48 protein-coding genes and 1 pseudogene (2 of these 49 running past the window's edge) are annotated in these 57,671 nt (G+C 59.9%); 22 read left to right on the top strand and 27 right to left on the bottom strand.

Features of this window, described 5'->3' with window-relative positions; all coding sequences use genetic code 11:
- The 7 genes from nusB to ACWR1S_RS09650 form a co-directional block, all read left to right on the top strand.
- On the top strand, positions 1 to 442 hold the 3' portion of the coding sequence (nusB, locus tag ACWR1S_RS09680) for a transcription antitermination factor NusB (RefSeq protein ID WP_034153728.1). It extends 59 nt beyond the left edge of the window; the window shows 442 of its 501 coding nt (coding positions 60–501); its start codon lies off the left edge, out of view; its stop codon occupies positions 440 to 442.
- Between the two features lie 18 nt (positions 443 to 460).
- Complete coding sequence (thiL, locus tag ACWR1S_RS09675) at positions 461 to 1,426, top strand: thiamine-phosphate kinase (protein ID WP_454563321.1); 966 nt, start codon at positions 461 to 463, stop codon at positions 1,424 to 1,426.
- Positions 1,423 to 1,926 carry a phosphatidylglycerophosphatase A family protein gene (locus ACWR1S_RS09670; protein WP_217830218.1) on the top strand — a complete coding sequence of 168 codons (504 nt, stop codon included), beginning with the start codon at positions 1,423 to 1,425 and terminating at the stop codon, positions 1,924 to 1,926. The genes thiL and ACWR1S_RS09670 overlap by 4 nt, the downstream gene beginning before the upstream one ends.
- 37 nt (positions 1,927 to 1,963) lie before the next feature.
- Positions 1,964 to 2,716 (top strand): substrate-binding periplasmic protein, encoded by a 753-nt coding sequence (locus ACWR1S_RS09665; protein WP_454563320.1) that lies wholly within the window; start codon positions 1,964 to 1,966, stop codon positions 2,714 to 2,716.
- A 222-nt stretch (positions 2,717 to 2,938) separates the two neighbouring features.
- Positions 2,939 to 3,556 (top strand): GTP cyclohydrolase II, encoded by a 618-nt coding sequence (ribA, locus tag ACWR1S_RS09660; protein WP_016984117.1) that lies wholly within the window; start codon positions 2,939 to 2,941, stop codon positions 3,554 to 3,556.
- Positions 3,553 to 3,972: an MFS transporter gene (locus ACWR1S_RS09655; protein WP_454563319.1), complete on the top strand. Its 420-nt coding sequence runs from the start codon at positions 3,553 to 3,555 to the stop codon at positions 3,970 to 3,972. The genes ribA and ACWR1S_RS09655 overlap by 4 nt, the downstream gene beginning before the upstream one ends.
- Positions 3,972 to 4,772: a cobalamin-binding protein gene (locus ACWR1S_RS09650; RefSeq protein WP_454563318.1), complete on the top strand. Its 801-nt coding sequence runs from the start codon at positions 3,972 to 3,974 to the stop codon at positions 4,770 to 4,772. Before ACWR1S_RS09655 ends, ACWR1S_RS09650 begins: the two co-directional genes overlap by 1 nt.
- 110 nt (positions 4,773 to 4,882) lie before the next feature.
- Here ACWR1S_RS09650 and ACWR1S_RS09645 read toward each other — a convergent pair whose 3' ends face one another.
- The 5 genes from ACWR1S_RS09645 to ACWR1S_RS09625 form a co-directional block, all read right to left on the bottom strand.
- Positions 4,883 to 6,766, bottom strand: a complete 1,884-nt coding sequence (locus ACWR1S_RS09645; RefSeq protein WP_454563317.1) for a TonB-dependent receptor domain-containing protein — start codon at positions 6,764 to 6,766, stop codon at positions 4,883 to 4,885.
- Between the two features lie 165 nt (positions 6,767 to 6,931).
- On the bottom strand, positions 6,932 to 8,830 hold the full coding sequence (dxs, locus tag ACWR1S_RS09640; protein WP_454563316.1) for a 1-deoxy-D-xylulose-5-phosphate synthase: 1,899 nt from the start codon (positions 8,828 to 8,830) through the stop codon (positions 6,932 to 6,934).
- A 91-nt stretch (positions 8,831 to 8,921) separates the two neighbouring features.
- On the bottom strand, positions 8,922 to 9,809 hold the full coding sequence (gene ispA / locus ACWR1S_RS09635) for a (2E,6E)-farnesyl diphosphate synthase (RefSeq protein WP_454563315.1): 888 nt from the start codon (positions 9,807 to 9,809) through the stop codon (positions 8,922 to 8,924).
- The gene (locus ACWR1S_RS09630) at positions 9,806 to 10,048 is read right to left on the bottom strand and encodes an exodeoxyribonuclease VII small subunit (protein WP_003228627.1); all 243 of its coding nucleotides are present in this window, start codon (positions 10,046 to 10,048) and stop codon (positions 9,806 to 9,808) included. Before ACWR1S_RS09630 ends, ispA begins: the two co-directional genes overlap by 4 nt.
- 112 nt (positions 10,049 to 10,160) lie before the next feature.
- Positions 10,161 to 11,306, bottom strand: a complete 1,146-nt coding sequence (locus ACWR1S_RS09625) for a Fic family protein (protein ID WP_454563314.1) — start codon at positions 11,304 to 11,306, stop codon at positions 10,161 to 10,163.
- Positions 11,307 to 11,584: 278 nt separating this feature from the next.
- On the opposite strand from ACWR1S_RS09625, the gene ACWR1S_RS09620 reads away from it, so the two are divergent.
- The 6 genes from ACWR1S_RS09620 to ACWR1S_RS09595 are packed head-to-tail and all read left to right on the top strand — an operon-like array spanning position 11,585 to position 21,784.
- Positions 11,585 to 12,376 carry a YfaP family protein gene (locus ACWR1S_RS09620; RefSeq protein WP_422608331.1) on the top strand — a complete coding sequence of 264 codons (792 nt, stop codon included), beginning with the start codon at positions 11,585 to 11,587 and terminating at the stop codon, positions 12,374 to 12,376.
- A gap of 52 nt (positions 12,377 to 12,428) precedes the next feature.
- Positions 12,429 to 14,141 (top strand): DUF2138 domain-containing protein, encoded by a 1,713-nt coding sequence (locus ACWR1S_RS09615; RefSeq protein WP_454563313.1) that lies wholly within the window; start codon positions 12,429 to 12,431, stop codon positions 14,139 to 14,141.
- Complete coding sequence (locus ACWR1S_RS09610) at positions 14,126 to 14,776, top strand: DUF1175 domain-containing protein (protein WP_454563312.1); 651 nt, start codon at positions 14,126 to 14,128, stop codon at positions 14,774 to 14,776. Before ACWR1S_RS09615 ends, ACWR1S_RS09610 begins: the two co-directional genes overlap by 16 nt.
- Entirely contained in the window at positions 14,773 to 19,347 is a 4,575-nt protein-coding gene (locus ACWR1S_RS09605; protein ID WP_454563311.1) for an alpha-2-macroglobulin family protein, read from the top strand. The genes ACWR1S_RS09610 and ACWR1S_RS09605 overlap by 4 nt, the downstream gene beginning before the upstream one ends.
- Position 19,348: 1 nt before the next feature.
- Positions 19,349 to 20,968: a DUF2300 domain-containing protein gene (locus tag ACWR1S_RS09600; protein WP_454563310.1), complete on the top strand. Its 1,620-nt coding sequence runs from the start codon at positions 19,349 to 19,351 to the stop codon at positions 20,966 to 20,968.
- 3 nt (positions 20,969 to 20,971) lie between these two features.
- A complete protein-coding gene (locus tag ACWR1S_RS09595; protein ID WP_454563309.1) occupies positions 20,972 to 21,784 on the top strand; it encodes a YfaP family protein in 813 nt (270 codons plus the stop codon).
- A 24-nt stretch (positions 21,785 to 21,808) separates the two neighbouring features.
- Here ACWR1S_RS09595 and ACWR1S_RS09590 read toward each other — a convergent pair whose 3' ends face one another.
- The 14 genes and pseudogenes from ACWR1S_RS09590 to exaC form a co-directional block, all read right to left on the bottom strand.
- A complete protein-coding gene (locus ACWR1S_RS09590) occupies positions 21,809 to 22,243 on the bottom strand; it encodes a hypothetical protein (RefSeq protein ID WP_454563308.1) in 435 nt (144 codons plus the stop codon).
- A gap of 52 nt (positions 22,244 to 22,295) precedes the next feature.
- Positions 22,296 to 22,853 carry a hypothetical protein gene (locus tag ACWR1S_RS09585; protein WP_454563307.1) on the bottom strand — a complete coding sequence of 186 codons (558 nt, stop codon included), beginning with the start codon at positions 22,851 to 22,853 and terminating at the stop codon, positions 22,296 to 22,298.
- Positions 22,854 to 22,980: 127 nt separating this feature from the next.
- Positions 22,981 to 24,156 (bottom strand): GGDEF domain-containing protein, encoded by a 1,176-nt coding sequence (locus tag ACWR1S_RS09580; protein ID WP_454563306.1) that lies wholly within the window; start codon positions 24,154 to 24,156, stop codon positions 22,981 to 22,983.
- Positions 24,157 to 24,342: 186 nt separating this feature from the next.
- Positions 24,343 to 25,917 (bottom strand): annotated as a pseudogene (locus ACWR1S_RS09575) (type VI lipase adapter Tla3 domain-containing protein); the annotation flags it as partial.
- A 132-nt stretch (positions 25,918 to 26,049) separates the two neighbouring features.
- Positions 26,050 to 26,787, bottom strand: coding sequence for a hypothetical protein (locus ACWR1S_RS09570; RefSeq protein WP_454563305.1), 738 nt, complete (start codon positions 26,785 to 26,787; stop codon positions 26,050 to 26,052).
- Positions 26,788 to 27,179: 392 nt separating this feature from the next.
- Positions 27,180 to 27,926 (bottom strand): S24 family peptidase, encoded by a 747-nt coding sequence (locus ACWR1S_RS09565; RefSeq protein ID WP_454563304.1) that lies wholly within the window; start codon positions 27,924 to 27,926, stop codon positions 27,180 to 27,182.
- Between the two features lie 223 nt (positions 27,927 to 28,149).
- Positions 28,150 to 28,677 carry an inorganic diphosphatase gene (gene ppa / locus ACWR1S_RS09560; protein WP_003205933.1) on the bottom strand — a complete coding sequence of 176 codons (528 nt, stop codon included), beginning with the start codon at positions 28,675 to 28,677 and terminating at the stop codon, positions 28,150 to 28,152.
- Positions 28,678 to 28,789: 112 nt separating this feature from the next.
- Positions 28,790 to 29,602: a M90 family metallopeptidase gene (locus ACWR1S_RS09555; protein WP_454563303.1), complete on the bottom strand. Its 813-nt coding sequence runs from the start codon at positions 29,600 to 29,602 to the stop codon at positions 28,790 to 28,792.
- A gap of 4 nt (positions 29,603 to 29,606) precedes the next feature.
- On the bottom strand, positions 29,607 to 30,257 hold the full coding sequence (locus ACWR1S_RS09550) for a DedA family protein (protein ID WP_064118832.1): 651 nt from the start codon (positions 30,255 to 30,257) through the stop codon (positions 29,607 to 29,609).
- 229 nt (positions 30,258 to 30,486) lie between these two features.
- The gene (locus ACWR1S_RS09545) at positions 30,487 to 30,948 is read right to left on the bottom strand and encodes a GNAT family N-acetyltransferase (protein WP_007910890.1); all 462 of its coding nucleotides are present in this window, start codon (positions 30,946 to 30,948) and stop codon (positions 30,487 to 30,489) included.
- Between the two features lie 115 nt (positions 30,949 to 31,063).
- Positions 31,064 to 31,888: an ethanolamine ammonia-lyase subunit EutC gene (gene eutC / locus ACWR1S_RS09540; protein WP_454563302.1), complete on the bottom strand. Its 825-nt coding sequence runs from the start codon at positions 31,886 to 31,888 to the stop codon at positions 31,064 to 31,066.
- Between the two features lie 5 nt (positions 31,889 to 31,893).
- Complete coding sequence (locus ACWR1S_RS09535) at positions 31,894 to 33,288, bottom strand: ethanolamine ammonia-lyase subunit EutB (protein ID WP_454563301.1); 1,395 nt, start codon at positions 33,286 to 33,288, stop codon at positions 31,894 to 31,896.
- A 183-nt stretch (positions 33,289 to 33,471) separates the two neighbouring features.
- Positions 33,472 to 34,842 (bottom strand): ethanolamine permease, encoded by a 1,371-nt coding sequence (eat, locus tag ACWR1S_RS09530; RefSeq protein WP_454563300.1) that lies wholly within the window; start codon positions 34,840 to 34,842, stop codon positions 33,472 to 33,474.
- A gap of 307 nt (positions 34,843 to 35,149) precedes the next feature.
- Positions 35,150 to 36,670: an acetaldehyde dehydrogenase ExaC gene (gene exaC, locus ACWR1S_RS09525; RefSeq protein ID WP_282358493.1), complete on the bottom strand. Its 1,521-nt coding sequence runs from the start codon at positions 36,668 to 36,670 to the stop codon at positions 35,150 to 35,152.
- 301 nt (positions 36,671 to 36,971) lie between these two features.
- Here exaC and ACWR1S_RS09520 point away from each other — a divergent pair, with 301 nt between their 5' ends.
- The 4 genes from ACWR1S_RS09520 (at position 36,972) to ACWR1S_RS09505 (ending at position 41,517) form a co-directional block, all read left to right on the top strand.
- Entirely contained in the window at positions 36,972 to 38,885 is a 1,914-nt protein-coding gene (locus tag ACWR1S_RS09520) for a sigma-54-dependent Fis family transcriptional regulator (protein WP_454563299.1), read from the top strand.
- A gap of 361 nt (positions 38,886 to 39,246) precedes the next feature.
- Entirely contained in the window at positions 39,247 to 40,596 is a 1,350-nt protein-coding gene (gene mpl / locus ACWR1S_RS09515) for a UDP-N-acetylmuramate:L-alanyl-gamma-D-glutamyl-meso-diaminopimelate ligase (protein WP_007909560.1), read from the top strand.
- Positions 40,593 to 41,240, top strand: coding sequence for a flavin prenyltransferase UbiX (gene ubiX, locus ACWR1S_RS09510; protein ID WP_102354554.1), 648 nt, complete (start codon positions 40,593 to 40,595; stop codon positions 41,238 to 41,240). The genes mpl and ubiX overlap by 4 nt, the downstream gene beginning before the upstream one ends.
- Entirely contained in the window at positions 41,233 to 41,517 is a 285-nt protein-coding gene (locus tag ACWR1S_RS09505; RefSeq protein WP_454563298.1) for a YceK/YidQ family lipoprotein, read from the top strand. The genes ubiX and ACWR1S_RS09505 overlap by 8 nt, the downstream gene beginning before the upstream one ends.
- A 127-nt stretch (positions 41,518 to 41,644) precedes the next feature.
- Here ACWR1S_RS09505 and ACWR1S_RS09500 read toward each other — a convergent pair whose 3' ends face one another.
- The 3 genes from ACWR1S_RS09500 to ACWR1S_RS09490 form a co-directional block, all read right to left on the bottom strand.
- Positions 41,645 to 42,286: an oxidoreductase gene (locus ACWR1S_RS09500; protein ID WP_034153753.1), complete on the bottom strand. Its 642-nt coding sequence runs from the start codon at positions 42,284 to 42,286 to the stop codon at positions 41,645 to 41,647.
- Between the two features lie 27 nt (positions 42,287 to 42,313).
- Positions 42,314 to 44,041, bottom strand: coding sequence for a C13 family peptidase (locus ACWR1S_RS09495; protein WP_454563297.1), 1,728 nt, complete (start codon positions 44,039 to 44,041; stop codon positions 42,314 to 42,316).
- Between the two features lie 112 nt (positions 44,042 to 44,153).
- Positions 44,154 to 44,609 carry a MaoC family dehydratase gene (locus tag ACWR1S_RS09490; protein WP_007909575.1) on the bottom strand — a complete coding sequence of 152 codons (456 nt, stop codon included), beginning with the start codon at positions 44,607 to 44,609 and terminating at the stop codon, positions 44,154 to 44,156.
- A 194-nt stretch (positions 44,610 to 44,803) separates the two neighbouring features.
- On the opposite strand from ACWR1S_RS09490, the gene ACWR1S_RS09485 reads away from it, so the two are divergent.
- The 5 genes from ACWR1S_RS09485 to ACWR1S_RS09465 all read left to right on the top strand — a co-directional run bounded on the left by ACWR1S_RS09485 (position 44,804) and on the right by ACWR1S_RS09465 (position 47,446).
- Positions 44,804 to 45,166 (top strand): CidA/LrgA family protein, encoded by a 363-nt coding sequence (locus tag ACWR1S_RS09485; RefSeq protein WP_454563296.1) that lies wholly within the window; start codon positions 44,804 to 44,806, stop codon positions 45,164 to 45,166.
- Positions 45,166 to 45,882 carry an LrgB family protein gene (locus tag ACWR1S_RS09480; RefSeq protein WP_454563295.1) on the top strand — a complete coding sequence of 239 codons (717 nt, stop codon included), beginning with the start codon at positions 45,166 to 45,168 and terminating at the stop codon, positions 45,880 to 45,882. The genes ACWR1S_RS09485 and ACWR1S_RS09480 overlap by 1 nt, the downstream gene beginning before the upstream one ends.
- A 10-nt stretch (positions 45,883 to 45,892) precedes the next feature.
- Positions 45,893 to 46,483 (top strand): LON peptidase substrate-binding domain-containing protein, encoded by a 591-nt coding sequence (locus tag ACWR1S_RS09475; RefSeq protein ID WP_454563294.1) that lies wholly within the window; start codon positions 45,893 to 45,895, stop codon positions 46,481 to 46,483.
- A 114-nt stretch (positions 46,484 to 46,597) separates the two neighbouring features.
- Positions 46,598 to 46,813 (top strand): hypothetical protein, encoded by a 216-nt coding sequence (locus tag ACWR1S_RS09470; RefSeq protein WP_454563293.1) that lies wholly within the window; start codon positions 46,598 to 46,600, stop codon positions 46,811 to 46,813.
- A 72-nt stretch (positions 46,814 to 46,885) separates the two neighbouring features.
- Entirely contained in the window at positions 46,886 to 47,446 is a 561-nt protein-coding gene (locus ACWR1S_RS09465) for a hypothetical protein (RefSeq protein WP_454563292.1), read from the top strand.
- Positions 47,447 to 47,504: 58 nt separating this feature from the next.
- On the opposite strand, the gene ACWR1S_RS09460 is transcribed toward ACWR1S_RS09465, so the two are convergent.
- The 5 genes from ACWR1S_RS09460 to ACWR1S_RS09440 all read right to left on the bottom strand — a co-directional run.
- Complete coding sequence (locus tag ACWR1S_RS09460) at positions 47,505 to 49,544, bottom strand: hypothetical protein (protein ID WP_454563291.1); 2,040 nt, start codon at positions 49,542 to 49,544, stop codon at positions 47,505 to 47,507.
- On the bottom strand, positions 49,531 to 51,504 hold the full coding sequence (locus tag ACWR1S_RS09455; protein ID WP_454563290.1) for a hypothetical protein: 1,974 nt from the start codon (positions 51,502 to 51,504) through the stop codon (positions 49,531 to 49,533). The genes ACWR1S_RS09460 and ACWR1S_RS09455 overlap by 14 nt, the downstream gene beginning before the upstream one ends.
- A 105-nt stretch (positions 51,505 to 51,609) precedes the next feature.
- A complete protein-coding gene (locus ACWR1S_RS09450) occupies positions 51,610 to 55,092 on the bottom strand; it encodes a calcium-binding protein (RefSeq protein ID WP_454563289.1) in 3,483 nt (1,160 codons plus the stop codon).
- Positions 55,093 to 55,145: 53 nt separating this feature from the next.
- Entirely contained in the window at positions 55,146 to 57,119 is a 1,974-nt protein-coding gene (locus tag ACWR1S_RS09445; protein WP_454563288.1) for a hypothetical protein, read from the bottom strand.
- A 317-nt stretch (positions 57,120 to 57,436) separates the two neighbouring features.
- On the bottom strand, positions 57,437 to 57,671 hold the final stretch of the coding sequence (locus ACWR1S_RS09440; protein ID WP_454563287.1) for a bifunctional DedA family/phosphatase PAP2 family protein. Its footprint extends 1,082 nt past the window's final position; the window shows 235 of its 1,317 coding nt (coding positions 1,083–1,317); its start codon lies off the right edge, out of view; it ends in the stop codon at positions 57,437 to 57,439.

The following is a 57,671-nucleotide window of genomic DNA, read 5'->3' as shown; positions in this document are numbered from 1 at the left end:
CAAGCCTTCGAAAAGTGAAAAGCGCCGCGCTGCCCGTCAGTTGGCGACTCAAGCGTTGTACCAGCGCCACATGGCCAGTACTTCGCTGAACGAAATCGAAGCGCAGTTTCGCGTCGACAACGATTTCACCTTCGCCGATGCCAGCTACTTCCACGACATCCTGCACGGTGTTCCGGCCAGTCTGACCGAGATCGACACCGCGCTGGCGCCGTGCCTGGACCTGACCATCGAAGAGTTGGACCCGGTTGAACTGTGCGTACTGCGCCTGTCGACCTGGGAACTGCTCAAGCGTGTCGACGTGCCGTATCGCGTTGTGATCAACGAAGGGATCGAACTGGCGAAAGTCTACGGTTCCACCGACGGTCACAAGTTCGTCAACGGCGTGCTCGACAAGCTGGCCCCGCGCCTGCGTGAAGCTGAAGTGAAGGCGTTCAAGCGCTGAAACGCGCTTGATACTTCAATGGGCGAGTTTGAGCTGATCCGCAATTTCTTCGCCGCCGCGCCTTGTGCGCAGGGCGGCGAAGGCGTTGCGCTGGGGATCGGCGATGACTGCGCCTTGCTCGCTGTGCCCCCCGGGGAACAGCTGGCGATCTCTACCGATACGCTGGTGGCCGGTGTGCATTTCGCCGACCCCTGCGATCCGTTTCTGCTCGGTCAGCGCTCGCTGGCCGTTGCGGTCAGCGATCTGGCCGCTATGGGCGCCTCGCCCGTTGCCTTTACCCTTGCCCTGACTGTACCGACGGTGACCGCCGATTGGCTGCAAGCCTATGCCCGCGGTTTGAACCGCATGGCGCAGAGCTGCGGCGTTGCGCTGGTCGGCGGCGATACCACGCGCGGGCCGTTGAGTCTGACAGTCACCGTGTTTGGTCGAGTGCCGGCGGGTCAGGCATTGACCCGCAGCGGCGCGAAACCGGGCGACTTGCTCTGTGTCGGCGGTGAGTTGGGTAATGCGGCCGGCGCGCTGCCGCTGGTGCTTGGTCAGCGTGACGCCGAGGCTGATATCGCTCAACCGCTGCTCGATCATTACTGGTCGCCACAACCACAACTTGCGCTTGGCCAGGCCCTGCGTGGCAAAGCCACAGCGGCGCTGGATATCTCCGACGGCCTGCTCGCCGACTGCGGCCATATCGCGCTGGCGTCGAAGGTGCGACTTGAGATTGAACGCGAGCGCGTGCCGCTGTCGGATGCATTAGTAGCGTTTCTCGGTCAGCGCGGCGCCGAGCGTGCGGCGCTGAGCGGTGGCGATGATTACGTGCTGGCGTTCACTCTACCGTCCGTCGAGTTGCCGCCGCTGCTGGCCAATGGCTGGCCGATCCATGTGATCGGTCGCGTCGCAATGGGGCAGGGCGTAGTCTTGCTGGACCGCGAAGGGCACGACATCACCCCGCAAATCCGGGGCTATCAACATTTTCAGGAGACACCGTGACAGATCACCCGAAACAGGTTCCGGCCGAATTCGTTCCGCCGTCGGTCTGGCGCAATCCCTGGCATTTCCTCGCGTTCGGCTTTGGTTCCGGCACCTTGCCCAAGGCGCCGGGCACGTGGGGCTCGCTGGTTGCGCTACCCTTTATCCCGTTGTGGCAGATGCTGCCCGACTGGGGTTACTGGCTGATGCTCGGGATTACCATGCTGTTCGGCTTCTGGCTGTGCGGCAAAGTGGCTGACGATCTGCGGGTACACGACCACGAAGGCATCGTCTGGGACGAAATGGTCGGGATGTGGATCACCCTGTGGCTGGTGCCGGAAGGCTGGTACTGGTTGCTCGCGGGGTTTCTGGTATTCCGTTTCTTCGACATTCTCAAGCCGTGGCCGATTCGCTGGATCGACCGGCACGTGCATGGCGGCGTCGGCATCATGCTCGACGACGTGCTGGCCGGTGTGTTTGCCTGGCTGGCCATGCAGGGTCTGGTGTGGATTTTCACCTGATTCCAAGGGATATCAGGGGCAAGTGAGGGGACTAGGGATGGCTCGACGCTGGTTGGCGGTGGTGTTTTTTGCTTTGCTGGGCACAGTGGCCGGTGCGCAGGAAGCTGCGCCGACGCCGGCAGTCATCCATCTGGCCAGCGAAGACTGGGAAGACTACACCGCCGCTGACGGCCACGGGCTGGGTTGGGACGTGCTGCGCAAAGTGTTCGAACCGGCCGGGGTCAAGCTGGATATCCGCAGCGTGCCGTACACCCGTTCGGTCGGTCTGGTGCAGTTGAAGGAAGTCGACGCGCTGGTTGGCTCCTATCGCGATGAAGCCGAGCAGGTCCTGTATCCGCACTGGAATTTTGATTCCGACCACATCTATGCGTTGGGTCTGGCGAGCAATCCTTCGCCCACCCAGGCGACGCTGGGCAAGTATCGGCTGGCCTGGGTGCGCGGTTATCGCTATGAAAACTACCTGCCGAACATCAAGCGTTACAACCAGATCGAACGCCGTACCGGGATTCTGTCGATGCTCAAGCAGGGGCGGGCGGATTACTACATCGATGCGCTGACCGAAATTGAATCGGTGGTGAAAACCGCAGCTGATCCGGCGCAATATCGCTATTCGCACCTCGCCGAGTTGCCACTGTTTCTCGGCTTTGCCGACACTCCAAAGGCACGGGCGCTGATGGCGCTGTATGACCAGCGTATGGAGCAACTGGTGAAGAGCGGCGAGTTGAAGCCAATCTTCGAGAAGTGGAAACAGCCGTATCCGTTCACTACCGGCGCGACGAACCCCCTGTAGGAGCTGCGGCACGCTGCGATCTTTTGATCTCGATCCTAAAAGCCTGATCAAAAGATCGCAGCCTCGTTTCACTCGACAGCTCCTACAGGGATCCATGTCGACCGGGTAGTTATCAAACTTTTTGATCGTTATGCCCGATAATTCAGCCTAAGCGCCGGTAGGAACCTGCTGTTACAATGCCGGCCTGCGAATTTTCAGACTCTTTAGATCAGGAGCACACCGGTGCCTGTCGTCTTTGTCGCCGCTTCCAAGCTGCCAACGCCTTTTGCGCAATTCACCATGCACGGTTTTCTCGATGAAGCCACCGGCCGCGAGCACGTCGTGCTGAGCCTGGGTGAAATTGCTGACGGTGCCCCGGTACTCGGCCGTTTGCACTCCGAATGCCTGACCGGCGATGCCCTGTTCAGCCAGCGTTGCGACTGTGGCTCGCAACTGGAAGGCGCGCTTAAAGCCATCGCCCGTGAAGGCCGTGGCGTGTTGCTGTACCTGCGTCAGGAAGGTCGCGGCATCGGCCTGCTGAACAAGATCCGCGCCTATGAGCTGCAGGACGGCGGCGCCGACACCGTTGAAGCCAACGAACGTCTGGGCTTTGCCGCTGACCAGCGCGACTACGCCATGTGCCTGCCGATGCTTGAGCATCTGGGCGTGAAATCCCTGCGCCTGATGACCAACAACCCGCGCAAGGTCAAAGCCTTGACTGACATGGGCATCACCGTTGCCGAGCGCGTGCCGCTGCACACCGGCCACAACCCGCACAACAAACTGTACCTGGCGACCAAGGCCAGCAAGCTCGACCACATGATGGGCAACGAGCATCAGGGCGAGGTCGATCGCGCGTGACGCGGGGTCAGGTGCGGCGCCGGTTGTCAGTCGATTGGTGGAAATACCTCGCACTGGCGCTGCTGCCGCTGTTCGTACTCAACGCGTTGTTCGGTCAGGGCGAAGGCATTCTGCCGGTGCTGGCGATGCCGTTGTTCATTGCCGGTGTCGCGTCGATGTTTGTCAGTCTGAAGTTTTTCGGCCGTTATAAACATGCGCTGATCGCCACGCAGAAAGCCCTCGATACCCCTGAAGAACCCGGCGCCTGGATCGCTCTCGCGGCGAACCGTCGCTCGGCGTTTCTCGCCGCAGCCTTACCGGCGTGGATCGGCGCACTGGCAGTGTTCGTTGGTCTGGAGGCGGTGCCATTGATGCTGCTGGCGCTGTCCACAGCGGTGCTGTTTTACCTCTACCGTATCCCGCGTCAACTCGGCTGATGCGCCGTCTCTGGCTGGCGGTTCTGCTGCTGGCCGTCAGTGGCCCGGTGCTGGCAAGCCTGCGGGTGGTCAGCTTGGCGCCGTCGCTTTCTGAAATTGTCGTTGAACTGGATTCGGCCGATCTGTTGGTCGGCGTACTGGATGCCGGCGAGCGTCCTGCTGAAATTGCCAGCGTCCCCTCTGTCGGCCGCTATGGCCAACTCGACATGGAACAGCTGCTCAGCCTCAAGCCTGATTTATTGTTGCTGTGGCCCGGCAGCGTCGGTCCGGCGCAGCGTGATCAACTGAAGCGTCTGGGCATTCCGACCTTTGTCGCTGAACCGCATTCCTTCAAGCAACTCACTGCCCAGATAGAAGCTATTGCCACGCAATTGGGACGACCGGAGCGTGGGGTGGCGCGAGCGACCGAACTGCGCAAACAACTCGCAGAACTCCGCCAGCGCTATCGCCGCGATGTGCCGTTGCGGGTCTTCTATCAGGTGTGGGACAAGCCGCTGTACACCGTCGGTGGCGGGCAGATCATCAGCGATGCGCTGGAGGTATGCGGGGCGCGGAATGTGTTCGCTGACCTGAGTCTGCCGGCGCCGCAGGTGAGTATTGAGGCGGTGTTGCAGCGTGATCCTGAAGTGATTCTGGCGAGTGATCAGGTGCAACTTGATGCGTGGAAGGCCTGGCCGCAAGTGGCGGCTGTAAAACAGCAGCAATTACTGCTGGTCACCGACAAAGGACTCGAACGCCCAAGCGGCCAGATGATCAGCGCCACCGCCAAGCTCTGTCAATTAATCGCGCCTGACCGCTGAAGTCGGGATGACTTCTTCGCGAGCAAGCTCGCTCCCACAGGGGATTGCGTTCCAAATGTGGGAGCGAGCTTGCTCGCGAAGGGGGTAGTCATGTCACCGAAGGTTTCAGATCAAAACTCGGGGGTCCATGTCATCCCGAACATCCACACCCGACCTTCCTCGCGATAACCATACTGGCTGCCGTCATAGCTGTAGTTCGCGCGGCTGTAACCCTTGTCGAAAAGGTTATCCACCTTCAGATCCAGCTTGATCTCGCGATTCAACGCCCAACTGCTGCGCAAGCCGAACAGCGCATAGCCGCCCAGCGCCTGCGTATTGTCCTTATCGTCATAACTGCTGCTGACCGCCTGCCAACTGGCACCGAGGCTGACTTGGTCAAACTGTCGATCCAGATCCCAGCTCAACGTGCGCCGTGCGCGACGCGCCAATGTGTGGCCGGTATCGCGATCGCGCGGGTCGATGATCGCTACGCCCAGGTTGCTCTGCCAGTCGAACAGTTCCTGCTTCAGCGCTGCTTCAAATCCGTTGATTCGCGCCGCAGCCACGTTCTCTGGACGTGAGTTGCTGCCGAAGATGATCGCGTCTTCCAGGTCGGTTCGGTAAATCGACGCTTCCAGCCGGCTGCTGTCGCTTAACTGACTGCGCCATTGCAGCTCGTAGCTTTTCGAGGTTTCCGGTTTCAGATCCGGGTTGCTGTACTGGGGGTAATACAGGTCATTGAAGGTCGGCGCGCGGAAGCCTTCGCTATAGCTCAGCAACAGATCATTGTCGGGGTTCAACGGCAGGGTAAACGTGCCGCTCCAAGTGTTCTGGCTGCCGAACTGCTGGTTATCGTCATGGCGCAGGCCCAGCTCGGTGGAGAAGCTGTCGGCCTGATAACGGTGCTGGATGAATGCTGCGCGGTTCCAGCGGCTGTCTTCATCGAACGCGGTGCTGCTGTTGACTCGGTCTTCGTACCAGTCGCCACCGAGGATCAAGCTGTTGCGCGCGTCCAGTGTCAGGTCGTTCTGCCAGTTCACCGAGTTGCGGTAGGTGTTGAACACCGTGCGCTCGTCGCTGAGCTTGTCGAGGGTCTTCTCGCGGTTTTCGGTATGGCCAAACTCGATGCGGGTTTTCCAGATCTCGTTGACCCGGGCATCGACGTAACTGCTGACGCTGCTGACGTTGAAATCGCTGTAGGGCTGCTGCTGGTAGGACTGATCCGTCGCGAAGTCATATCTACCGAACGGGTTGTCGAACTCGCCCTTGCCACGGTTATCCAGCAGATTGGCGCCGACTTCGATGTCGTCGGTCAGTGCATGGCTGAGGCTCAGGCTGACGGATTTGTTGCGGTAGGCGTCATGATCGCCATCACTTGGATATGACTCGTGGGTACGGTCAATTCCGGCGGTTTCATCAAGACTGGCGCCGAGGTTGAAGCGGGTTTTCTCATCACCGCCGGACAAACCGAGGCTGCGCTCCCACGTCTGGTTGCTGCCGAAACCGACGTGCATGCGCGGCTGTAAACCTTGCCCGGTGCCGCGCCGGGTGAAAATCTGAATCACCCCGCCAATCGCATCGCTGCCGTAAATCACCGAACGCGAACCGCGCAGCACTTCCACCCGCTCGATCTGCTCGATATTCAGATGTTGCAGGTTACTGTCGCCGGAAGTGGAACTGCCGATGCGCTGGCCATCGACCAGCACCAGGCTCTGCGCCGACTGCGTGCCGCGAATGTAGATCCCCGGCAGACTGCCACGTCCGCCGGCCTGCGCCACCTGCACACCGGGTACGCGACGCAGCAAATCCGGAACGTCGCTCGGCTGCAGGCGGTCGATGTCTTCGCGGGTGAATACCGTGTTGGCGGCGCTGCTATCGTTGCGCGCTTCGACCTGGCGGTTGGCTGAGATCAACATGTCCGGCAGTTTCAGTGACTGATCACGTTCGAAGTTGTCGGCGAGGGCGTTGGCGGATGGCAGCAGGAAGAAGGGCAGGGCGAAGCGCGAGAGGTTCATCGGGCAGTCCGTTGATGCGTAGGGCGAATTCAATTTTGAAAGTTCATAAACCACTGTGGGAGCGAGCTTGCTCGCGAATACGGTGTGTCAGTCAAAAATGAGTCGACTGACAGTCCGCTTTCGCGAGCAAGCTCGCTCCCACAGGGTGTTGCACTGCTATTGCGATTACTTGTTGAGCAACTCCAGACGCTCACGAATCGACGCTTCGATCCCGGCCTCATCCAGCCCGCATTCGGCCAGCATCTGCGCAGGCTTGGCGTGCTCGACGTAGATATCCGGCAAGCCCAGATGCAGCATCGACTTGAGGATGTTCTCGCGTGCCAGAAACTCGCTGACCGCGCCGCCGGCACCGCCCATGATCGCGTTCTCTTCGATGGTCACCAGCAACTCGTGGCTGCCGGCAATCGCGCGCACCAGCGCTTCATCCAGCGGTTTGACGAAACGCATGTCGACCACTGTCGCATCAAGCTTCTCAGCAACTTTCAGCGCCTCGGCCAGCTGCACACCGAACACCAGCAAGGCGACTTTGCTGCCCTGACGACGGACGATGCCTTTACCGATTTCAATCGGCTCAAGATCTTTCTCGATGGCCGCATTCGGGCCGCTGCCACGCGGATAACGCACAGCCGCCGGGCCATTGTAGAGGTGGCCGGTGGTGAGCATTTTGCGCAGTTCGTTTTCATCGCTCGGGGTCATGATGACCATGCCCGGGATGCAACGCAGGTACGACAGATCGAAGCTGCCGGCGTGGGTCGGGCCGTCTTCGCCGACCAGACCTGCACGGTCGATGGCGAACAGCACGTCGAGGTTCTGCACCGCGACGTCATGCACCAGTTGGTCGTAACCACGCTGCAGGAACGTCGAGTAGATCGCCACCACCGGTTTGGCGCCTTCGCAGGCCATGCCGGCAGCGAACGTCACCGCGTGTTGCTCGGCAATCGCCACGTCGAAGTAGCGCAGCGGGAAGCGTTCGCTGAACGCCACCAGATCCGAGCCTTCCTTCATCGCCGGGGTGATCCCGACCAGACGTGGATCGGATGCAGCCATGTCGCACAGCCACTCGCCAAACACCGCCGAGTATTTCGGCCCGCTGGCTTTCTTTGGCGCGGCGGCCGGAGCGTCCAGCGGTTCGAGTTTGGTGATCGCGTGGTAGCCAATCGGGTCGACTTCCGCCGGGGCGAAACCTTTGCCTTTCTTGGTGACGATGTGCAGGAACTGCGGGCCCTTCAGATCGCGCATGTTGCGCAGGGTGGCGATCAGGGTTGGCAGGTCGTGGCCGTCGATCGGGCCGATGTAGTTCCAGCCCAGCTCTTCGAACAGCGTGCCGGGGACCAGCATGCCTTTGGCGTACTCTTCGGTGCGGCGGGCGATTTCCCAGGCGCCGGGCAGACGTGACAGGACTTTCTTGCTGCCTTCACGCATGCTCGCGTAAGTACGGCTGGAAAGGATCTTCGCCAGATAATTCGACAGACCGCCGACGTTGCGCGAGATCGACATGTCGTTGTCGTTGAGGATCACCAGCATGTTGGCGTTGACCTCGGGCGCATGGTTCAGCGCCTCGAAGGCCATGCCGGCGGTCAACGCGCCGTCGCCGATCACCGCGATTGCCTTGCGATCACTGTTCTGCAGGCGGGCGGCAATGGCCATGCCCAGCGCAGCGCTGATCGATGTGCTGGAGTGGCCGACGCCAAAAGTGTCGTACTCGCTCTCGGCGCGACGCGGGAACGCGGCAATGCCGTCCTTCTGGCGCAGGCTGCCCATGCGCTCGCGGCGTCCGGTGAGGATCTTGTGCGGATACGCCTGGTGACCAACGTCCCACAGCAGACGGTCGTCTGGCGTGTCGAAGACGTAATGCAACGCAATGGTCAGCTCGATCACGCCCAGGCCGGCACCGAAATGCCCACCGGTCTGGCCGACCGTGTAGAGCAATTCCAGGCGCAACTCATCGGCCAGGGTTTCCAGCTCGGCTTCGCCTAACCGGCGCAGGCCGTCCGGCGTGTTCGCGCGGTCGAGCAGGGGCGTGGTCGGGCGCTTGCGGGGAATCTCATGAAACGTCGTGGGCATCAGGCGAATCGTTATAGGTATAGAAGATGCGGCAGTTTACCTGATGCATCGCCCCCTGCCCACGCGTTGGTCTTTTTTGACCGATGGCTGCTCAGTGACGCCGCTCGACGATATACCGGGCCAGCTCGCGCAACGGCTCGGCGGCCGCGTCAAACGGTCGCAGGGCGTGCAGGGCCTGATCGCGCAGTTCCAGGGCGTAGGCCTTGGCGGCGTCGAGACCGAGCAGCGCCGGGTAGGTCGGCTTGTCCCGAGCAATGTCGGCACCCTGGCGTTTGCCGAGGGTGGCGGTATCACTTTCGACGTCGAGGATGTCGTCCTGCACCTGAAAGGCCAGGCCGATGGCTTGTGCATAAGTCTGCAGGGCCTTGAGCTCATCCTTCTCGGCGCGGCCGCTGGCCAGGGCGCCGAGTTTGACGCTGACTTCGATCAGCGCGCCGGTCTTGTGCCGGTGCATCTGTTCGAGGGCTTTCTGATCGAGTTTGAGGCCGACCGAGCCGAGGTCGATGGCTTGACCGCCGACCATGCCGGCCGGGCCCGCAGCCTGGGCGAGGGCGGTAACCATTTGCAGGCGGATGTCGCTGCTGCAATCGCTCAGGCGTGGGTCGAGCAGGGCGCTGAAGGCCAGGCTCTGCAAGCCATCACCGGCGAGAATCGCGCAGGCTTCGTCGAATTTCTTGTGGGTGGTCGGCTGGCCACGACGCAGATCGTCGTCGTCCATCGCCGGCAAGTCGTCGTGAACCAGCGAATAGGCGTGGATCAGCTCAACCGCGCAGGCTGCGCCGTTGGCTTGTTCAGCCTTGCCGCCGAGCGCTTCGCACGCCGCGTAGGCAAGCAACGGACGCACGCGTTTGCCGCCGTTCATCACGCTGTAGCGCATGGCTTGGTATAGCCGCGCCAGCTCCGGCAGCGGCGCATTGAACAGGGTTTCCAGCGCCGCGTTAACCCGGGTCTGGCTGCTCGCCGTATACGCCGCAATCATTCTGGCTGTTCCGCGTCGAAGGGTTCCTCGGCGAGTTCGCCATCGCGCTCCAGCAGCACTTGCACCTTCTGCTCGGCCTGCGCCAGCGCTGCCTGGCAATCACGGGTCAGACCGATGCCCTGCTCGAAAGCGGTCAGCGAGTCTTCCAGCGACAATTCACCGTTCTCCAGACGCTCGACCAGTGTTTGCAGGTCGGCGAGGGACTGTTCGAAATCCAGTGCAGCTTTTTTGCGGGCCATGGCGGCGATTTCCGGTTGACGTTAAACCGGCGCGACACTAGCAGATAGGGGGGTTATGGGCAAATGAGCGGGCCGGCTCCCAAGGACAGAAATGGCTCTGTGCTGGGTGAGATTAATGTGTAGCACTGTCGGGATAGTTGATCTGATAGCGGGTGCTACGACCCCCTCCCGGCAAGCGTTGCAGGCAACCTTTGTCCAGCAACTCTGCCAGATGCCGGGTCGCTGTAGCCTTCGACACTTTCGCCACCGCTTGATATTGCCCGGCACTGATGCCGTGCTCAAAGCCCCGCTCGCCGCCGTCGAGCAGACGATTGAGCACTTTGACCTGCTCCGCCGAAAGTTCGGACTCGCGGTGTGCCTGCCAGAAACGCGTCTTGCCCAGCACGCTTTCAATGCGGGTGATGGCTTGTTGCAGACTGCGTAGCAAGGTTTGCAGGAACCATGTGAGCCACTCAGTGATATCCAGCGTGGCTTTCTGGCTCGATTCCAGAATCCGATAGTAGCCGGCACGATCATCCAGAATGCTCGCCGACATGGCGTAGAAACGGATGGCTTTCGCTTCGCCCTGTGCCAGCGCCAGATCAGTGATGGTGCGGGTCAGGCGACCGTTGCCATCGTCGAACGGATGCAGGGTGACGAACCAGAAGTGGGCGATGCCCGCACGAAGCATCGGGTCCAGTGCTGTCTGATGCTGGCTGGCCTCGAACCATTGGAGAAATTGCTCGAGCTGCTGTTCAAGACCTTTGCGAGGTGGCGCCTCGAAATGAACCGTTGGACGATCGATGCGACCCGATACCACCTGCATTGGCTGGTCACCGCGTAGCGCGCCCACATGCATTGAGCGCGCAGTAAGGTCTGCCTCTTGATCGGGAAACAGCCACTGGTGCCATTCCTGCAAGCGTTCCAGCGTCAACGGTTCGGCAAATCGACGGGTGGCATCAAGCATGAGTTGCGCCAGACCTTCACTGCGTTGGCTGACTTTATCGCCGTCGATCAACTCCAGACCCAATCGTTGCGCCAGCGACGACCGTACGGAGCCAACATTCAGTTGCTCACCTTCGATGGCCGAAGACGTCACGATATTCTGCAAAAGGGCATCCAGTTCGGTCTGAGCCCCCAAAGAGTCGCCTACTGAACCGGCCATACCCATCAACTGACCTTGCGCCTGCACACACTCGCGCAACAACGGTGTCAGGCGTTCTGCCTGCCAGTTGAAGTCGGGCCAGTCGGGCTGCTGCCAGATCCAGTGAGTTGTCATTCGTTGCCTGCCTTGAGTCCGTGAGCCGAATAGAAAAGCTATTCGGCTCATTTTGTGAGCCGAATATGACGTCTATTCGGCTCACCGTCCACCGCGTTGGCTTGATTCCTACAGCAACAGCACATGTATCCGATTGTTAAAAAACTGCCAAATGGCTAATCTTCGCGCCTTCTACGACCCGATAGTCACGGGTCTTTCAGACGAAACGCAGTTTTCACCGCTGTGAAGTACCGAGGATCGGGTGCAAGGTTTCGTTCAGGCATGGCAGGAGGCATCACATGCGTTCATTTCTTTGGCTGCTGATCGGGTTGGCCTGCGCGCCCGCGCTGTGGGCCGCGCCGACGGCCGAGTTGTCGGAGCCGGTCGGTGGCTGGCGCTATCACGGCCTGCTCGATCGCACGGAAAATCCGCAAGTCGCCTATCCCACGCCGCCGATTGATCGCGGCATCCAGCGCAATCGCACGATGATCCAGGGCCAGCTCAAGGCCATCGGCCATATGCGCCCGCCGCACAGCCTCGCGGTGAATGGCAACCCATTGAATCTGTACACCGACGACCAGGGCCGTTTCGCCCGGCCGTACGCGTTCGGTGCCGGCTCCAACAGTGTCGAAGTGATCAGCGCCGAAGGCCAGTCGCTCAAGCGTGTGCAATTTTATGAAGCAAACAATTTGCGCACGCCGGCGCGTATTCGTCTTGTCCTGGGGTGGGACGATCCGAAAGCCGAGCTCGATCTGCACATTGTCACGCCCGACGGTCAGCATGCGTTCTGGGCGCAGCCGGCGCTGAGCAATGGCGGTGGTCTCGACCCGGACGGCGTCGATGGCCCCGGCCCGGAAATGTTCACCATGACTGCGCCGCTGCATGGCACCTATCTGGTTTACGTCAACTATTGGGGCAACTTCGGCAACGGCGGCTATAACTTCGAGGAGACCAGCAACCAGAACGAGGTGATCACCTCGCAGATCACGCTGGTGCTCAACGAAAACACCGTCGACGAAAAACGCGAGACGTTCATCGTGCCCCTACGGGCGATCGGTGATCTGCTGCTGGTCAAGACTTTCAACTATTAAGTAAGCATTCCGCCACGGATGAAATCCTGAGCTTTGGGAAATGAGCGAGAAGATGAGCGATAACACTGTGACTTCGGCTGCCGACACGCCAGCGGCCAAATCTTCGCGGCGCTGGCCTTTGCTGCTGGCCGGGTTGTGCCTGGTGGCCGGGGTGGCGGGTGGTTTTGGCTGGCTGCTGCTCAAGCCCAAGGCGCCGCCGGCGGAATTGGCCAGTGACAAGCTTGGCCTCAGCCGTCCGGACGCGTTGCTGGAAACCCGCTCGCTGAGCCAGTTGCCCAAGGACCTGCTGACGGTGCCGTTCCTCAAGGCCACGCTCACCGAAGATTTCGTCTTCTATTACGAGACCCATGCTGATCGCCTCGGCTTGATCGGCAGTCTGCGCCGAATCATCTACGAGCATGATCTGAAGTTGCAGGACAGCCTGATCGAGCAGCTTTTCGATCAACCGGCCGATGTCGCACTGTGGCGCGGGGCGGATGGTCGCTTGAAGGATTTCCTGCTGGTGATGGATCGCGGCGGGCTGGCGAAACTGCTTGAGCCATTGGCAAAGGTTGCGCTGGATGACACGCAACTCAGCCAGATGGGCGAACTCAAAGTCGGCGGCGATAGCGTGCCGCTGTACCAACTGACCTACAACGCCAGCAAAGCCCTGTTGTTCGCCTCCCACGGCGACAAACTGGTGGTGCTGTCGAATCCGGCCAAGTACTACGACCCGGAAAGTGGCGTCTCCGAAGAATCGGGGCACGTCTCGCCACAGGCGCTGGCGGCATTGCTCAATGGCGAAAAACTGTTCCCCGAAGCGTTCGGTCTGCCGGCGAAAACCGCGGAAACCAAACAGCGCCTGTCAGTCAACGCCAGCGTTCTGGCCATGGGTTATCAACGCTTCATCCCGAACTTCGCCGGGCTGCGCTTCGACATGGACGACAAGGGCTGGCACAGCTACCTCGCCATGGACGAGCTGGACAACCAGCCCGACTTCGATTTCAAACCCGTCTGGCAAGCGATGCCGCTCGGCGCCAGTGCCTGCGTAACCTTGCCGGTGGCTGCCGAACCGCAGAAACCGCTGTTGGTTAAACTCGGCGCCGAAGAAGCCGTGGCGCAGACCCTCACCGAACATGTGGCCGGCGCGGCAGGCCTGTGCTGGTATGCCGATTCGCGTTTGTACACGCCGTTGCTGGTGGCCAGCCTGAAAGACGAGGACAGCAGCAAACTCGACGGTGATCTTGGCAAACTGTTCGGTTCGATGGTCGGTGCATTCGAAGCCAACGTCGAAGAAAACGTGTTCCCGGTAGTCGAGAAGCAAGAAGGCCAAAACCACGTCTGGCAGCGTCAGGTCAGCTCCAACTTTGGCCCTTATGCGGCGAAGACGGCGCAGAACCCGGACGCGATTTCCGGCAAGGCGTTCATGAAAGTCAGCCTCGCCCGTCACGGCTCGACGCTGCTGTTTTCACTCGATGACAAACTCGTCGACAAGGCCCTCGGCACCCTCGACAAGCGCTTTCCGCCAATGGCCGACGTGCTGCCCAAAGATGTGCTGATGCCGATCTACTTCGGCCCGGATTCGATGGCGCAACTGATGCAGCAGGAAACCCTCGACAGCCTGCCACAGGACATGGAACCGGTTTTCTACAACGCCGCGCAAACCTACCTGATTCCGAAACTGCGCACCCTCGGCGGCTACGGCAAATATGCCCTGACTTTGCCTGAAGGCAGCGAGCCTGACGGCCACTGGCAATGGTTGCCGCTGGAATGGAAAGCGCTGTGACGACACTGATCCGCAGCCTCGGCCTGCTCGTGCTGTTACTCAGCGCGGGCGCCCGCGCCGTTGAAGCGCCGGCACTGGACCCGGCGCAATCCCAAGTGTTTCGCGCCTGGTTCGTGCGCATCGCCCAAGAGCAACTGAGCCAAGGCCCGAGCCCGCGCTGGTATCAGCAGGACTGTGCCGGGCTGGTACGTTTCGCCGCCAACGAAGCGCTGAAAGTCCATGACGACAAATGGCTGCGCAGCAATGGTTTGTCCAATCGTTATCTGCCGCCGGAACTGTCGCTCAACGATGACCAGCGCAAGCTTGCTCAACAATGGCAGCAGGGCGGCGGCAAGGTCGGGCCGTACGTCAACGCGATCAAACTGATTCAGTTCAACAGCCACTTGGTCAGCCGCGACGTGTCGCAGGCGCGGCCCGGTGACTTGATGTTTTTCGATCAGGGCGACGACCAGCACCTGATGATCTGGATGGGCCGCTACATCGCCTATCACACCGGCACCACCACCCCGACTGACAACGGCATGCGTTCGGCAAGCCTGCAGCAACTCATGACATGGAAGGACACCCGATGGATACCCGACGCAGCCAACCCCAACTTCATCGGCGTCTATCGACTGAACTTTCTCTCCCAATGACCGGTGCCCGCATGTTGCGACTCTGTTCCCGAATTCCTTTGCTGCTGGCGCTGTTGCTGCCAATGGCCACCGTCAACGCTGAAGATTCGGTCGAGCCGAGCGGCTATACGCCCGTGTCCGGTGAGAGCTTTTTTCTCCTCGCTGACAGCAGTTTCGCCAGTGATGAACAGGCGATGGTGCGCCTCGAAGCGCCGGGTCGTGATTACCGTCGTTTCCGCATGGAACCGTACGGCGGCGCCGACATTCGCGTGTACCGCATCGACAAGCCGCTGGATTTCCTCAAGCGCCAGAAGAACCTGCACCGCGTCGTCAGCGATGGCCAGTTCAAGGGCGAAGGCCTGTCCAACACCCTCGCGTACCTGTGGGACAACTGGTACCGAAAATCTCGGCGGGTGATGCAGCGTGCGTTCTCTTATGAGTCGCGCAAACAGGTCACTGAGGAAGTGCCGGAACTGAAGATGGGCAACGCCATCGCCGCGCCGACGCCGTACGATGCGCAGCCGCAATTTGCGCTGATCCCGGGTCTGCCGGTGGTCAGCCAGTTCCGTTATCCGCTGTGGCAGGCCAAGCCGATTCAGCCGCCGGAAGGGGTGAATCTGGCGGGTTCATCCAGTGATTTCGTTAGCGTCGCGCCCGGCAACGTTTATATCCCGTTGGGCAATTTGAAACCGGGGCTGTATCTGGTCGAAGCGCTGATCGGCAAGTACCGTGCGACCACCATGGTTTTCGTTTCCAACACCGTCGCAGTGAGCAAGATTGCCGGCGATGAATTGCTGGTCTGGGCGGCGCGCAAACACGAAGGCAGTTCGGTGCCGAAGGTCAATGTGCTGTGGACTGACGGCCTCGGCGTGATGAGCAGCGGCGCCACCGATACCGATGGCTTGCTGCGCCTGAAACACGTCAGCCCTGAGCGTTCGTTCGTTATCGGCGAGGACGAAGAGGGCGGCGTGTTCGTCTCCGAGAACTTCTATTACGACAGCGAAATCTACGACACCAAACTGTATGCCTTCACCGACCGTCCGCTGTATCGCCCGGGCGATTGGGTGTCGCTGAAAATCGTCGGTCGCGAATTCAAGAATGCGCGCGACTCAGTGTTGCCAGGGGCGGCGGACGTCAACGTCAGCGTGCTTGATGCAACGGGCACTGAGTTGCAACACCTCGACCTGAAACTCGATTCGAAGGCCGGTACTCAGGGCCGCTTTCAGTTGCCGGACAACGCGGTGGCGGGCGGTTACGAGATTCGTTTCAACTACAAGGATCAGGCCTACAGCAGCGCCTTCCGTGTAGCCGAGTACATCAGGCCGCACTTCGAGATTTCGCTGAATCTGGCCAAGCAGGATTACCGCACTGGCGAGGCGGTCAAAGGCAGTCTGCTGTTGCTCTACCCGGATGGCAAACCGGTGGCCAACGCCAAACTGACCCTGAGTCTGCGTGCCCAGCAACTGTCGATGGTCGATAACGAGCTGCAATACCTCGGGCAATTCCCGGTCGAACTGACCAGCACCGAACTGACCACCGACAGCAAAGGCAATGCAACCCTCGACCTGCCTGCCGCCGACAAACCGAGCCGCTACATGCTCACCGTGTTCGCCAGCGATGGCGCGGCGTATCGGGTCAAGACCACCAAGGAAATCCTCATCGACCGTGGCGCCGCGAGCTTCCGCCTGAGCGCGCCGCAACGCTTCAGCGCGGTCGGCGACAAAGTCGCGTTCAGCTACGCCAACGAGGGGGGCACCGAGCAAAGCAAAGCGGTGACGCCGAGCACGTATGGCTGGGTGCGTCTGGAAGACCAGAGCACCGGCGAAGGCAAACTCGCAGCGACGGACAAAGGTTTCAGTCTCGCTTTCGAGCGTCCGGGTACCTACAACCTGACCTTGAAAGATCAACACGGTCGCGTACTCGGTGCCGCCGGGCACTCGGTCACTGGCGACGGCGTCAAAGCGGTGCCGGGCACCGTAGAAATCGTCCTCGATAAACCCGAGTACCAAGCAGGCGATGAAGCGCTGGCGCTGATCACCTTCCCGGAACCGGTCAGCGATGCATTACTCTCGCTGGAACGCGACAAGGTCGAAGCCACCGCGCTGCTGGCCAAGGGCGGCGACTGGTTGAAACTGGAAAAACTCAGCGACACCCAATACCGCGCACGCATCCCGGTGAAGGATAACTTCGCGCCAAACCTGACCTTCTCCGTGCTCTACACCAAGGGCGGTCAGTACAGCTTCCAGAACGCCGGGATCAAAGTGGTCGCGCCGCAAATCGACGTGGCGATCAGCACCGACAAAGCGGTGTATTTGCCGGGCGACACGGTCACTGTTGACCTGACCACGCAGTTCGCCGGCAAAGCCGTTCCGGCGCATCTGACCGTCAGCGTCGTCGACGAAATGGTCTACGCGCTGCAACCCGAAGTTGCGCCAACCATCGACCAGTTCTTCTATCACCCGCGCCGCAACAACGTGCGCACCAGCGCCAGTCTGTCGTTCATCAGTTACGACGTCGCGTTGCCGGGCAGCCCCGGCGCGCCGGGCAAAGCCAACCGCAGTGAGCGTGGGGTGAAAGTGCTGGAGCGGCCGCGTCGTGAAGACGTCGACACCGCTGCGTGGCAGCCGGAGTTGTTGACCGGTGCCGACGGTAAAACCCGCTTCACTTTCAAGATGCCGGACTCGCTGACCCGCTGGCGCATCACCGCCCGCGCGATCGCCGATGACGGGCAGGTCGGGCAGAAGAAGCAGTTCGTCCGTTCGGAAAAACCGCTGTACCTGAAATGGAGCGGGCCGAGCAAATTCCGTAAGGGTGATCAGCCGCAACTCGGTGTGTTCGCCTTCAGTCAGGCCGAGAAACCGGTCAAGGCTGAACTGGTCACCCATTACGCGGGCGCCGAACAACGCCTCCCGGTGACTCTGAACAACGGCATCAACTACCTGCCGCTGCCAGCGTTCGCCTTGGCCTCCGGTGAGTGGACGGCGGAGCTGGTTCAGGACAGCAAAACCGCCGACTCTCTCGCCGTGCGCCTGAGTGCGACCGGTGACGGCTGGCAAGTGACGCAGACGCAAAGTCTCGATGTCGCCAGCGGCGATACCGCGTTGAGTTTGCCGATGGATGCCACGGATATTCGCCTGCGTCTGGATGACAGTCCGCAAGCGCTGTTCCGTTCGGCTCTTGATGATCTGCTCAGCTATCCGTACGGCGGCGTCGAGCAGACTGCCAGTCGTTTGCTGCCATTGAGCATCGCTTATCCGTCGCTGGCATCGAATCCGCAAATCCGTGATCGCTTGCGCCTGATCATGCAGAACAGCCGTCTGCGTCTGGTGCAAATGGCCGGGCCATCGGCGAGTTTCACTTGGTGGGGTTACGACGGTGAGCCGGATGCTTTCCTCACCGCTTACGCTTATTACGCCGACTGGAATGCCAGCCAAGTGTTGGAGCTGACCTTGCCGCCGGAGCACTGGCAGCGGGTGCTGGAGGTGTACGCAAAGCAAGCGCCAAACACGCCATTGCTGCAACGGGCGCTGATTCTGTCGTTTGCCAAGCAGATGCATTTGCCGGTGAGCACATTGCTCAGCGGTTTGATGGAGGATCTGGCCAAGGCCGGTGAAGGTAACGCCGAAACCCTGATGGACGATGGCGAAGACAGTCTGGTGATGAGCGATCCGGATTCGGCGCTCGGTCTGGCCGCAGCGCGGGTGTTGACCGCTGCTTTGGCCTCGCAGTCGAAAGTCGCCTTGCCGGACGCGTTCAATCGTCAGGTGGGAGCTGCACAACAGCGTCTGTCGGTCAGCTCGCAGCCGTTTGCCGAGGCGCTGAACCTGTCGCTGCAACCGTTCGATCAGGCCCGTGCGACGGTGCTGTTGCAACGACTGTTGCCGCAGCAATCGACCCTCGAACGTGCGCTGGCGCTGACCTGGTTGCAACGCAGCATCGCCCAGGCGTCGCCGACTATTGCCCTCACACCGGGTGAAGGCTGGAAGAAAAACTACGGTGCAACCGGTGAGATGTACTGGACTTGGCAGGGCGCCACGCCGGTGCCGGGTGTGTTGACGGTGTCGGGGACTCAGGAGCGCCCACTGCGTGCGGCGTTGAGCTTCCAGACCCAGCAGCCGCCGGTCGATCCAATGGCCGTGACCATCACCCGTCGCCTGTCGCGACTGGTGCCGGGCGATGAAGCCTTCACCTTCAAACTGGAGCCGATCGGCACCAAGCCGCTGTCCAGCGACAGCCTGTATCTGGACGAAGTGATCCTCACCAGCAAAGCGCCGAAACCGCTGCGCTACGGCATGCTCGAAGTGCCGCTGCCACCGGGCGCCGATGTTGAGCGCACCACGTGGGGTATCAAGTTGCAGGGCAAGGACGGCACCGAGCCGACTGCGCTGGAGAAGGCGCGTTTCGAACCGGGTCAACTGGCTTACGCGGTGCCGGTCGATGCGTTGAGCGGTGAGTTGCGCCTGCGCCATCTGGTGCGCTTCTCGCAGAAGGGCCAGTTCAACCTGCCGCCGGTGCGTTTCAAGCAGGTCTACGCGCCGCAGCATCAGGCCCAGGAAGCGAAAGCCGCCCTCGGTCAGGTCACGGTCAACTGACATGACCCGGCCGCTGCTGTGGCTGCTGATGTGTGTGATGCCTGCGCTGGCGACGGCGCAGGATGAGCCGCTGCGCGTGGCATACAAGGGCGAGTTGTTGTCGTTGAGTCAGACGCAATTGGTCGCCCGTGAACCGTTGCCGTCATCGCTGGATACGCCGTTGGGCAGTCTGTGGAAGTTGTTTGTCTACGCGTGGCTGGTCGATACCGGTGCGCGTGAGCCGGCGTATGAATGTCGCGGACAGTCGAAGGAAGAGGTTTATTGCTGCTCAGCGGGCGGCAGGATCGAGCGTGATCAGGCGCTGGTGAAATCCTGCGGATTGTATTTCGAGCCTGCACGGTTGGGGATTTCGGCGGCGGATTGGCGAACCTATTGGCAGGCGCGGCAGGCGCCGTCGTGGTTGCTCGATCTGCCTTCGGTGCAACCGGCGCAACGGGTTTCCGTGGTTGAACTGCTTAAGGTCCTGGCCTCGTTGCCAGCGCAGGATCAGGCGCGTCGAGTGCTGCTCGATGTAGTGCTGAATGCGGCAGACGGAAATGTCGCCGGTGAACTGGGCGGGCGCTTGCGGGTGAAAACCTGGAGCTGGCTCGGTGATCAGGATCCGCAGTCGCGGCAGGGTGGGTTTGCCGGTTGGACGGCGGATGGCGCACCGATCTGGGCGGGCGGACGTGGCACCAGCCAAATGGTTTTGCGCCATTACGGCCAGGCGTTGGCGACCGTTTTGCCAGCGGTATGGCCGGCAGAGGCGGGGCGTTGTGTTGAAGTCGGGTTGTTTTCGCGTTATCCGCTTACACGGGTTCTGACTGGCGAGCGGGTGGTGACTTCCGGCCCGTTGCAAGGCGATTACCGCGTTGAATTCGCCAACGGCAACGCGCTGGATATCCATAGCGACGGCGAACTGTTTCTGCTCAACGACAAACTCGTCGCAAGGCTTGATCGCGAAGAATACGTCGCCCGCGTGCTGGAGCGTGAAGCCAAACCTGAACCTGCCGAAGCGGCCAAGGCTTTGGCCGTAGCGATCCGCACGTATCTGCTGCAAAACGCCACACGTAACGGCGATTGTCTGAGTATCGATGACAGCAGCAATCGCCAGCGTGTCGCCCCGCGCCCGGCCTCCGCCGAGTCGCGCAACATTGCGGCATGGACGGCGGATCTGGTTTTGGCTGGTAGCACCGTCACCTATCACTCCGATCAACCCGGCCCGGACAAACTCGCCTGGCAACAAGCCGTCGAGCAAGCCAATGCCGGCCAGCGCTACGACGCGATTCTGCTGCACGCCTATCCGCGCGCCAGCCTCAGTCGCTGGGACAACCCGGTCGCCTCCTGCGAAGCATTGCCCGCCGCGCAAGACTGGTTGCAGAAACAGCGACGCGGTTGGCGCCCGACGCTGGAAAGCGAAACCGGCTACAACGAAGTCAGCACATTCGCCGTGTGCAAACTCGCTTTCGGTCGTCCCTTTGTCGATCGCGAACGCCAACGTATTTACGTGCGTGGCGTACTGACCCTGCAGGATCGCCTCGACCTGACCCACGAATATCTGCACCTGGCCTTTGAAGCACACCCCAACGGCCAGGATGAAACCTACATCGAAGGGCTCGCCCGTCACCTTTTGCTGGAATAGACCATGACACTCCGTTATCCACAGGTCTTGCTGCTGCTCTGCACCTTGACTGCGCTCTCGCCGGCCATTGCTGCCGACAGCGTCAAACTCGACACCCCGGTCGGCGGCTGGCGCAGCGGCGCACCGGAAGGTGAGGGCGAAAGCTTCCGCCAGACCGTCAACTACCCGGCCTCATCGGTCAATACCCCGGTCGGCCAGGCCAATACTGCGCGCATCAGCGGCGAGATCAAAGCCACGGCAAAGGTGAATGAACCCGGTCGCTTGATCGTCAACGGTGTGAGCATGCCGCTGAAAATCGACGACAGCGGCCACTTCGACCGCCCATTCTCCTTTCCCAACGGCAGCAACAGCGTCGAAGTGCGCAGCCCCGACGGTCAGCAACGCCACCGCACGCAATTCCTCAACACCAGCGGCGGCGCGACCCCGGCGAAACTGCGCGTACTGCTGGCGTGGGACAGTGACGGCACCGACCTCGACCTGCACCTGGTCACCCCTGACGGCGCGCACATCTGGTACGGCAACCGCAGCGCCGCCAACGGCGCCGCGCTCGACGTCGACGTCACCACCGGTTATGGCCCGGAAATCTTCGCCATGCCAGCGCCGATCAAAGGGCAGTATCTGGTGTACGTGAATTATTACGGCGGTGGCTATCGCGGGGATGACGAGGGTGGGGATGAGGCCGTGCAGCCGCTGACGACGGCGCAGGTGACGGTGATTACTGAGGAAGGCACGCCGAGCGAGAAAATGGAGACGTTTCTGATCCCGATGCGCGCGGTGGGTGAGCTGACGTTGGTGAAGTCGTTCAGTTATCCCTGAGCAAATACTTGCTCAGGGACAGCACTAGAAGCCGGGCGGAATGTAACCGGGTACGAACGGAACGTTGATGCACTTACCGTGAATGATCTTTCCGTCCTCGATACGAAACAGCACGATCTTTTTGGCTTTATTGACGGTGGCTTCCAGTTTGCAGTCAGAGCTATGCCCGACCGTGTCGTAGTACTCGGTGTACACCATGCCGTTACTGGTGTGATTCATGGACGTGCCGGCCGCTTCTGTGGTGGTCCAGCTGGAGGACTTGTACCACGTGAGAACGGCAAGATTCTCCCCGCTGGCAGCGGTTTGTTTTTTCATTGAGTCGGGTTTGCCGAACAGATCGAGTGCTTCCTGAACATCCCGTCCTTCCCAGCGCGACTGCGCAATCAGGTGGCAGCCGCTAACCATTGATACGGTGGCTGTCATCAGCAGCGTCAGTAACGTCTTGGTCCATTGATTCATCATGACTCCCGGTGTCATGTACGAGACAAAATAGCGTTTGGTAATCCGGTTGTTACTTGTTGCCCAGTATCGAGTCGAGGTTGTCCATCATTTGGCCTTTCTCTTGAATCGGTGCCAGTTTGAAGAACATTTGCTGCAGGCCCTGGATCATCTGCAAATGCTCCATCTTGCCCACGGCAATCATGTCTTTTTTCTCTGGAGAACAAACGAAAGCCAAGGCGCGCTGCACCCAAAACTCCTTCGGCTGCTGCCATTGTTCGTTCACTTTCAGGTGGCGCAGCATGTAGGCAATTCGATCCACCGACTGGCCATTAACAAACCGCAGCTTGTTGGTCTTGCACTGAACTTCCAGGTTGTAGGCATCAATCATCGGCTTGCCCGGCTCTTCATACACCAGCGTCACCGCCAACATCTGCGCGCCCTGGGTGCGCGTTGAAGGCACCACAGAAGTTTTGTCGGCGACATACATGATGTTTTTGTGCGGGACACCGTTGCCGTAAATGATCCACCAGTCGCCGACGGGGTTCGGCTCTTCTGCTGAGGCTGAAGTGGCCATCAAGAGTGCAGTCAGTAGAGCGAGGGATTTACTCGGTTTGAAAAACGATGACATGGTGCTGCTCCATTCCTTGGCGCTTTTGTAGTGCACAAAAACAGAATGGAAATTTAGTGGCGGGTGCCGACCGGGGCAATTAGGGCGAATGTGCTAATGGCTTATTGGAATGGCCGTTTGTTGGGCATTAGTTATCGGTAAGGCTCAAGTACAGCGAACGCAACGTCTGTACACGATTGCGCCCCTGATCCTTGGCGCCGTACAACGCCTGATCCGCTTCCGAGAGCAGGCGTGACAAGTCGTAGCCGGATTCACGGGTGGTTACTACGCCGATGCTGACGCTGAGCAAACCCGGCTCAAGAATCGACAATTGCGAGAACGAACGGCGGATCCGTTCGGCAATCTCCAGGGCGGTTTGCTCATCGCAATCGTTGAGCAAGCAGGCAAACTCCTCACCACCAATCCGGCCCGATACATCTTCCTTGCGCAGGCTCTCCACCACGATCCGGCCAAAGGCAATCAACGCCTGATCGCCGACGGGATGGCCATAGGTGTCATTCAGACGCTTGAAGTTATCCAGATCACAAAGCAACAACGCCGCTGGTTCCGCGTGTTGCTGACTGTCGGCAAGCAACTGCCCGGCGTTCATCATGAACGCGCGACGATTGCCAATGCCCGTCAGCGGATCGCTGAACGCAGCCGCTTTGAGCTTGAGCTCGGCACGCTCCTTGACCATCGCCAACGTGATGTAGGCAATGCCGATGACATACAGCATTGACTCGAACAGCATGAACGAGAAAAACGGCACACCTTCGCCACTGCCCAGCAGGGCTTTGGTCACCGGCAGCCCTTCATCGGTCGCACTGCGAACGGCGTAGAACACAGTGTGCAAAACGGTCAGCACCAGCGCCGGCATAAACGCGACGTCCAGGGTGTGGCGGCTGCGCCAGAGCTCCAGCGTTGTCATCACGCCGTAACCGAATGCCAGCAAGGAGTAGATTAAAACCCGATTTGGCATCGACTCGTAGAAGGCGGGAATCAGACACAAGGTCAGCCAGGCGAGCGCACCTGCCAGAATGCCGAACACTGACGGTCTGCGCCCGACCAGCGTGCGCATGGCCGTCCAGTTCAGCGCTGCACTGAGCAATAGAACAACATTGCCGAACACAATGGGAATGAAGTCGACCCCTCGATCACGCCAACTGACCAATACCACGCCCAAGGCGCCCAGCAGCATCATGCTGCCGAGGTACGCCAGCGGCGGCTCACGGGTTTCGCGATACCAGGCGTGCAGCGTCAAAAGCCCCATCAAAAAGAAGACGAAGACCGAAACGACCAGCAGGGTCGGGATATGCAGGGCCATTCCATGGATTCCCGTGAGGCTCAATACCGGAATCCGGCCGGGGTCGGGGATGCGGGTAAAAACAGAGGGCGGTGACTGGGCGGGATTTAGCACCGAGCCATTGCAATTGGCAAGTGTCGGTTGCCGAATGACACAGCGGAACCGCCTAAAGGCTCACGCCGTATCTGCGGTTCACGGGGCTGAATAGGTACTGGCGGTGGATGGCATCAAGGTGACGCTGAAGTGCTCGTTACCCACCGGTTTCTTTCCGGGTGTTGCAGAGGTCACGGCGATGATCGTTGCCTGATCCTGACGCCGCATCGGCATGACCACGCTGGTGTCTGCATTCAAGTAACTGGCCATCGTCGCGAGCGTGAGCCCGACAAAAGGCGACGCCGAGCCCGTGTCACCCAAGCGCTGAGTCAGGTCGTAACCCGCGCGAGAATCGAGCAGGTTCAGTGAACGGTGTGCCGCGTTGAGCGCCGGCAACAGTTGCGCCATTGCCGTGGCGTTCGAGCCACTGTCAAAGAACAGCCGGGTCGGCTTTTGCGCGAGCCCGGCTGTGGCCTCTTGCCAGCCAGCGGCCAGTTTCAGCGTCACGGCCTCATGCTCCAGCGGTTCACCGTTATCCGGCCGCCGCAGCGACACGCTGACCGGCCGATGCAGCCTGGCCAGTATCGGCAGCGCATCCCATTGTTCGAACGCACGCTGGGTCCAGGGTTGAGGGATGAATGGCGAGGGCTGAAATGCCACGGCGGGTTTGCGCGCTCCCCAGCCGGTGAACTCCGGGTCGATTTTGTTCTTGTTGATCCTGGCAAACTGAGCGTAGTAACGCAGCCATTCGACGCGCTCGGGGCGCCCGACCACCATGGCGACCATCGAGTCGGTGAGTTCACCGGGCTTACGCGGCCCGGGTCCACCAATCAGCGGCGCTTTTTTTGCGGAGAGGGCAAACGACATGCTGAAGCCCTCCACGTTGTAGATCAGCACGGCGGGGAGGTCGGGGTTTTGCTCGAACAACCGGAACAACTCTTCCAACAGACCTTCTGGGGTGTCGTTGCAGACAATGCCGTCTTGCAGATTACGCACGCGATGCCAGTGCAGGCCCGCTTCCGTGCGGTAAGCGTTGGCCATGCCTGAGAGCATTTTTCGGGTTCTTTCTGGAGAGAAGCGCAGGTTTGGTGTATCAGGATTCCAGCCACGCACGACCGTGATGGTCGGGATGGGCCATTTCTCCACGAAGTCGCGCAAACCCAGTTCCAGCGCATCAGCCTTGCGCTTGTCGTAGGCCATGTCCTTGTCGTCGCTATCCACCGGATATTTTCCTGGATCAGTCGGCAAGATGCTGCCGGCGTGCAGGGCTTCGGCGTGTTTTGCATTCTGCTCCTGCAAGGCTTTCCAGACCTGACCCTGCCGGAATACGTCGAGACTTATGCCGACGGCGAGCACATCCAGAGTGTCCAGACGGGGCGAGGTGGCTGGCGCGCGGTAACGGGCTTCCACTGGCATGGCTGCCGTTTCATTGGCCGAGGTATAGGCCGTGACGGCGGAAGGTGGACTGGCAAAGCAACGGGTGAGCGTCAGCGGCTGTTCAACCGCTTGAGCCAGAGGGCTGGTCAGGAAAAAACCGATGAGAAGCAGGCAGGCAGGATTGAGAGACGTGCGGTTTTTACTCTTGCGACGCAAGCAGGCCGTACCGTCATCGTCGGCGCGCAGGTTGTCACTGGTCGGGAGGCGCGAAGGGACGAAACAGATTTTCTTTGCCTGAGCCGCGTCATTCATCGTGTATTTCTTCCTTGAAAGTTACCCCGTTGGTCGCGAGGCGTGGGGGCGAGCGGCTGACCCTTCACGTTGATCCCCGACCATGATGACCTTGTGCTGCGGCAAGGTCATGACAGATTTGCACGCGGATGCTTATTGACGTTGCGCCTCAAATACGTAGGGGTTTCCCGGAGCCGGGAAGTGCAACAGGTACTGCGCAACCGGCGTTTTGCCATCGGACAGCAGATAATCCATTTTCAGACCGAGAGGATTATTTTCCAGCTCCGGACCCAGATAGGCATTGTCCGGATAACTGAACTGGTTCTGCGGCGCCCTGCGAACGCCCGCACAGGACGCAAACAGCGGCGGTAGTGCGTAGAGCTGTTGCGCGTGTACCAACAACACATGAGTGTAGCGAACACCGCGACCACTGCTCACATACTGCATCTCGACACACGTTGAGCTGCCTTGGCGCCAGACCGTGGCCGATGCCAGATTTTCCGGGTCGACGGGATCCTTTGTGCGCCATGCCGGTGGCGCGAAGTTGCTGGCGTCGCGCAGTGGCCAACGCTGTTTGCCGATCGCCAGGGTCTCGCCATCGAAGACAATCTCGGGTATGCCTTTGGGCGGGCTGAGAGCCAACCCTTCGGGAGCGCTCCACTGCGCCTGGTCATCGAGTTCAAACGCCGGGCGCATGGCGTTGACCCAAAGGCAATGCCTCGGTGATTCCGAGCAGGGCATGGCCAGTTCGATCCCGGGCCCTGTGAACAGGTTGCTGCCCAGCGACTCATAAAAAGTACGGTAATCGGTGAACTGTACCGGGGCTGCCTTCGCCAGAAAGGACAGGCTCGCACCAATAAACAGGCTCAGACAACGGGTAGGTTTGCTCATCGATGCCCCTTGGCGCCGGATGCCTCTTGATGTCAGGGTCGGGTTTATTTCAGGCATTAAAAAGCCGGCTTGTGGCCGGCTTCTCGGGGACTGGCTTGGCCTATTTTTGGTAAGCCTTGCCAGCCTTCAAAACGTACATCCGGATCTGCGTCCGGCTGTGGGACTTGGTCAGACGTTGGTCTGCCGCGTCGGGCGCTGTCTGAGCCGCGGGGCGGGTCGATGCGCAAATGTGGGGCGCAGGATACTGAGTTTTGCTTGGGATTCCCAGCCTGAAGTGCGGTTTAGAGCGACGTCTACGCCAGAAATCCGGGATTTGTACCGATTGTCCGGGCCTCTTCGCGAGCAGGCTCGCTCCCACAGGGATCGATGTTTGCCGAGAGACTCAACTTTCTCTAGAGAAACGGCACCACCGGCCGCCGCTTGCTCACCGTCGACCACCAGAACACCCAGCCCAATATGTGAATCCGTTGCTCTTCGATCTGCGCCGGGCGGAACACTTCGTCCGGGTATTCGGCGCTGTTGTGGCTGCGCAGGCGCAGGCCGTTGCCGGGCATGCGGTGCAAGTATTTGATGCGCAGCATGCCGTCGTGTTCGATGGCGTAGATCTCGCCGTCGACGACTTGGGTCAGGCCTCGATCGATGGCGACGACGGAGCCGTCCTCGATGCGCTCGGCCATGCTGTTGCCGATCATGTGTGCGCAGATGGCGTCGGCAGGGCGGATTTCCAGTTGATCAAGCTGTGCGCGCAGCAGACGGATGGACAGGTCCGGGTCCTGAATGACGTGGTTTTTATCGGAGCCCTTGGTCAGTGGCGTTTCCTTGAAGAAGGCCAGCTCGATGTCGTTGGGGTGGATGAATCGATAGGCGCCCTGAGGGTCGTGGGCATCGAAGCTGTCGCCGTTGCTGGCAGGCGGAGTCAGGCTCGGTAACTCCTTTATGCCTTCGCCGGTTTTCAGCCATTCGCTGTTGACGGACAGCAGGCGTGAGACTTCTTCCATGCGATACGCCGGGACGCCCCGGGTGTACCAGTTGTGGACATTTTGGGCTTCCGTGCCCCAGAACTTTGCGAAACCCGTCGTCGAGATGTTCGCAGCTTCCAGGAGTGCCTTGAATCTTGGACCGCTAGTGTTCTTTCTCATAAACACGGAGTCTACGGCCGTGCCAGAGCGGTTTGAATAAACCGGACGTTCAAAAACGGGCTGAATTTTGCGACGGGATGTAAGACGGTCTTGTGGGAAATTACACAGGCTAAAACTTTTCTGTAGTCCGTCATAAACACTTTGTTTAAGACAGCTTTTCCCGGGCACAAAAAACCCCGGATCAACCGGGGTTTTGTTCAAGCCTCACGGGTAGCGCTGGTGCTTAGCCTTTGTAGGCGGCAACCGACTTGGTGATCGCTTCGCGGGCGGCGTCTGCACCGGCCCAGCCTTCGATCTTGACCCATTTGCCTTTTTCGAGATCTTTGTAGTTCGCGAAGAAGTGCTCGATCTGCTGGATCAGCAGTGGTGGCAGGTCGGTGTATTCCTTCACATCGACGTACAGCTGGGACAGCTTGTCGTGTGGCACTGCGATGACTTTGGCATCGCCGCCGCCGTCGTCGGTCATGTTCAGGATGCCGACTGGACGCGCGCGGATCACCGAGCCTGGCGCAACCGGGTAAGGGGTCACAACCAGCACGTCGAGGGGATCACCGTCGTCAGCCAGGGTGTTCGGGATGTAACCGTAGTTGGCCGGGTAGAACATTGGGGTGGCCATGAAACGGTCAACGAACAGGCAATCGCTGTCTTTGTCGATTTCGTATTTGATCGGCGCGTGGTTGGCCGGGATCTCGATCGCGACGTAGATGTCGTTCGGCAGGTCTTTGCCAGCCGGAATCTTGCTGTAGCTCATTGGGCGTTGCCCCCGTAGTTGACCAAAAACACTTGGCCGGATTGACCAAAAAGTGGCGGCGATTATAGGCATATTCTGCCGTCGACGCCATGTACCGAAAGTCGTGCAGCGCTTAGTCGTGCGCCTGATAGACCGGGTCTGTGGCCTGAAGTTGCCGCAACCGGCTCAACGGGTCCTGGCGGTAGAAAAGCTGCAACTGCGCATACACCTGTGGATAAGCTTCATGCAGCAGATCCGGGGCGCTGAAGAAATATTCGCTGGTGACCGCAAAGAACTCCGCCGGGTTCTCGGCGGCGTAGGGATCAATGGCGGTTTCGGCGTCAGGGTCATGGTCGAGCTGACGGTTGAGATCGTCGTAAGCCTTTTGCATGACGTCTGCCCAGTCGCTGACGCGCATGTCGGCGTGCAGCGGCGGCAGGCCGTTGGCGTCACCGTTGAGCATGTCGAGTTTGTGCGCCAGTTCGTGGATGACCAGGTTATAGCCTTCCCAGCCACCACTGGCCATCACGCCGGGCCAGGCGAGGATGATCGGCCCTTGTTGCCAGGCTTCGCCGCTATGCTCGCCGTCCCATTCGTGTTCGACACCGCTGGCGTCGCGGTGACGTTGCGGGCTGAGGAAGTCGTCGGGATACAGCACGATCTCGTGAAACCCCTGATACCAGTTCAAATCGCCCAGATGCAGCAGCGGCAATTGCGCCTGCGCCGCGAGCAACAGGCGTTGTTCCTGATGCAACTCGACGCCGGGCAGGGCGCTCAGGTGTTTGTCTTCGAGGAACAGCACGCAGGCTTCGCGCAGCCACTGGTCTTCGGCAGCGCTGATGCCATCCAGAAAACTCAGGTGATGTCGCACCCGTTGCCACATGTCGTCGGCAATCGGGTGCTTCGCCAGAAGGCGCCGGCGACGCCAGGCGCTCAACGACCACATCGGCTTAGTGCGATTGGGCTTTGGTGCCGCCGAAACGGCTGCGAACCACGCCGATGATCATCGGGACCAACGACAGCAGGATGATGCCGACGACCAGCAGCGACAGGTTTTTCTTGATGAATGGCACGTTGCCAAAGAAATAACCCAGGGTCACCAGACCGCCAACCCACAGCACCGTGCCGAACACGCTGAAACCGAAGAAACGCGGGTAGGGCATCTTCGCCACGCCAGCGACAAACGGCGCGAAGGTGCGGATGATCGGCAGGAAACGCGCCAGCGTCACGGTTTTGCCGCCGTGCTTGTCGTAGAAGTCGTGGGTTTGTTGCAGGTAATCGCGACGGAAGATTTTCGAGTTCGGGTTGCTGAACAGCTTTTCTCCGGCCGTTCGTCCGATCACGTAGTTGGTGCTGTCGCCCAGTATGGCCGCGAGCATCAGCAGACCGCCCAGCAGCACGGGGTCCATGCCGCCGCCTGCCGCCACGGCGCCGGCGATGAACAGCAACGAATCACCCGGCAGGAATGGCATCACCACCAGACCGGTTTCACAGAAGATCACCAGAAACAGGATGGCGTAGATCCATGGCCCGTAGTTGTTCACTAGCAAGTCGAGGTAAACATCGAGATGCAGGATAAGGTCGAGCGGGTTGAAATCCATGGGGGCACCTGTTTGACGGCCCGACTCGGCAGGCCTGTGCGGATGACTTCGTGTAAGCCTACAGCGGGGTGTAGTTTTTCTTACAAGCCGGAAAGATCGGGATTATACGGTCTGAAAGATGAAAAGCGCGTTGGTTTTGTAGCGGGGGATGTCGGGGTGTGAACAATTGTCAGGCTGTACCCAGCGTGGCTGAGGGAGCTGACTCCCTCATCACTGGTTGCCTACGCGATCAGAGCTCTTCGCTGATCGGCAATACGTAGTTCTTGAACTCGGTGTCTTCCTTGAACCCGATGGACTCGTAGGTTTTCTGCGCGACTTCATTGTTGCTACTGGTAGAGACGCGCATGCGCACGGCTTGGGTTTCCTTGGCCATTTTCTTCGCGGTGCGGATCAGGTTGTCGGCGACCAGTTGGCGGCGAGCGTCTTCGGCGACGTAGATGTCGTTGAGGATCCACACGCGCTTGAGTGACAACGAGGAGAAGCTTGGATAGAGCTGACAGAAGCCCATCAGTTTCTTGTCGTCATCATCGGCCAGGGCCAGATAGATCACCGACTCCTTGCGACGCAGACGCTTTTCAAGAAAGGCGCGGGAGGAATCCGGGTAAGGCAGGGAACCGTAGAACTCGCGATATTTGACGAACAACGGGGTCAACAAATCCAGATGTTCGAGGGTCGCTTGAATAATCCGCATGATAGGTCTCGTCTTCAAGTGGCTGTCTTCAACTGCTCTGACGGCGATGGGAAACCCGTGCGGCCGTGCATCGATCCTGCCTTAAACCGGCGCAGAAACGCAATGCGGAAACGGTTCAGGTAGGGGGCGGGCTGAGTAGGAAGTTTCCTTTCATGTCCGCACCGGCGTCCGACTCCAGCGTCTGAACCTGTGCTTCGTCCTTCAGATTCACGCCCGACAGCTGTCTGCGACAAGCTTCGCGCATCAAATACAGCAAGCGATGCGCCGCCATGCCGTAGCTCAAGCCTTCGAGCCTTACATTGGAAATGCAGTTGCGGCAGGCGTCGGTCAGGCCAATCTTTGGATTGTAGGTGAAATACAAACCAAGGCTGTCCGGAGAACTGAGGCCCGGGCGTTCGCCGATCAACATCACCAGCATTTTTGCGCCGAGCAATTGGCCGATCTCGTCGCCGACGGCAACGCGGCCCTGTTCCACCAGGATAACGGGCGCCATCGACCAGCCGTCGGCGCTCATCTGTTCTTCCAGTCGTGTGAGAAACGGCAAGGTATGCCGATGCACCGCCAGTGCCGACAGGCCGTCAGCCACGACAATTGCCAGATCGACACCGCCCGGATGCGCCGCCGCGTACTCGCGCAAGGCCTGTGCCGATTCATCGCTCAGCTTGCGCCCCAGATCCGGGCGTTGCAGGTAGCTGTTGCGATCCACTGCGGCGCTGTGCAGCAACAGACTTTCGCGTCCGCGCTCGCTCAGTTGCGCGCTGAGGCCAGCATGATCGAAGGGCAGATGCACGGCATCGCGCGCCTGCGCGTGGGCAAACTGGAAGTCCAGTTGCGCATGGGTTGGCAGGCTGGTGCCGGTACGGCCCAGAGCAATGCGCGCCGGGGTCAGGCGGCGTAGCTCCAGCCATGGGTTTTGCGGGTCGATGGGCGGTTTTTCCATGTGACTCATCCCAGTTGCGCCAGCGCCTGGCGGAAGGCCGGCGGCAAATTGTTACCGAAGCGAACCTTGCCATCCGCTTGGGTGAAGATGCCCATGTTTGCCAGCCATTGCTCGAACTCCGGCGCCGGTTTCAGGCCCAGGGTCTGCCGCGCGTAGAGCGCGTCATGGAACGAGGTGGTCTGGTAATTGAGCATGATGTCGTCGGAGCCAGGGATGCCCATGATGAAGTTGATCCCGGCGACACCGAGCAACGTCAGCAGGGTGTCCATGTCGTCCTGATCGGCTTCGGCGTGGTTGGTGTAGCAGATATCGCAGCCCATCGGCACACCGAGCAGCTTGCCGCAGAAATGGTCTTCGAGGCCGGCGCGGATGATCTGTTTGCCGTTGTAGAGGTATTCCGGGCCGATAAATCCTACGACCGTGTTGACCAGAAACGGCTTGAAATGTCGCGCCACGGCGTAGGCCCGGGTTTCGCAGGTCTGTTGGTCGACGCCGTGATGGGCGTTGGCTGACAGTGCACTGCCTTGACCGGTTTCGAAATACATCAGGTTCTGCCCGAGGGTGCCGCGATTCAGGCTCAGGCCGGCGTCATAGCCTTCCTGCAAGACATTCAGGTTGATGCCGAAACTGGCATTGGCCGCTTCGGTGCCGGCAATTGACTGGAACACCAGGTCCAGCGGCACACCGCGATTGATCGCTTCGATGGAGGTGGTGACGTGGGTCAGCACGCAGGCCTGAGTCGGGATGTCGTAGCGCTGGATGATCGCGTCGAGCATTTCCAGCATTGCGCAGATCGAAGCGATGCTGTCGGTGGCCGGGTTGATGCCGATCATCGCGTCGCCGTTACCGTAAAGCAGGCCATCGAGAATGCTCGCGGCGATGCCGGAAGGTTCGTCGGTCGGGTGATTGGGTTGCAGGCGCGTCGACAGGCGTCCGCGCAGGCCGAGGGTGCCGCGAAACTTGGTCACGACACGGATCTTTTGCGCCACCAGCACCAGGTCCTGCACGCGCATGATCTTCGATACGGCGGCGACCATTTCCGGGGTCAGGCCGGGGGCGAGGGCGCGCAGGCTGGTTTCGTCGGCAGCGTCGCTGAGCAGCCAGTCGCGGAAACCGCCCACCGTGAGATGGCTGACCACGGCGAAGGCCTGTTTGTCGTGGGTGTCGATGATCAGCCGGGTGACTTCATCGGCCTCATAGGGAATCAGCGCTTCTTGCAGGAAATGCGTGAGCGGAATGTCGGCCAGCGCCATTTGCGCGGCCACGCGCTCGCCGTCGTTGAGCGCGGCGACGCCGGCGAGAAAGTCCCCCGAACGAGCGGGGCTGGCCTTGGCCATGACGTCCTTGAGGCTGTCAAAGCGATAGGTCTGGGCGCCGACGGAATGGGCGAATGCGGCCATGGGGCGGTGTCCTCCAATAATTGCTGCAATCTGCTTTATGTAGGAGTGAGCCTGCTCGCGATGCAGGCAACTCGGTACAACAGTCATACCGCGTCGATGCGATCGCGAGCAGGCTCACTCCTACAGGTGTTGTGTGCACCTCTATATAGCGGGCACCGGGCGAAAGGCCCGGTACCGGTGCAACTAGATACCTTCGAGCATAGCGTCTGTCGGGGCATCGGCGCGTTGCTTGGCGGTCAGCTGGAAGTACAGATAGCCGGCGGCCATGAAACCGAGGAACACACAGCCGATCAGCGTGTTGAACCACGCCATCGCGATCAGGCACACCACCGCCAGAAACAGCGCAATGGCCGGCACCACCGGATAGCCCGGCGCACGGAAGGTGCGCTCCAGGTTCGGCTCGGTTTTGCGCAGTCTGAACAGGCTGAGCATGCTGATGATGTACATCACAATGGCGCCGAACACCGACATGGTGATCATCGCGGCGGTCAGGGTCATGCCTTGCAGATTGACCAGACCATCGCTGTAAATCGCTGCGATGCCGATCACGCCGCCAGCCAGAATCGCTCGGTGCGGCGTCTGGAAGCGCGACAGCTTGGCCAGCCCTTTAGGCAGATAACCGGCACGGGCGAGGGCGAAGAACTGTCGCGAGTAGCCAAGAATGATCCCGTGGAAGCTCGCCACCAGACCGAACAGGCCGATCCACACCAGCATGTGCATCCACGACGAGTTGTTGCCAACCACGGCTTTCATCGCTTGTGGCAGCGGATCGTTGATGTTCGACAGTTGGCGCCAGTCGCCGACGCCGCCAGCCATGACCATCACGCCGATCGCTAGAAAGACCAAGGTCAGAATGCCACTGACGTAGGCCTTGGGAATCGTGCGTTTCGGGTCTTTCGCCTCTTCGGCGGCCATGGCCGCGCCTTCGATGGCGAGGAAGAACCAGATCGCGAAAGGTATTGCCGCGAAGATCCCCGGAATCGAACCCAGGGTGAATTCGTTGGCGCCCGACCAACCATTGAGCACGAAATTGCTGAAGCTGAAGCCCGGCGCAACCACGCCCATGAACACCAGCAACTCGGCAACGGCGAGCACGGTGACTACCAGCTCAAAGGTCGCCGCGATGCTGACGCCGAGGATGTTCAGGGTCATGAACACGAAATACGCACCGACGGCGGCAATCTTCGGATCAAGCTCCGGGTATTGCACATTCAGATAGGCGCCAATGGCCATGGCAATCGCTGGTGGCGCAAAGACGAACTCGATCAGCGTGGCGATGCCGGCGATCAATCCGCCTTTCTCACCGAAGGCCCGACGGCTGTAGGCAAACGGCCCCCCGGCGTGGGGGATGGCGGTGGTTAATTCGGTGAAGCTGAAGATGAAGCAGGTGTACATGGTCGCGACCATCAGCGCCGTGACCAGAAAACCCAAGGTGCCGGCGGTGCCCCAGCCGTAACTCCAGCCGAAGTATTCGCCGGAAATCACCAGGCCGACGGCAATGCCCCAGAGGTGCAGGGTGCCGAGTGTGGGTTTGAGCTGTGTGGTGGAAGTCATAAGTCCTCTCTGTTTTTTATTGTTCGATCTGTTGGACTTTCGGGCGATGCGGTTGAGGTGGATGGGTGCTGTTCACGCAGCGGCAGGTTTGTGCAAATCCTGAATGACGGGTACGCAAGGGCCGTGCCAGAGCGGCCAGACCATTGATGGTGTGTCAGACAGGATGCCTTCGCGAGCAGGCTCGCTCCCACAGTGGATTTGTGGCGAGCCTGTGTATGTGGTGCGGCACAACTCCCTTGTGGCAGCGAGCCTGCTCGCGAAAGCGGTTGAACGGGCGACACAGAAATATCTGAGTCGCCCTCAGGTTTTAGAAGAAGCCCAGCGGATTGATGTCGTAGCTCACCAGCAGGTTTTTGGTCTGTTGATAGTGATCGAGCATCATCTTGTGGGTTTCACGCCCAACGCCGGACTTCTTGTATCCGCCGAACGCGGCATGCGCCGGGTACAGGTGGTAGCAGTTGGTCCACACGCGACCAGCCTTGATCGCGCGGCCCATGCGGTAGGCGCGGTTGATGTCGCGGGTCCACAGGCCGGCGCCGAGGCCGAACTCGGTATCGTTGGCGATCGCCAGCGCTTCGGCTTCGTCCTTGAAGGTGGTGATGCTCACCACCGGGCCAAAGATTTCTTCCTGGAACACGCGCATCTTGTTGGTGCCCTTGAGCAGGGTCGGCTGGATGTAATAGCCGGTCGACAGATTGCCCTCGAGTTTTTCCACCTTGCCGCCGGTGAGCAGCTCGGCGCCTTCGCCCTTGGCGATTTCCAGGTACGAAAGGATTTTGTCGAATTGCTGCTCGGACGCCTGCGCGCCGACCATGGTGTCGGTGTCCAGCGGATCGCCACGTTTGATTTGCAGGACTTTCTTCATGACGACGGCCATGAACTCGTCGTAGATCGATTCTTGCACCAGCGCGCGGGAAGGGCAGGTGCAGACTTCGCCCTGATTGAAGAACGCCAGCACCAGACCTTCAGCGGCTTTCTCGATAAAGGTCGGTTCGGCCTGCATGATGTCTTCGAAGAAGATGTTCGGCGACTTGCCGCCCAGTTCCACGGTGGATGGAATGATGTTCTCGGCCGCGCATTTCATGATGTGCGAGCCGACCGGGGTCGATCCGGTGAAAGCGATTTTGGCGATGCGTTTGCTGGTGGCCAGCGCTTCGCCGGCTTCTTTGCCATAGCCCTGAACAATGTTCAGCACCCCTGGCGGCAGCAGGTCGCCGATCAGTTCCAGCAACACAGTGATGCCCAGCGGGGTTTGCTCGGCCGGTTTGAGCACCACGCAGTTGCCGGCGGCGAGTGCCGGGGCGAGTTTCCACGCGGCCATCAGGATCGGGAAGTTCCACGGGATAATCTGGCCGACCACGCCGAGCGGTTCATGAATGTGATACGCCACGGTGTTGCCGTCGATCTCGGCAGCGCTGCCTTCCTGGGCGCGCAGGCAGCCAGCGAAGTAGCGGAAATGGTCGGCGGCCAGCGGGATGTCGGCGTTGAGGGTTTCGCGGATGGCTTTGCCGTTGTCCCAGGTTTCGGTGATCGCCAGCAGTTCGAGGTTCTGTTCGATGCGGTCGGCTATTTTCAGCAGGATCAGCGAGCGTGCCTGCACGGAGGTGGAACCCCACGCGTCGGCAGCGGCGTGGGCGGCGTCCAGTGCCTTGTCGATGTCTTCGGCAGTGGAGCGGGGGAATTCGGCAATCGGTTGGCCATTCACTGGCGAGGTATTGGTGAAGTACTGACCTTTGACAGGCGCGACGAACTCGCCGCCGATGTAGTTACCGTACTTGGCTTTGAACGAGACTTTGGCGCCTTCAGTACCGGGGTGAGCGTAACGCATGATGATGTTCTCCTTGGCTTTGTACTTATTAGAGAAACGCGCAAGTGCGCTTGCTATAAGCGTAGAGCAAAGGTCGGGCCACTGCCGTGCAGGGCAGGTAAATCAAGGGCTTGGCAGGTTTATGTCGGACGAGTGGATTGTGCCTGTGACGGTTTCGGTACAGGTCGGGTGACAGTTTGTACCGCTTTCGGCACAGCTGATGACCGGGCAGTCTTGCCAGCATTGCAATGCGTCGGTGGCTGGAGGATGCTGGGCGTCACCTCAGCATTGGGCCGTCGAGCCTCGGGGAGAACAATAAGAAATGCACGACAACCATTTGAGTCGCCATGCCCAACAGGTTCTCACCGTTACCCAGGGCAAACCGCACGTGCACGGGCCCGGTGCCGACCCGTCGATTGCCCGTTCGTGGCTGCGCTGTCTGGAGGACTATCACCTCGACCCGGCGTTGACCATGGCGCCGACCGTGCTCGAACACGGCCGCGTACTGGAAAGCCGCGAACGTCTGCAACAGGTGTTGCAGATTGCGGGCAATGAAATGAGCAGCCTGCATCAACAACTCTCCGGCGCCGGCCACGCGGTGCTGCTGACCGACGCGCGCGGGGTGATCCTCAACTGCGTCACCGCGCCGGCCGAACGCAAGATCTTCGAACGTGCCGGTCTCTGGCTCGGTGCTGACTGGAGCGAAGCCTGTGAAGGCACCAATGGCATCGGCACCTGCCTGGTTGAACGTCAGGCGCTGACCATTCATCAGGATGAACACTTTCGCGGTCGCCACACCGGGCTGACCTGTTCGGCGAGCCCGGTATTCGACCCGCATGGCGAACTGCTGGCGGTGCTCGACGTGTCTTCGGCGCGCCATGATGTCTCGCGGCAGAGCCAGTTCCACACCATGGCGCTGGTCAATCTGTCGGCGAAGATGATCGAGAGCTGCTATTTCCTGCGCTGCTTCGATAACCAATGGTTGTTGCGTTTTCATCTGCAGGCCGAATCGGTCGGGCTGTTCAGCGAGGGCTTGCTGGCGTTTGACGGCGAAGGCCGGATCAGTGCAGTCAATCAGAGCGCGCTGAACTTGCTCGGGCATATTCGCGGCGGCTTGCTGGGCAAACCGGTGGAGGCGTTTTTCGATTGTTCGCTGGATGAATTGCTCGGTCGCGCCAGTGCCAATGCCAACGCCAGTTGGCCGTTGCGCACCCGCGACGGTCGGCATCTGTTTGCCGTGTTGCGCGGCGAATCGCGCAAACCGGTACCGATGGTACCAACGCCGGTGGTGGTTGAAGCACCTCGCCTGTCTGGCATCTGCCTCGGTGACGAGGCGTTGCAGGCCGATTTCCGCAAAGCCCTGCGCGTCTTCGAACGTGATGTGCCGCTGCTGATCAACGGCGAAACCGGCTCCGGCAAAGAAGCCTTCGCCAAGGCTGTGCATCAGGCCAGTCAACGCTCTGCCAAAGCCTTCGTCGCGCTCAACTGCGCGGCCATTCCTGAAAGCCTGATTGAAAGCGAACTGTTCGGCTATCGCGGCGGCAGCTTCACCGGCGCGCGCAAGGACGGCATGCGCGGCAAGTTGCAGCAGGCGGATGGTGGCACATTGTTCCTCGATGAAATCGGCGACATGCCGCTGGCCTTGCAGACTCGTCTGTTGCGGGTGCTGGAGGATCGACAGGTGGTGCCGATCGGCGGTGAGCCGGAGTCGGTCAATGTGCGGATCATCAGCGCCACCCACCGCAATCTGCTCGAGCGAGTCGCGGACGGCAGTTTCCGCGAGGATTTGTATTACCGGCTCAATGGCCTGGAAGTGGGGTTGCCGGCATTACGCGCGCGCAGTGATAAATCGCAGTTGCTGGATTTTCTGTTGGCCGAAGAGGCGGGCGGTGAATCGATAGTAATCGACGAGCCGGCGCGTCAGGCGTTGCTTGCATTTAATTGGCCGGGGAATGTGCGGCAGTTGCGCAATGTGCTGCGCACGTTGGCGGCGTTGTGTGATGAGGGGCGGATTGGGTTGGCGGATTTGCCGGTGATGATTCGGCAGGGGCGTCCAGTCCTTCCGCCAGCCGAGTCTGGCGAACACCCACTGGCAGACGCCGAGCGGATTGCCCTGCTTAAAACTTTGGAGCAGACGCGGTGGCACATGACGCAAACGGCTGAGCAGCTTGGGGTCAGCCGCAATACCCTTTATAGAAAGCTGCGTAAGCATGGGATTGAGCGGCGAGTCAGTTAGAAGGCCCTCACCCTAGCCCTCTCCCAGGGGGAGAGGGGACTGACCGAGTCGCTCTACTGATCTACGCCGACCTGAAATATCGAGCCGAACTCAGGATTTGAAAGCAACCGAGATCGGCTCCCTCTCCCGGAGGACTGACCGCGGTGTTCTGCCAATTTACGCCGACCTGAAATATCGAGCCGAACTCAGGATTTGAAAACGGCGCAGATCGGCTCCCTCTCCCTCGGGAGAGGGCTGGGGTGAGGGGCGACAATTAGCAGCCGAACCGAGATGCTGCGGTCAACCAGCCCCGCCCTTCACCTAAAGAGTGCGATTTCCCCCTCCCTACGCTAACCTGCGGCCATGTTTTACGAGGTCGACTATGCACATTCATATTCTGGGTATCTGCGGGACTTTCATGGGCTCGATGGCGGTGTTGGCCAAAGAGCTGGGCCATCACGTGACCGGTTCCGACGCCAACGTCTATCCGCCGATGAGCACGCAGCTTGAAGCCCAGGGCATTCAACTGACGCAGGGCTATGACCCGGCGCAGCTCGATCCGGCACCGGATCTGGTGGTGATCGGCAACGCCATGTCGCGCGGCAATCCGGCGGTGGAATATGTGCTGAACAAAGGCCTGCCATACGTCTCCGGTCCGCAGTGGCTGGCCGATCACGTGCTGCAAGGTCGCTGGGTGCTGGCGGTGGCCGGTACGCACGGCAAAACCACCACCAGCAGCATGCTCGCCTGGGTCCTGGAACACGCCGGCATGAGCCCGGGTTTCCTGATCGGTGGCGTGCCGCAGAATTTCTCGGTATCTGCTCGCTTGGGTGGTACACCGTTCTTCGTGATCGAGGCCGACGAGTACGACAGCGCGTTCTTCGACAAGCGCTCCAAGTTTGTCCATTACCGCCCACGCACCGCGATCCTCAATAACCTTGAGTTCGATCACGCTGACATCTTCCCGGATCTGCCAGCGATCGAGCGGCAATTCCATCACTTGGTGCGCACCATCCCGAGTGAAGGCCTGGTCATCCATCCGACCACCGAGCCGGCCTTGCAGCGCGTGATCGAAATGGGTTGCTGGACCCCGGTGCAAACCACCGGTGCCGGCGGTCAGTGGCAGGTCAAACTGCTGAGCGAAGACGGTTCAGCGTTCGAAGTGATGTTCGAAGGCGTGTCGCAAGGCACCGTCGAGTGGGAGCTGACCGGTCAGCACAACGTCGCCAACGCCTTGGCTGCTTTGGCGGCGGCGCGTCATGTCGGCGTGGTGCCATCGATGGGCATTGCCGGTTTGAGCGCGTTCAAGAACGTCAAACGCCGCATGGAGAAAGTCGCCGAAGTGCGTGGCATCACCATCTACGACGACTTCGCTCATCACCCGACGGCCATCGCCACCACCCTTGACGGCCTGCGCAAACGCATCGGCGACGCACCGCTGATCGCGATCATCGAACCGCGCTCCAACTCGATGAAGCTCGGCGCGCACCGTGACGGCTTGCCGGACAGCGTGGTCGATGCCGATCAGGTGATCTGGTACGCCCCGGCCAACCTCGGCTGGGACCTGGCCGGTACTGCCGCGTTGTGCACGGTGCCATCGATTGTCAGCGATTCGCTGGAAGGCATCATCGAGCGTGTGAAGAGCCAGGCCCAGCCCGGCACGCACGTTGTGATCATGAGCAATGGCGGCTTCGGCGGCCTGCACGGCAAACTCGCCGAGGCGTTGCAATGAACACTCTTTCGCAGGACGGCGGCCCGGAACGCATCACGCTGGCGATGACCGGCGCGTCCGGCGCGCAGTATGGTTTGCGTCTGCTCGATTGCTTGGTGCGCGAAGATCGCGAAGTGCACTTCCTGATTTCCAAGGCTGCGCAACTGGTCATGGCCACCGAGACCGATGTGACGCTGCCGCCCAAGCCGCAAATGATGCAGGCCTTCCTGACCGAATACACCGGAGCTGCCGCCGGGCAGATCCGCGTGTACGGCAAGGAAGACTGGATGTCGCCGGTGGCTTCGGGCTCTGGCGCGCCGGCGGCGATGGTCGTGGTGCCTTGCTCTACCGGGACGTTGTCGGCGATTGCCACCGGCGCCTGCAACAACCTGATCGAACGCGCCGCCGATGTCACTTTGAAAGAGCGTCGCCAGTTGATTCTGGTGCCGCGCGAGGCGCCGTATTCGAGCATTCATCTGGAGCACATGCTCAAGTTGTCGAACATGGGCGTGACGATTCTGCCGGCTTCGCCGGGTTTCTATCACCAACCGCAGACCATCGATGACCTGATCGATTTCGTCGTGGCGCGGATTCTCAATCTGCTCGGCATTCCCCAGGACATGCTGCCGCGCTGGGGTGAGCATCATCTGAGCAGCGATGAATAAGCTGCTGGTGCTCGGCCTGGTGTTGTTGCTGACCGGGTGCGCCACAGCGCGCACCCTCGATGCGGCCAAACCCGGTGCGCCGGTGGTGTACTCCGGGACGCGGCTGGATTTGTACGCAATGAATGGCGGGTGCTGTGCGATGGATCGGTTCGGGGCTGAAGCGCCGAGCTATCCGGGGGTGGATCTGCCGGCGAGTGCTTTGCTTGATACGCTGCTGTTGCCGTTGTCCTTGCTCACCGTGATCGGCGTGGGGTTTCAGGCGACTGGCGGATTGTAGTTAGACAGATCGTTCCCACGCTCTGCGTGGTAACGCCTCCGGTGACGCTCTGCGTCACGCTTTGGGACGCAGAGCGTCCATGGCTGCATTCCCACGCAGAGCGTGGGAACGATCATGCGGCGGAAGATTATTTGCCCAGCTTGCGCAGCTCATCCGACTCGATCACCCGCACACCATCCTGCTCTTCCAGCGCCAAACGCCACATCGCCCGCGCCAATTGGCACGCCTCGATGCCACGGTATTTACCCGGAATCAGCTTCGACAACGGCCCGGCCAGTTGCTCGGCCAGACGCGGTTCAGTCCGCTCACCCAACAACAGCGATGGCCGGCAAATGGTCAGTTGCGGCCAGTCCTGCGCACGCAACGCCTGCTCCATTTCGCCTTTGACCCGGTTGTAGAAAACCGACGACTTCGGATCCGCGCCAATCGCGCTGATCACAATCAGATGCCGCGCACCCATCTCCCGCGCGCGTTTGGCGAACGCCACCACCATGTCCAGATCCACTGCACGAAACGCCGCTTCCGAGCCGGCCTGCTTGATCGTGGTGCCGAGGCAGCAATAGGCGATATCGACCCGACCACTGAGTTGCGGCAGAAACGCCTGCGGATCGCCGACCGGGTTTTCCAGGTGCGGATGTTCCGCCAGTGGCCGACGTGAAGGGGCGAGCACGCGAGAAATCGTTGGCTCGTTGAGCAAACGGTCGAGTAGATGTTCACCGGTCAAGCCGGTGGCTCCGGCAAGCAATACGTGCTGAGGCGTCAAGTACATAGTGTCTCTCCCTTGATACTGTTCAGCTTAGTTGCTCTTTGTCGCTCCGTCGTTCAACGCAGCACTTTGCAATGCTTTTCTGGCTTGCTGTTTGCGCAGCAGTTGCCAGTGCGACAGCACGGTTTTCGGCGCCCAGATCTGCGGCTCCGAGGCTTCGAAATTGTCTGCCAGTTCACGCTCGGCCACAGTGGCCTTGGCCAGTTTGAAGGCTTGCTCCAGATCATCGGTCTGGTTCAGTGCCTGGGCGAACAGCGCATCGCCGAAATAGGTGAAGTTGGCTTCTTCCGAGCAACCGAACGACACCCGATCTGCACGCGAGGCGGTCATGATCAGCGTGCGTTCGTCCTTCAGCGCCGGAATGAAACCACCGGAATAGCACGAGGAAATCACGATGATCTTGTCGCGGTTTTTCAGGGGCGCCAGCACGGCGGCGAGTTCGTCGGCGGGCAGGTCGGCCAGCTCCATGCGCGGCTGGTCGAGTACCAGCTCATGCTCGGCAGTGCCGTGGCTGGTCAGGTAGATGAACAGCAAGTCTTCCGGGCCGCTGCGTTCGGCGAGGGCTTGCGCGGCGCGGCGCAGGTTCTCGCGCGTGGCCATCGGCCGGTCGCCGAGATGGTCGCGGTGGTTGACCAGACGGATCTGGCCGTGGGCGCCAAAGCGCGTGTTGAGCATGTTGGCGACATAGTCGGACTCGCGCAGGAATACGCTTTGCTTGCCGTCACCGCCGAGGGTCAGGGTGTACAACTCGACCGCCGGGGTCGACGCGGGGATGGCGGCCAAGGCGTCTTCGAGCAGGCGGCCCTGAGCGAGTAGGCCGAGTTCGAGGGTATCGGGCAGCAACTTGCCGTCGGCATCGCGCACGCGCTGGCCGTTGATCCAGGTGCCGCTCATGACGCTGCCATCGGTGAGCACCAGGGTGCCGCGTCCGGAGTAGCTGTCGTTGTCGAAACCGCCGATGTAGAAGCTGCCATCCGACAGGTTCAAGCGGCCCTGACCGCTGAAGCGCCAGTCGCTGAATGCTCCGATGTAATGGCTACCGTCAGCGCCGATCAGTTCGCCCTTGCCGGTCAGCGCGCCTTCCTTGAACTGGCCGAGCCAGACATCGCCGTCAGCATTTTCGTAGCGGCCCTTGCCGTGCAATTGATTGTTCTTGAAACCGCCGACATAGATGTCGCCGTCGGCGCTGTTGAACGTGCCGCTGCCTTCCAGCTGCCCGTTGACGAAATGTCCGCTGAACGAGTTGCCGCTGGCGTCGCCGCGCTGGCCTTCGCCGTTGGGCTTGCCGTGGGCGAACTGGCCTTGATAGGAACTGCCGTCGTCCATCTCCAGACGGCCGAGCCCGGAATACTGGTCAGCCTTGAATTCGCCACGGTAGGTCATGGCGTTTTCTTTCAGGGTACCTTCGCCTTCGCGGCGGCCTTGCTTGAAGCCGCCGGTGTAACTGCTGGCGTTGGTGGTCAGGCTGCCCTGACCGTCGAACAGGCCTTGTTGGAACTGGCCGCGATAGACCTCGCCATTGCTGCCATGCCATTCGCCCTGACCATGCCACTGACCCTTGTCGAACTGCCCGGCATACCAGCTGCCATTGGGGTAGTCGACGCGGCCCTGACCTTGCAGCAAGCCATCGACCAGTTCACCGCGATAGCGTCCGCCGTCGGGCAGGCGCGCATCTGGCGGCAACAGCGATTCGCCGTCGCCGCACGCGGTGAGCATCAGGGCCAAGGCAAGGGGTGCAAGACGAGCGAGTGAGCGCATAGCGGGATCCGGGCAATTAGGCGACCGAGTATGCCGCAGCTATGTGAACTAATGCAGCCGGTAAAACCAGTGTTGACGCGAAACAGCGTGCGCTGCTTCGCATCCAGAACCATCAGACGAAGCAGAGCGACAGAGGCTCGGCGATATAGGCCGGTTTGTCCGAGCCTTCTATCTCAAGCGTCGCGGTGGCTTTGAGCAGCCACTGGCCCGGTTTTTTCTCGGTGACTTCGCCGAGGTCGACCTTCAGGCGCACTTTGGAATTGACCTTCACTGGCTGGATGAAACGCACGCTGTCCAGACCGTAGTTGACGACCATCTTCACGCCTTGCGGCAGGATCAGGATGTCTTCCATCAATTTCGGGATCAGCGACAGCGACAGGAAACCGTGGGCAATGGTGCTGCCGAAGGGCGTTTGCGCGGCTTTGACCGGGTCGACGTGAATGAACTGATAATCACCGGTGGCTTCGGCGAACAGGTTGATGCGTTCCTGATCGATGGTGAGCCATTCGGAACGTCCGAGTTCCTTGCCGACATAATCTTTGAGCTCTGCAACTGGAACATAGGGCATTGAGACTCTCCTTGGGTTCATCGGTTTTATAGTTTTTAAGGTGGGGGGATTTGACCTCCCTGCGAACCACTGTAGATCATCATGGCGATTTGCTCCGGTCAACCGACCATGCTTTTGGCGAATGCCGATCCATAGCGCAGGCGTGCTTATAATGCCGTGCCCCTGCTGGGCGAAAAGTAAGACGGAGATGTCGGATGTTGCTACGTGGCCTGACCCTGCTGGTGCTGTTTCAACTGCTCGGCACGGCGCTCAATCATTTGCTGTTGCCGGTGCTGCCGGGGCCGATCATCGGTCTGCTGCTGTTGCTGATTTTCCTGATCATTCGCGGTGAAGTCGGCGAGCCGCTGAACCTCGCGGCCGGCAGTCTGCTGCGTTATCTGCCGCTGCTGCTGGTGCCGCCGGCGGTGGGGGTGATGGTTTATGCGAGTGACATTGCTGCCGATTTCTGGGCGATTGTCGGCGCACTGGTGCTGTCGCTGATCCTGTCGATGGCCTTCGCCGGGGTGCTGATGCAGCGCCTGGTCAAGCGTCACGCGCACCGGTCGGAGGAGTCCTGATGCTGTTTGATTGGCAAGGCGCCTGGGCTTCGGTCATTCATCATCCGCTGTTCGGCATCGGCATCACCCTCGGTGCCTATCAACTGGTGCTGGCGGCGTTCGAGAAAACCCGCTGGATCTTTCTGCAACCGGTGCTGGTCTCCATGCTGTTGGTGATTGGCGTTCTGCTCGGCTGCGGCCTGACCTACGCCGAATACCGCAAGAGCACCGAGATCCTCAGCATTCTGCTTGGCCCGGCGACTGTGGCGCTGGCGGTGCCGCTGTATCTCAACCTGCGGCGTATTCGGCAATTGTTCTGGCCGATTTTTACTACGCTGGTGATAGGCGGGGTGGTGGCAACGGGCATGGGCGTGTTGCTGGGCTGGTGGTTCGGTGCCGAGCACATGATCCTGATGACCATGGCGCCGAAGTCAGTGACCTCGCCGATTGCGATGCTGGTGGCTGAGCAGATCGGTGGCGTGGCGGCGCTGGCGGCGGTGTTCGTGTTGATCACCGGGGTGATCGGCGCGATCTTCGGCCCGGCGCTGCTGACTCGCCTTGGCGTGCACAGTCCCGAAGCGCGAGGCATGGCGCTGGGCATGACCGCGCATGCGGTCGGCACGGCGGTGGCCATGCAGGAAAACGATGAGTGCGGCGCCTTCGCGGCGCTGGCGATGAGTCTGATGGGCGTGGCCACGGCGGTGTTCCTGCCGTTGGCGGTGTCGATGGTGGTGTAAGGAAATGTCTATGAGTCTGCCGCTTTTCCCGTTGAACACAGTGCTGTTTCCCGGCTGCAACCTCGACTTGCAGATCTTCGAGGCACGTTACCTCGACATGATCGGCCGCTGCATGAAACAGGGCGGCGGTTTCGGCGTGGTGTGCATCCTTGAAGGCAGTGAAGTTGGTCTGGCGCCGGAGGGCTATGCGCGGGTCGGATGCGAAGCGCGGATCACTGATTTCCAGCAGCAGGACAATGGCCTGCTGGGGATTCGCGTGCAGGGCGGGCGCCGGTTCAATGTGTTGCGTACCGAGGTGCAGCGCGATCAGTTGATCCTCGCCGATGTCGAGTGGCTGGAGGACGACCCCGAGCAACCGCTACAAGATGAGGACGCCGATCTGGTGGCGCTGCTCAAGGCCTTGGCCGAGCATCCGATGGTTGAAGCGCTGAACATGGGCACCGATGCGCCGGGCCAGCAGTCGCTGGCCAATCAGTTGGCCTATCTGCTGCCATTCGCCGAAGAAGACAAGATCGACCTGCTGCAACTGGACGATCCCCAGCAGCGGCTGGATGCGATTCAGGCATTGCTGGATGAGTTGCAGGGCGAATTGTTTGCCTAGTTGCACTTTGAATCAACTGGCCGCAGTTGCCAGCATTGTCTTGCTGATGTCTTTGTCCTAATTTCAAGTTGCCCGCAGGACGCGGGCAATTCGAATAACAACAAGGATGAACACATGACTGTCTATGAAGATGAACGGGCGTTTTGGGATGACATCGCCGGCAAGTATATTTTGAAACATGCCGAAACTGATCATAACGTCGATCGCGTCATTGAAGCCGCCTCAACTTATGCGGACCTGATGGTGAAGGCCCGACGTAAACGCAAAACTGAAAAAGTCCCTCTCGGCGATACCTCACGGATACCGGTAACGGCCTCAGTCGCTGTTTGAACATTTCCTTTTTTCAGCATTGCCTGTCGTTGCAACCTGGCGATGGCAGGACGTTTACAGGTGGGCAACTCGATGTCTTTAGCAAACATAAACAGCAACGCATTCACGGCGCATCTTTATCTTGATGGCCGCCCTGTGGTGCTTAATCAACAACGTCTGCAACAGGCTCTGCGCGACCTGCGCATAACCCAGGGCGAAAAACTGGATGCCGAAGTCGGGCTGGCAGATCCACGTGTCTCCAGTTTGATAACGCTGGCTGACCACGAGGAGGATAACCCGCTGTTATTGAAATTCGTTCCCCAGGGCGATAACTATGCAATCAGTCTTGTGCATCCGGGAACGTTCGATGGCGCGCGGTTATTCATTGAAGACAATACCCATAACCTGCTGGCCAGTACCCGTGCCCCCGTGCAGTACTTTTCATTCAGTACCTATGGTGTGCGCAGGGCTTCTCTCAGGCATATCGAACCGGGTCCGGTTTACCTCGAGTTGATCAGCGAGCCGAATGACCAACCCTTATATCGACATATAAGCAGCGGGATGAGCACCTTCCTGAATAAAGACCCCAATATGACGGGGCATAACGCATTCAATAACAAACCTGCAACCTTCGTGATCAAGGTGCTCAAGTAGCGTACCTCCGCTGTTCAGCAATGGCGCCATTCACTATGGAAGTGAATGGCGCCTTTTTTCAGGCTCGGTAGTGCTCGGCCACGGGCCAGATCACGTCGTTGGAGAATGTGTTTCTGCCTTTTGGCAACTTCAACACAACGCCACCAGAACCGGCTACTTTGCCTATCAAATTGTCATAAGCGTTGGTTCCATGCCAGTAGACATCGTTCGCGTCGGTACCGTCCCATGTGGCTTTCTCGATCGCTTCAGCGTTGTCACCGGCCTGCAGTAATATGTCCTCGACTCTGGCCGCGCGGCTCAGGTCCGAACTCACCAGCCAGATCCGTTCCGCGCTGATACCTCGCGTTGGCATTGATATCCGACCTTCCAGTACATCCCCGTCAAAGTCCCTTTCGTTCAGATAGATATTTTCCACTCGGGGCACCACTTCGATGCCGCGCGTGTCGATGACATAAAGGAAGCCAAGCAGTTGTTTGCGTCGGAGCAATGGATAGTCGCGCGAGTCGTCCATTTCAAACGATGTCTCGGATTCGTTAGCCGAACTGTGTCGATTTCCGCTCGACGAATCACTGTCAGAGAAATGCCCTGGATACCGGTTGGCCTGGCTGTTGTAATGCCGAGGGTTGGAGTAGTAATCAAACCCCATGTAGGTCAAGCCATTGGCCGCACTGAATGTCGCGCTGAAAGCCGATTTGGTTGTGGAGTCGGAAGGGTTGCCCCTCAACTTGACCAAGCGTTTGTCTCGAGCCAGTTCAAAAGGCGTGCGCAAATCGGCGCGGAACATGGCCGGGATGTCCGTTCGATATAAGTAGTCATGCTGGTTGCGTTCATAGCCTGCATATTCCAGGTAGCTTTTCAGGAAGCTTTCTTCGTAGCGTTGTTCAACGGGAGGCAAATCATAGGTAAAGTTTTCGCCTTCCTCTCTGAGTCTCAGACTGAAAGGCCCCAGCTCTTGTGCAATCGGCCCAAACCGCGCGTCGTCCAAGGTGTTCTGAGTCAATCGTTTGTGCTGTTCGGCCCAATCGGGAAAGCCGTTTTCCATGTCCGGTCGAAGGCGTTTTTGCTGAGCGCTGCTCAAGTTGTAGCTGCGCAGGAGTTCGGCACACTCGCTTCGGGATTTCTGCGGGTGGGACCACTTCATGGAATCCAGGAGGAATTTGTGATGATCGTCATTTTCTATGCGCCTTGCCCAGTCCGGCGCTCTGCCGATGGCTTGAGCTTCGGCACGAAAAGCCACTACCTCTCTACCGTAGATCTTGTACACATCCCATATGTCGCCATCGGTCCAGTGCGCAAGTTTTAACGGTACGGATGCATCGCCGCGAGATTCGCTCGGGTCAACTTTAACCAGACGGCCATATTCACCCATCAGGGCGAAGCCGACATTGGTGCGTGTGACCACCCGTCCTTGATGCGGCAGGTCGGTCCATTCGTTGACCGCATAATAACCTTGTGCATCTGGCAAACGACGGGAGTAAGAGTTACTCCAGTCATTCAGGGTGTAGCGGTCGGGAGGGTAATACTCAATGGGTTTGGTCAGACTCCAGGCATTACGCTCGGCCACTCGATAGAGCGGTGGCCCGGATGGAACCCGCTCACTGGGCAATCTGGCCCGGTGGGTTTTGATCAAATCGTGAAATGCCACCATCACTGTCAGCCCGGAGGGTGACCCCTTTTCGTCGGCGATGTCCGCGAACTTCCGGCCTTTGTATACCTTCAATCCGTCCGCATTGTGGGGCAAAGACTCGTCGACGCGCTGCAAGTAAGGTTCCAGGGACGACATTGCTGTCCGACGCTGAGGCGCCTGCGCATCGGCCATCTGCGTAATCGTAATGCCGGGTTCGACTATCGCGGCGCTGCCGTGAGGACTGTCGGTGTTGATACCTGAAGATTCATTCGAACCGTCCGCTCTGAGGCGCCCCGGCAAACGTGAATCCAGCTCGATTGGCCGCTCGGTAGTCGCAGGTCGGGAGGTCGAAGTACCGGCAGTATCGGTTGTCGGCGAAGGGCGCAGAGGCCCGGGTTTCTGGCGCATAAAAGTCACTCCATGTGATTGAGTCAGCCATCCCTTGGCTGAATTGCGTTCAAGGCCGGTCATGCTCGGGAACCGGCCAGGTGATGTCATTGGCGAACGTCTTGTCGCCTTTGGGCAAATCCAGTATCACGCCGCCTGAACCTTTGATTTCGTCAATCAGGTTGTCATAAACGTTACTGCCGAAGTAACCGGCGGCTCGACTGTCGGTTCCCGCCCAGGTGGCCTGTTCAATAGACGCAACACGGTCACCCGCTTGCGCCAGTACATCGTTGACTCTGGCAGCGCTCGTCAGGTCGGAACGCACCAGCCAGATACGCTCGGCGCTGATGCCGCGGGTAGGTGTGGAGATATGTCCTTCCATTTCATCGAAAAGAAACTTGCCGTTGCCGGGATTGAACGCCTTGTTTTCCGCCCCCGGCACCACTTCCAGACCTCGGGTATCGATGGCGTAGACAAATGATGTCGTTTGCTGGCGACGTCTGGACTCATAGCCTTTCGAATCATCGAAAATAAATGAGCTATCAGAGTCCGCCTCATCGCCGGTTCGTTTGCCGTCCGACACCGAACTGCCGCCCGAATCGGAGGACTCCCCGGTACGTCCTTTGGACGACTGCGGATTCACCCCGGGAAAACGATTGGCCTGCGAGTTGTAATGCAGTTCGTGATAGAAACCGCCCTGGGTCGCCGCATAGGCGGTGGCGTCATGCAGTCCGAACGTTGCACTCAAGGCGCGCTTGTTTGTGGTGCCCGTGGGGTTGCCTTTGCGGTACATCATCCGGCCGTCCCGGGCCAATTCGAACGGTAAGCGCGTTTCGCCTCGGAACATCGCCGGGATGTCGGTGCGGTACAACATCTCGTGTCGGGTTCGCAGGTAGCCGAGATAGGCGGCGTAGTCGGCTAAAAAAGCCTCGCTGTAGCGGCTGGCAGGCCAATGATGATTGAGCGCCAGCCCTTGGGTTCGCAAGTCTTGAACATAGTTTTCCAGCTCTTCGCCGATCAGTTTGAAACGCTGTTCATTGCTCGTGTCGAGGGTGAGACGTTTATGTTGTTCCGCCCACTCCGGCATCTGGCCGCTGATCAGTTCTGTACGAAGCTGGCGCAGTTGGGCTTTGCTCAGGTTATAGCTGCGCTGTAACGCCAGGCGCTGCTCGAAGGTCAGCAAGGGATGCCGCCACTTCAGTGATTCGGCGACATGTTGGTAGTCTTCGGTGTTCTGCGCTCGCAGCGCCCACGACGGTGGCTGGCCGGACGTTTGTGCCTGCTCGCGGAAGTCGGCCAGGCGCGCGTCATCCACGATGTACATCTGCTGAATGTCCTGATCGGTCCAGTGTGCGAGCTTCAGTGCTGGCGGCATTGGGGTGTTTACTCGCGCCGGGTCGACGGCGATCCAGTGATGATTTTGATCCTTGTAGGCATGACCCAAGGCCGGCGATTCGTCGCTCGAGGACAGGCGACGAAACTCATGAAAACCGTTACTACTGGCTTGCGCGGAAAATGAATAATCATCGCCATTGAGATAGGTCAGGTGGCGATCCAGGCTCCAGAGATTGTCGTGGATCGTTCGATAAACGGGTGGGCCAGGCGCCAGTTGCCTGAACGAAACAACCCGATACGCCTTGATCTGCGCATCGTATTGAACGCATACGTGTTGCTTGCCCTCCACGCCCGGGAGTCGCACATCCACCCAGTCCCTGGTGAGGTAACTGCGCAGCCCCGCCGTGTTCAGTGCGGGCATGTCGCCGAAGTACGGATGGGCGTAATCCTCAAGCGAACTCGCCGAAAAAAATCGCCTGTCCTCCCCGGTGGCCGGTGAAACACTGACTTCGATTGCCCGGGAGATTGCCCGGGACGTACCCGGTTCATCCTGACGTGAACGTTTTGGCGAGGGGGGAACGTCGGGCGAGAACACGCTGCCGGGGGCGGGCAGCAGTGGGCTGTCGGTGGAGCGATCCCGCGGCGGCGATCCACGGGGCGAGGTCTCGACGGGGGGGGATTTGGGCCGTGGGCCCGGTTTTTGTCGCATCGGCTGGCACTCCATGTGGAACCGTCAGCCATCCGTTGGCTGAACTGAAATACGCCGATGTGAGTATCCGTTCACACCGGCGCGCGGTATTTCGCGTCTGGCCGTTCAGGTTTTGGCGGCGGGCAAGATCTGAAGATCTTGCGGTTTGAGTCGCGCCACAGGGTCACTGTCGATGCCCCAGTACTTTCTCACCGTGTTGTAAAACACCGTGCCGGATTTCCCGGGGGCGAAACCAATGTTCGTGACATGAACTTTCGCCGCCAGTTCGTTGCGCTGCAGGTGCCGATCAAGGTCGGCCACCAATGCGTCGACACTGGCATAACCACGGGCATCGATGACGTACAACTGAAGCACTTCAAATAGCAGGGAGACTTCATAAACGTTGCCCGCTGACGTCACGACGCTGATGGATTCCACCGGGGCGTCATCGTCGATTTCGGGCAGTTCGATGGTCACGCTGGCAATGTGCAGGCGGTTGCCTTCCAGCTGAATATCTTCGCGCACGACCTGTTCTTTCAAAGCGCGGGTATACAGATTCCAGATGGAGGCGTCGGCGGTTTTTGCCGTGGCGCCGGGTGTCGAGAGGCGAACGATCGAGTTGCTGGCCAGGTGCACGTCATAGGTCGAACTCTGGCCCTCAAGCACATAAATGCCAGTATGCGATCCGGCTTCAATGGTGATCCGGCTGGGCTGTGCGGTCAGCGCCGGCTTGACGCTTGCCAGCGGCCTGACAAAGCGATAACTGCCATTGCGTCGCTTGAGGAAACTGCGGGTGCTGCGCACGCGAGTGCCGGGATTTTTTGCATCGTCCTCATAGTCCATCTGCGGAACTTGCAGCCGGTACGAAACCTGATCCTGCAGGATCAACACCACGTCTTGCACCAGACGTGGCGTCGTGACTTTCAGGCTGTTTCTGCCGCTGTAACCGGTGGCCGCCGTAATGGGTTGAACGACGCCCTTGAAGGTCAGCACTTTCGATGGCAGCAGCACAGACAAGTTGATGTCCCGGTAGTACAGATGAGTAGTGCCCGAGACACCTTTGCGCACCTCCACCTCATAAGTGAGCAGGACATCGACAATGTCGGCGTCGTTGAATGCCAGAAAAACCGAGCGCGATGTTTCGGCTGTATTGCGCCGCGCAACAAACGCCACCGGACGATCCGTGCGTGAGACGTAATGTCGCTTCATACCCTCTTCCGCAATCTCGACAGTGCCACCGTTGATGATGTGTACGGCGGGGGCGGGCTGGCCAATCACGGTTACTGCGGGTTCGATGGTGTGAGTCGACGCATCGTCCAACTGCCTCGGCAGCTGAGCCAGCAGCTCATAGCCATCCTGGGTTCTGAACCTGAACTGATCGTTCTTCAGTTGGCGTTTGCCGTCGATCCACTGATAGACATTTTCGACGGTCAACTCATGCTCGGGGTCGTCACCGTCCTTGCCGCGCAGGGAGCTGACCACCAGCGAAGTGCCTATGACCTGCCAGCGCTGAATAATGTCCGCCGGCCAGTCGAATTCGATCAGGCTTGACTGCTCACCGTCCTCGACGAGGGTCGTGCGCGCATTGCTGTTCGCGATGTAATAGCGGTCCGCGCCACTGCCACCCTCCACCCGGCAGTCGAGTCCGTAAATGGCAATCGTGTCGTCGCCGGCGTCGGCGTAGATGCGGTCGTAGCCGTTGGCGGTAATCCGGTTGGCCTCGGCGTTGCCGGTAACCCGGCTGGTGCCTCTGCGCAGTGTCGAAACGTTTTCGATCGACGTGAGCTGCGCGACGTCAATGGCAGCGACGGCGGGATCAAGGCCACGCAGGGCCAGTTTGCCGCTGTGCAAATTGATGTCATGGCCGATGTTTCGTGTATCGCTGATCGGGCGACTGCCTTCGAAGGCCAGAGTGTCGGAACCGGCGCCGCCATCGAGTACGCTGAGGTGGGCCGGTTTGCCCGTGCGGTTCAGTTCTTTTTCGGTGACGTCCTGATAAAACGCATCGTTCTTGTCGCCCCCGGTCAGCGCCTTGTGATCGTCGCGGTAGGTGAACAGATTGGGCTTGTTGCCGACACCGATGACCCGGTCATTGCCGCCGCCCAGGCGCCAGAACACGCCTTTATCGTCACCGGCACTGCCGGATACTTTGCCCTTGAGGCCGGCGGGCAGGCCGTTGCCGGCATCGATTACGTCGTCGCCCTCGACGATGGCTGCCTGACTGTCGAGTTTGAAAGGCTGCTCGCCGGCACTTTCATCCCATTGGTAACGCCAGAGCTCCACGGTTTTGAGTTCAACCCGGAACGCGCCGTTGATCACGTGTTCGATCGAGTGCTTGTACGCGCCTTCCAGCATGTCCTTGGCCGACACGTCGAGCTGTTTCTGGTAATCGTGGTAGCCCTTGGAGAGCTTGAAGCGATCCATCACCTCCTTGTCCAGTTCCTTACCGGTGAAGGCAAACCAGCCGGAGCGCAGGCGTTCGTGGAAGGTCAGCTCAATGTAATCATCGATGTCGTCCACTACCCGGGCGGCTTGATAGATGATCGAGGCGGCGATGAGCAACCCGGCGGCGACGAGACCGACAGGGCCTGCGGTGCTGCCGAACCCCGCCAGCGCTGCAACACCCAGTACCAGGCTGATGCTCGCACCCGCGACGCTCAAGCCACCGCTGACATAATGATCCTGGGCCACTTTACCCTGCGATGCCGCGGCGGCATTGAATGATTTGACCGCGTCGGCGATGTCGAAGGGCAGGGTGATTGCGCTGGCGAAGATCCCGGCACCCCGGCTCATGTATTTGCCGACCGAGGTCAGCGGGAAATACTTCAGTGCGGTGCCGCCATTTCTGAGCATGGCTTCACCGGTTTTGGTCAGCCCCCGCTCAAGGATCAACGACCCGAACTCGGCAGCGATGGACCCCCCCTGAAAAACCGCTTCCAGCGTGTCGCCTGCCTTGATCGCATCGATCATGGCTTTATAGCCGCTGTAAATGCCGAACGCTTGCATACCCACGCCGGCGCCGCTCATCAGATAGCTTTTGTTTTTGCTGATCCAGCCCGGCGCGTTGTCCAGCGCGTCGACACGATGGATATCCAGTTTTTGCGCAGCCTTGCCCAGTTGATTCAGGCGATCCATCGCGCTGCCGGGGTCGATGGCGGTGTCGGCGACGAACAGCGGCGCGGCATCCACGGAACGCTTGCAGGCGATTTCATAGAACAACATGGCCGCCACGCCGCTGTCGGCGATGTCCACCGATTTCAAGCGTGCCTGCACCTTGTCGGCATCGAAGTTGAGGCCGTCGATAAAGCCTTGATCCGCTCGCTGCATGCCGGCATTCGCCGGGCTGATGGCCTCACCATGGACAGTCGCACCCATGGCCTGCAGTTCGACCCGGCTGGCCATCACTTCGCCGATGCGCAAAGGACCGAAATGCTTGTCGAGGGATTTCAGCGTACGCCGCCAGGACGCGTCGGCAGCTTGATCGGTGGGGGGCGCACTGTTGAGCATTCCGGCTTGCGGTGCATGGGGGTTGGCCGAAGCGCTGACGGGGGTGACCTGAATGGGGCTGACGCTGGACAGCTGCAGGGGTGGGGTAATCATTTTTGACATGTCATTAATCCTTTAATGATGGGCGTGTTAATCGCGGTGTCCGTACCGGTTTTTTACGCGTTCTGAATCGTCGGCGTTTGCGCGTCCGGCCAAGTGATGTCGTCGGCAAATTCATCGCCGTTACCCGACAGCCTGAGCACGGGCTTGCCTGCGGTCTCGGCCTGGTCGATCAATTGGTCGTATTCGAATTTGTTGCGGTGTCCTGCATGGGTGGCGGCTTTGATGCGCTTGGCGCTTGCGCCGGCCTGCTCCCGGAGGTGGTCAATCTGCACCGCTTTGGTCAGGGAGGAGTTCAACAGCCAGATGCGATCGGAATCCAGGCCGCTGCGAGTGACTGAAATCAGCCCTTCGAAATCATCCGATGGAAACCAGGTCGGCGGTGTGTCGCGGGCTGCTGAGTTGAAGCTCATGTTTTCTTCGTGAGGGACCACTTCCAGGTGGCGGGTATCCAGCACGTACAGAAACATCTCGTTTTGCTTTTCGCGGGTGCGTTTGTAATTTCGTTGGTGATTCCAAGGGACCGAAGTGTCCGGGTCGGACCAATCGGAAGAGGCGATGCTGTCGGTGTCACTGGCGTCACTGTCCGAGGACGACTCGTGCCTTTCGCGTCCCGGGTATTTGTTGGTCTGACGGTTGAAGCGCAAGTACTCAGGATCAGGGGCGCTGGCATACTGCTTCGCTTCTTTGAGGCTGAAGGTAGCGCTCATCGGCTTGTGCGTCGTGGCGCCGGGCCTGTGGTGATAGCGCGGTAGCATGAAGCCGTCCTTGGCAAGTTCGAAGGGCGTGCGTTCATCACCGCGAAACAGCGCCGGAACATCCGTGCGGTACAGGCAATTGTTCTGGTTGCGCAGGTAGCCGAGTTTGTTCAGCAGTGCTTCGCGCACTTCGCGAGTCAGGCTGGCCTCGGGGCTGTACCAGTCATGCCGGGCATCGCGTTTGAGGTTGAGGTCCTCGACGGCGGTCTGGCTCCACTGCTCGAGGCGCCGGGGATTGTTGACCTCTTCAGTCAGGCGTTTATGCGCCTGAGCCCACTGTGGGAAACCTTGCCCGCTGGTCATCTCATGCTGCAGGCGCAGCAATTGACTGGGCAGCAGATTGTAGGACTGCAGTAATGTCTTGCGTTGTTTGAGGGGCATGTCCGGGTGCAGCCAGCGCAAGGCATCGTTCGCAAGGTCTTTGGCCGGATTGCCGGTGGAAACGGATTCGACCCAGGGCGGGGCTTTGCCGATGGCGTGTGCCTCGGCGCGGAATCGTGGGATGTCCACGCCTTTAATATCGTACAGCTGCCAAATCTCCTGATCGGTCCAGTGTTTCAAGTGCGCGGGTTCTGCACCGAATCCTGCGACGGGGGGATCAACTTCGAACCAGTTGGCGGAGCTATCCTTGAATGCAAAGCGGATGTCGGACTGGTGGGTATTACGAGTTGAGGTGAACTCGTAATAGCCCTGGGAATCCGGCGAACGTGGCGAGACGGTGTAGTGGCTGTGATCAATATAGGTCGGCAGGCGCGCCGGGCGAGGTCGTTTGGCGGACGGCTCGCTGGGCTGTTCGGTCAGGCGCCAGGTCGGCCGGCCGTCATTCTTGTACAGACGCGGGCCGGAAGGCTGGCGTTCGGTCAGCAGTTTGCCGCGGTAGACGCCGGACGCATCAAGGTCGACATGGGTCGTGTGCAGGCTGCCTTGCCATTCGACGTCGGCGAATCGACGCCCGACGATCCAGCGAATACCGTCATCGTCCGCCGGTTTCATCCCGCGCAAAAAGTTTTCGTTCAGCCAGTAATTGTCCAGCGCCCCGGCGGCCATGGTCTGGCTTTGCGTTGGCATGTCGCGGATAACCACGGCGGGTGTCTGGGGCGTATCCGCTCCCGTGCGGGCGCTGCCGGGCGGCAGCGGCGTTGCGTAATCAGGCAAACCGGGCAGCCGATAGCCGGCGGCCGCTCCGGTGGTGAGCGGTGTGTCGGGGCTGCTGGTCGGGTCTGATGGTTGAAGTGTGGAATATGGACGTTTACGCGGTATTTTCGGACTCATGACTGACTCGAAATCAACTGATCAATAAATCCCCGAAAGTCTGTAAAACTGTTTTAGGGTTTTTGATGATCAGTCATTAAGTTGAAGGGTGAGCGAGTCAATCTAATGGTTTTTCAGATGAGTGAAAGCAGTGAGTACCTTGCGTTACGTTAAATGTGTAACTTGGATTTTTAGGGCGTATTGAACGGGGTTTTTTCATCGGGTAACTAAGGAAAAGTTACCGTGGAAGAGAAAGTTGGAGTGAGGTAATAGCGCTGCTCTCGTCGGAAACTTCCTAAAAGAGCAGCGTGGAGGCATTAAGGGTTGTTAGCTTTTAATTAATAGGCATAGCGCAAGAGCGTGTGAGGCAAGTGCCGAAGCACAAAGAAGGCGAACATCGCCACCATGGCCGGCAAGATCAACCACCACACTTTGAATGGCATGGGCTTGAGTGGCGTTGAGCGCTGGCTCAGCCACAGGCTGGCCGCGCAGACGCAACAGGCGAGCATCGCACCGGCCAATACATCGGTCGGCCAGTGCGCGCCCAGATAGACCCGCGACAGAGCGATGGCC

It is taken from the genome of Pseudomonas sp. AIG, from assembly GCF_977020205.1.
The sequence above is the reverse complement of the archived record's forward strand: the minus strand, read 5'-3'. Positions and strand labels throughout refer to the sequence as shown.

Bases quoted from the DNA above. Each gene is read 5' to 3' on its own strand.
- thiL (WP_454563321.1), top strand. From the start codon at position 461: ATGGGCGAGTTTGAGCTGATCCGCAATTTCTTCGCCGCCGCGCCTTGT.
- ACWR1S_RS09665 (WP_454563320.1), top strand. From the start codon at position 1,964: ATGGCTCGACGCTGGTTGGCGGTGGTGTTTTTTGCTTTGCTGGGCACA.
- ACWR1S_RS09650 (WP_454563318.1), top strand. From the start codon at position 3,972: ATGCGCCGTCTCTGGCTGGCGGTTCTGCTGCTGGCCGTCAGTGGCCCG.
- ACWR1S_RS09645 (WP_454563317.1), bottom strand. From the start codon at position 6,766: ATGAACCTCTCGCGCTTCGCCCTGCCCTTCTTCCTGCTGCCATCCGCC.
- dxs (WP_454563316.1), bottom strand. From the start codon at position 8,830: ATGCCCACGACGTTTCATGAGATTCCCCGCAAGCGCCCGACCACGCCC.
- ispA (WP_454563315.1), bottom strand. From the start codon at position 9,809: ATGATTGCGGCGTATACGGCGAGCAGCCAGACCCGGGTTAACGCGGCG.
- ACWR1S_RS09630 (WP_003228627.1), bottom strand. From the start codon at position 10,048: ATGGCCCGCAAAAAAGCTGCACTGGATTTCGAACAGTCCCTCGCCGAC.
- ACWR1S_RS09625 (WP_454563314.1), bottom strand. From the start codon at position 11,306: ATGACAACTCACTGGATCTGGCAGCAGCCCGACTGGCCCGACTTCAAC.
- ACWR1S_RS09620 (WP_422608331.1), top strand. From the start codon at position 11,585: ATGCGTTCATTTCTTTGGCTGCTGATCGGGTTGGCCTGCGCGCCCGCG.
- ACWR1S_RS09615 (WP_454563313.1), top strand. From the start codon at position 12,429: ATGAGCGATAACACTGTGACTTCGGCTGCCGACACGCCAGCGGCCAAA.
- ACWR1S_RS09610 (WP_454563312.1), top strand. From the start codon at position 14,126: ATGGAAAGCGCTGTGACGACACTGATCCGCAGCCTCGGCCTGCTCGTG.
- ACWR1S_RS09605 (WP_454563311.1), top strand. From the start codon at position 14,773: ATGACCGGTGCCCGCATGTTGCGACTCTGTTCCCGAATTCCTTTGCTG.
- ACWR1S_RS09600 (WP_454563310.1), top strand. From the start codon at position 19,349: ATGACCCGGCCGCTGCTGTGGCTGCTGATGTGTGTGATGCCTGCGCTG.
- ACWR1S_RS09595 (WP_454563309.1), top strand. From the start codon at position 20,972: ATGACACTCCGTTATCCACAGGTCTTGCTGCTGCTCTGCACCTTGACT.
- ACWR1S_RS09590 (WP_454563308.1), bottom strand. From the start codon at position 22,243: ATGAATCAATGGACCAAGACGTTACTGACGCTGCTGATGACAGCCACC.
- ACWR1S_RS09585 (WP_454563307.1), bottom strand. From the start codon at position 22,853: ATGTCATCGTTTTTCAAACCGAGTAAATCCCTCGCTCTACTGACTGCA.
- ACWR1S_RS09580 (WP_454563306.1), bottom strand. From the start codon at position 24,156: ATGGCCCTGCATATCCCGACCCTGCTGGTCGTTTCGGTCTTCGTCTTC.
- ACWR1S_RS09570 (WP_454563305.1), bottom strand. From the start codon at position 26,787: ATGAGCAAACCTACCCGTTGTCTGAGCCTGTTTATTGGTGCGAGCCTG.
- ACWR1S_RS09565 (WP_454563304.1), bottom strand. From the start codon at position 27,926: ATGAGAAAGAACACTAGCGGTCCAAGATTCAAGGCACTCCTGGAAGCT.
- ppa (WP_003205933.1), bottom strand. From the start codon at position 28,677: ATGAGCTACAGCAAGATTCCGGCTGGCAAAGACCTGCCGAACGACATC.
- ACWR1S_RS09555 (WP_454563303.1), bottom strand. From the start codon at position 29,602: ATGTGGTCGTTGAGCGCCTGGCGTCGCCGGCGCCTTCTGGCGAAGCAC.
- ACWR1S_RS09550 (WP_064118832.1), bottom strand. From the start codon at position 30,257: ATGGATTTCAACCCGCTCGACCTTATCCTGCATCTCGATGTTTACCTC.
- ACWR1S_RS09545 (WP_007910890.1), bottom strand. From the start codon at position 30,948: ATGCGGATTATTCAAGCGACCCTCGAACATCTGGATTTGTTGACCCCG.
- eutC (WP_454563302.1), bottom strand. From the start codon at position 31,888: ATGGAAAAACCGCCCATCGACCCGCAAAACCCATGGCTGGAGCTACGC.
- ACWR1S_RS09535 (WP_454563301.1), bottom strand. From the start codon at position 33,288: ATGGCCGCATTCGCCCATTCCGTCGGCGCCCAGACCTATCGCTTTGAC.
- eat (WP_454563300.1), bottom strand. From the start codon at position 34,842: ATGACTTCCACCACACAGCTCAAACCCACACTCGGCACCCTGCACCTC.
- exaC (WP_282358493.1), bottom strand. From the start codon at position 36,670: ATGCGTTACGCTCACCCCGGTACTGAAGGCGCCAAAGTCTCGTTCAAA.
- ACWR1S_RS09520 (WP_454563299.1), top strand. From the start codon at position 36,972: ATGCACGACAACCATTTGAGTCGCCATGCCCAACAGGTTCTCACCGTT.
- mpl (WP_007909560.1), top strand. From the start codon at position 39,247: ATGCACATTCATATTCTGGGTATCTGCGGGACTTTCATGGGCTCGATG.
- ubiX (WP_102354554.1), top strand. From the start codon at position 40,593: ATGAACACTCTTTCGCAGGACGGCGGCCCGGAACGCATCACGCTGGCG.
- ACWR1S_RS09505 (WP_454563298.1), top strand. From the start codon at position 41,233: ATGAATAAGCTGCTGGTGCTCGGCCTGGTGTTGTTGCTGACCGGGTGC.
- ACWR1S_RS09500 (WP_034153753.1), bottom strand. From the start codon at position 42,286: ATGTACTTGACGCCTCAGCACGTATTGCTTGCCGGAGCCACCGGCTTG.
- ACWR1S_RS09495 (WP_454563297.1), bottom strand. From the start codon at position 44,041: ATGCGCTCACTCGCTCGTCTTGCACCCCTTGCCTTGGCCCTGATGCTC.
- ACWR1S_RS09490 (WP_007909575.1), bottom strand. From the start codon at position 44,609: ATGCCCTATGTTCCAGTTGCAGAGCTCAAAGATTATGTCGGCAAGGAA.
- ACWR1S_RS09485 (WP_454563296.1), top strand. From the start codon at position 44,804: ATGTTGCTACGTGGCCTGACCCTGCTGGTGCTGTTTCAACTGCTCGGC.
- ACWR1S_RS09480 (WP_454563295.1), top strand. From the start codon at position 45,166: ATGCTGTTTGATTGGCAAGGCGCCTGGGCTTCGGTCATTCATCATCCG.
- ACWR1S_RS09475 (WP_454563294.1), top strand. From the start codon at position 45,893: ATGAGTCTGCCGCTTTTCCCGTTGAACACAGTGCTGTTTCCCGGCTGC.
- ACWR1S_RS09470 (WP_454563293.1), top strand. From the start codon at position 46,598: ATGACTGTCTATGAAGATGAACGGGCGTTTTGGGATGACATCGCCGGC.
- ACWR1S_RS09465 (WP_454563292.1), top strand. From the start codon at position 46,886: ATGTCTTTAGCAAACATAAACAGCAACGCATTCACGGCGCATCTTTAT.
- ACWR1S_RS09460 (WP_454563291.1), bottom strand. From the start codon at position 49,544: ATGACCGGCCTTGAACGCAATTCAGCCAAGGGATGGCTGACTCAATCA.
- ACWR1S_RS09455 (WP_454563290.1), bottom strand. From the start codon at position 51,504: ATGCGACAAAAACCGGGCCCACGGCCCAAATCCCCCCCCGTCGAGACC.
- ACWR1S_RS09450 (WP_454563289.1), bottom strand. From the start codon at position 55,092: ATGTCAAAAATGATTACCCCACCCCTGCAGCTGTCCAGCGTCAGCCCC.
- ACWR1S_RS09445 (WP_454563288.1), bottom strand. From the start codon at position 57,119: ATGAGTCCGAAAATACCGCGTAAACGTCCATATTCCACACTTCAACCA.